At 69.2% G+C, this 55,312-nt stretch carries 59 protein-coding genes (2 of these 59 cut by a window edge); 24 read left to right on the top strand and 35 right to left on the bottom strand.

Features of this window, described 5'->3' with window-relative positions:
- Positions 1-1,364: the 5' end (the start) of a type VII secretion protein EccCb gene (eccCb, locus tag AC5Y5E_RS03880; RefSeq protein WP_499901635.1), read on the bottom strand. It extends 2,185 nt beyond the left edge of the window; the window shows 1,364 of its 3,549 coding nt (coding positions 1-1,364); it begins with the start codon at positions 1,362-1,364; its stop codon lies beyond the left edge, outside the window.
- Between the two features lie 128 nt (positions 1,365-1,492).
- Between eccCb and eccD the strand changes: the two genes are divergently transcribed.
- Together eccD and mycP are read left to right on the top strand one after the other, a co-directional pair.
- Positions 1,493-2,854, top strand: coding sequence for a type VII secretion integral membrane protein EccD (gene eccD / locus AC5Y5E_RS03885; RefSeq protein ID WP_499901636.1), 1,362 nt, complete (start codon positions 1,493-1,495; stop codon positions 2,852-2,854).
- Entirely contained in the window at positions 2,851-4,119 is a 1,269-nt protein-coding gene (gene mycP, locus AC5Y5E_RS03890) for a type VII secretion-associated serine protease mycosin (RefSeq protein ID WP_499901637.1), read from the top strand. Before eccD ends, mycP begins: the two co-directional genes overlap by 4 nt.
- On the opposite strand, the gene eccB is transcribed toward mycP, so the two are convergent.
- Positions 4,084-5,448 (bottom strand): type VII secretion protein EccB, encoded by a 1,365-nt coding sequence (gene eccB / locus AC5Y5E_RS03895; protein WP_499901638.1) that lies wholly within the window; start codon positions 5,446-5,448, stop codon positions 4,084-4,086. The two genes, mycP and eccB, sit on opposite strands and share 36 nt — an antisense overlap.
- A gap of 143 nt (positions 5,449-5,591) precedes the next feature.
- Here eccB and AC5Y5E_RS03900 point away from each other — a divergent pair, with 143 nt between their 5' ends.
- Positions 5,592-6,416: a cutinase family protein gene (locus tag AC5Y5E_RS03900; protein ID WP_499901639.1), complete on the top strand. Its 825-nt coding sequence runs from the start codon at positions 5,592-5,594 to the stop codon at positions 6,414-6,416.
- Positions 6,417-6,472: 56 nt separating this feature from the next.
- Positions 6,473-7,093 (top strand): cutinase family protein, encoded by a 621-nt coding sequence (locus AC5Y5E_RS03905; protein WP_499901873.1) that lies wholly within the window; start codon positions 6,473-6,475, stop codon positions 7,091-7,093.
- On the opposite strand, the gene truA is transcribed toward AC5Y5E_RS03905, so the two are convergent.
- The 8 genes from truA to infA all read right to left on the bottom strand — a co-directional run bounded on the left by truA (position 7,090) and on the right by infA (position 11,708).
- Complete coding sequence (gene truA / locus AC5Y5E_RS03910) at positions 7,090-8,010, bottom strand: tRNA pseudouridine(38-40) synthase TruA (protein WP_499901640.1); 921 nt, start codon at positions 8,008-8,010, stop codon at positions 7,090-7,092. The genes AC5Y5E_RS03905 and truA overlap by 4 nt on opposite strands.
- Positions 7,940-8,581, bottom strand: a complete 642-nt coding sequence (gene rplQ / locus AC5Y5E_RS03915; protein WP_499901641.1) for a 50S ribosomal protein L17 — start codon at positions 8,579-8,581, stop codon at positions 7,940-7,942. The genes truA and rplQ overlap by 71 nt, the downstream gene beginning before the upstream one ends.
- A 60-nt stretch (positions 8,582-8,641) precedes the next feature.
- Positions 8,642-9,685 carry a DNA-directed RNA polymerase subunit alpha gene (locus AC5Y5E_RS03920; RefSeq protein WP_067006072.1) on the bottom strand — a complete coding sequence of 348 codons (1,044 nt, stop codon included), beginning with the start codon at positions 9,683-9,685 and terminating at the stop codon, positions 8,642-8,644.
- Positions 9,686-9,763: 78 nt separating this feature from the next.
- Positions 9,764-10,369, bottom strand: coding sequence for a 30S ribosomal protein S4 (gene rpsD / locus AC5Y5E_RS03925; protein ID WP_066933864.1), 606 nt, complete (start codon positions 10,367-10,369; stop codon positions 9,764-9,766).
- A 9-nt stretch (positions 10,370-10,378) separates the two neighbouring features.
- Positions 10,379-10,798, bottom strand: a complete 420-nt coding sequence (rpsK, locus tag AC5Y5E_RS03930) for a 30S ribosomal protein S11 (protein WP_067873528.1) — start codon at positions 10,796-10,798, stop codon at positions 10,379-10,381.
- A 4-nt stretch (positions 10,799-10,802) separates the two neighbouring features.
- Entirely contained in the window at positions 10,803-11,177 is a 375-nt protein-coding gene (rpsM, locus tag AC5Y5E_RS03935) for a 30S ribosomal protein S13 (RefSeq protein WP_066907568.1), read from the bottom strand.
- Between the two features lie 162 nt (positions 11,178-11,339).
- Positions 11,340-11,453 carry a 50S ribosomal protein L36 gene (rpmJ, locus tag AC5Y5E_RS03940; protein WP_003879483.1) on the bottom strand — a complete coding sequence of 38 codons (114 nt, stop codon included), beginning with the start codon at positions 11,451-11,453 and terminating at the stop codon, positions 11,340-11,342.
- Between the two features lie 33 nt (positions 11,454-11,486).
- Positions 11,487-11,708 (bottom strand): translation initiation factor IF-1, encoded by a 222-nt coding sequence (gene infA, locus AC5Y5E_RS03945; RefSeq protein WP_003418601.1) that lies wholly within the window; start codon positions 11,706-11,708, stop codon positions 11,487-11,489.
- Between the two features lie 251 nt (positions 11,709-11,959).
- On the opposite strand from infA, the gene AC5Y5E_RS03950 reads away from it, so the two are divergent.
- The 9 genes from AC5Y5E_RS03950 to AC5Y5E_RS03990 all read left to right on the top strand — a co-directional run bounded on the left by AC5Y5E_RS03950 (position 11,960) and on the right by AC5Y5E_RS03990 (position 22,857).
- Positions 11,960-13,636 carry an NAD(P)/FAD-dependent oxidoreductase gene (locus AC5Y5E_RS03950; RefSeq protein WP_499901642.1) on the top strand — a complete coding sequence of 559 codons (1,677 nt, stop codon included), beginning with the start codon at positions 11,960-11,962 and terminating at the stop codon, positions 13,634-13,636.
- Entirely contained in the window at positions 13,633-15,114 is a 1,482-nt protein-coding gene (locus tag AC5Y5E_RS03955; protein ID WP_499901643.1) for an ATP-binding protein, read from the top strand. The genes AC5Y5E_RS03950 and AC5Y5E_RS03955 overlap by 4 nt, the downstream gene beginning before the upstream one ends.
- Positions 15,115-15,143: 29 nt before the next feature.
- Positions 15,144-15,974 carry an LLM class F420-dependent oxidoreductase gene (locus AC5Y5E_RS03960; RefSeq protein WP_499901644.1) on the top strand — a complete coding sequence of 277 codons (831 nt, stop codon included), beginning with the start codon at positions 15,144-15,146 and terminating at the stop codon, positions 15,972-15,974.
- Positions 15,975-15,994: 20 nt separating this feature from the next.
- Entirely contained in the window at positions 15,995-16,861 is an 867-nt protein-coding gene (locus tag AC5Y5E_RS03965; protein ID WP_499901645.1) for an LLM class F420-dependent oxidoreductase, read from the top strand.
- Between the two features lie 28 nt (positions 16,862-16,889).
- Complete coding sequence (gene rfbB / locus AC5Y5E_RS03970) at positions 16,890-17,885, top strand: dTDP-glucose 4,6-dehydratase (RefSeq protein ID WP_499901646.1); 996 nt, start codon at positions 16,890-16,892, stop codon at positions 17,883-17,885.
- A 1-nt stretch (position 17,886) separates the two neighbouring features.
- A complete protein-coding gene (rfbC, locus tag AC5Y5E_RS03975; RefSeq protein WP_499901647.1) occupies positions 17,887-18,507 on the top strand; it encodes a dTDP-4-dehydrorhamnose 3,5-epimerase in 621 nt (206 codons plus the stop codon).
- Positions 18,504-19,343, top strand: coding sequence for an SDR family NAD(P)-dependent oxidoreductase (locus tag AC5Y5E_RS03980; RefSeq protein ID WP_499901648.1), 840 nt, complete (start codon positions 18,504-18,506; stop codon positions 19,341-19,343). Before rfbC ends, AC5Y5E_RS03980 begins: the two co-directional genes overlap by 4 nt.
- Positions 19,344-19,462: 119 nt before the next feature.
- The gene (locus AC5Y5E_RS03985) at positions 19,463-20,917 is read left to right on the top strand and encodes a PecA family PE domain-processing aspartic protease (protein ID WP_499901649.1); all 1,455 of its coding nucleotides are present in this window, start codon (positions 19,463-19,465) and stop codon (positions 20,915-20,917) included.
- Between the two features lie 53 nt (positions 20,918-20,970).
- Positions 20,971-22,857 carry a PecA family PE domain-processing aspartic protease gene (locus tag AC5Y5E_RS03990; protein WP_499901650.1) on the top strand — a complete coding sequence of 629 codons (1,887 nt, stop codon included), beginning with the start codon at positions 20,971-20,973 and terminating at the stop codon, positions 22,855-22,857.
- Here AC5Y5E_RS03990 and AC5Y5E_RS03995 read toward each other — a convergent pair.
- From AC5Y5E_RS03995 to AC5Y5E_RS04025, 7 genes are read right to left on the bottom strand one after another with little or no spacing between them, the layout of a single operon-like run.
- Positions 22,854-23,240: a hypothetical protein gene (locus AC5Y5E_RS03995; RefSeq protein ID WP_499901651.1), complete on the bottom strand. Its 387-nt coding sequence runs from the start codon at positions 23,238-23,240 to the stop codon at positions 22,854-22,856. The genes AC5Y5E_RS03990 and AC5Y5E_RS03995 overlap by 4 nt on opposite strands.
- A complete protein-coding gene (locus tag AC5Y5E_RS04000; RefSeq protein ID WP_499901652.1) occupies positions 23,237-24,169 on the bottom strand; it encodes a metallophosphoesterase family protein in 933 nt (310 codons plus the stop codon). Before AC5Y5E_RS04000 ends, AC5Y5E_RS03995 begins: the two co-directional genes overlap by 4 nt.
- The gene (locus tag AC5Y5E_RS04005) at positions 24,166-24,585 is read right to left on the bottom strand and encodes a cupredoxin domain-containing protein (RefSeq protein WP_499901653.1); all 420 of its coding nucleotides are present in this window, start codon (positions 24,583-24,585) and stop codon (positions 24,166-24,168) included. The genes AC5Y5E_RS04000 and AC5Y5E_RS04005 overlap by 4 nt, the downstream gene beginning before the upstream one ends.
- Positions 24,586-24,606: 21 nt before the next feature.
- Entirely contained in the window at positions 24,607-25,296 is a 690-nt protein-coding gene (locus AC5Y5E_RS04010; protein ID WP_499901654.1) for a Rieske (2Fe-2S) protein, read from the bottom strand.
- Positions 25,293-25,850 carry an RNA polymerase sigma factor gene (locus AC5Y5E_RS04015; protein ID WP_499901655.1) on the bottom strand — a complete coding sequence of 186 codons (558 nt, stop codon included), beginning with the start codon at positions 25,848-25,850 and terminating at the stop codon, positions 25,293-25,295. The genes AC5Y5E_RS04010 and AC5Y5E_RS04015 overlap by 4 nt, the downstream gene beginning before the upstream one ends.
- Positions 25,851-25,867: 17 nt before the next feature.
- A complete protein-coding gene (locus tag AC5Y5E_RS04020; RefSeq protein WP_499901656.1) occupies positions 25,868-27,292 on the bottom strand; it encodes an NAD(P)-binding protein in 1,425 nt (474 codons plus the stop codon).
- 32 nt (positions 27,293-27,324) lie between these two features.
- Positions 27,325-27,897: a TetR/AcrR family transcriptional regulator gene (locus AC5Y5E_RS04025; protein ID WP_499901657.1), complete on the bottom strand. Its 573-nt coding sequence runs from the start codon at positions 27,895-27,897 to the stop codon at positions 27,325-27,327.
- 84 nt (positions 27,898-27,981) lie between these two features.
- On the opposite strand from AC5Y5E_RS04025, the gene AC5Y5E_RS04030 reads away from it, so the two are divergent.
- The 4 genes from AC5Y5E_RS04030 to mmsB all read left to right on the top strand — a co-directional run bounded on the left by AC5Y5E_RS04030 (position 27,982) and on the right by mmsB (position 32,538).
- Positions 27,982-28,860 (top strand): SDR family oxidoreductase, encoded by an 879-nt coding sequence (locus tag AC5Y5E_RS04030; protein ID WP_499901658.1) that lies wholly within the window; start codon positions 27,982-27,984, stop codon positions 28,858-28,860.
- 80 nt (positions 28,861-28,940) lie between these two features.
- Complete coding sequence (locus tag AC5Y5E_RS04035; RefSeq protein ID WP_499901659.1) at positions 28,941-30,461, top strand: CoA-acylating methylmalonate-semialdehyde dehydrogenase; 1,521 nt, start codon at positions 28,941-28,943, stop codon at positions 30,459-30,461.
- Between the two features lie 10 nt (positions 30,462-30,471).
- Positions 30,472-31,632 (top strand): acyl-CoA dehydrogenase family protein, encoded by a 1,161-nt coding sequence (locus AC5Y5E_RS04040; RefSeq protein ID WP_499901660.1) that lies wholly within the window; start codon positions 30,472-30,474, stop codon positions 31,630-31,632.
- Positions 31,633-31,644: 12 nt separating this feature from the next.
- Positions 31,645-32,538 (top strand): 3-hydroxyisobutyrate dehydrogenase, encoded by an 894-nt coding sequence (mmsB, locus tag AC5Y5E_RS04045; protein ID WP_499901661.1) that lies wholly within the window; start codon positions 31,645-31,647, stop codon positions 32,536-32,538.
- A 1-nt stretch (position 32,539) separates the two neighbouring features.
- Here the strand turns inward: mmsB and AC5Y5E_RS04050 are convergent, their stop codons facing one another.
- The 11 genes from AC5Y5E_RS04050 to secY are packed head-to-tail and all read right to left on the bottom strand — an operon-like array spanning position 32,540 to position 42,192.
- Positions 32,540-33,088 carry a TIGR03086 family metal-binding protein gene (locus tag AC5Y5E_RS04050; RefSeq protein ID WP_499901662.1) on the bottom strand — a complete coding sequence of 183 codons (549 nt, stop codon included), beginning with the start codon at positions 33,086-33,088 and terminating at the stop codon, positions 32,540-32,542.
- Positions 33,089-33,112: 24 nt separating this feature from the next.
- Positions 33,113-33,616 carry a MarR family winged helix-turn-helix transcriptional regulator gene (locus AC5Y5E_RS04055; RefSeq protein ID WP_499901663.1) on the bottom strand — a complete coding sequence of 168 codons (504 nt, stop codon included), beginning with the start codon at positions 33,614-33,616 and terminating at the stop codon, positions 33,113-33,115.
- Positions 33,617-33,624: 8 nt separating this feature from the next.
- Positions 33,625-34,686 carry a pyridoxal phosphate-dependent aminotransferase gene (locus AC5Y5E_RS04060; protein WP_499901664.1) on the bottom strand — a complete coding sequence of 354 codons (1,062 nt, stop codon included), beginning with the start codon at positions 34,684-34,686 and terminating at the stop codon, positions 33,625-33,627.
- Positions 34,686-35,705 carry a 3-oxoacyl-ACP synthase III family protein gene (locus AC5Y5E_RS04065; RefSeq protein WP_499901665.1) on the bottom strand — a complete coding sequence of 340 codons (1,020 nt, stop codon included), beginning with the start codon at positions 35,703-35,705 and terminating at the stop codon, positions 34,686-34,688. Before AC5Y5E_RS04065 ends, AC5Y5E_RS04060 begins: the two co-directional genes overlap by 1 nt.
- Positions 35,706-35,712: 7 nt before the next feature.
- On the bottom strand, positions 35,713-36,360 hold the full coding sequence (locus tag AC5Y5E_RS04070; protein WP_499901666.1) for an SRPBCC family protein: 648 nt from the start codon (positions 36,358-36,360) through the stop codon (positions 35,713-35,715).
- On the bottom strand, positions 36,341-38,047 hold the full coding sequence (locus AC5Y5E_RS04075) for a thiamine pyrophosphate-binding protein (protein WP_499901667.1): 1,707 nt from the start codon (positions 38,045-38,047) through the stop codon (positions 36,341-36,343). The genes AC5Y5E_RS04070 and AC5Y5E_RS04075 overlap by 20 nt, the downstream gene beginning before the upstream one ends.
- A 60-nt stretch (positions 38,048-38,107) precedes the next feature.
- Positions 38,108-38,875 carry an anti-sigma factor family protein gene (locus AC5Y5E_RS04080; protein WP_499901874.1) on the bottom strand — a complete coding sequence of 256 codons (768 nt, stop codon included), beginning with the start codon at positions 38,873-38,875 and terminating at the stop codon, positions 38,108-38,110.
- 55 nt (positions 38,876-38,930) lie between these two features.
- A complete protein-coding gene (locus tag AC5Y5E_RS04085; protein ID WP_082964298.1) occupies positions 38,931-39,476 on the bottom strand; it encodes a sigma-70 family RNA polymerase sigma factor in 546 nt (181 codons plus the stop codon).
- A 45-nt stretch (positions 39,477-39,521) separates the two neighbouring features.
- Positions 39,522-40,322, bottom strand: coding sequence for a type I methionyl aminopeptidase (map, locus tag AC5Y5E_RS04090; protein WP_499901668.1), 801 nt, complete (start codon positions 40,320-40,322; stop codon positions 39,522-39,524).
- A 2-nt stretch (positions 40,323-40,324) separates the two neighbouring features.
- Positions 40,325-40,870, bottom strand: coding sequence for an adenylate kinase (locus tag AC5Y5E_RS04095; RefSeq protein ID WP_499901669.1), 546 nt, complete (start codon positions 40,868-40,870; stop codon positions 40,325-40,327).
- Positions 40,867-42,192 carry a preprotein translocase subunit SecY gene (gene secY / locus AC5Y5E_RS04100; RefSeq protein WP_499901670.1) on the bottom strand — a complete coding sequence of 442 codons (1,326 nt, stop codon included), beginning with the start codon at positions 42,190-42,192 and terminating at the stop codon, positions 40,867-40,869. The genes AC5Y5E_RS04095 and secY overlap by 4 nt, the downstream gene beginning before the upstream one ends.
- A 205-nt stretch (positions 42,193-42,397) precedes the next feature.
- Here secY and AC5Y5E_RS04105 point away from each other — a divergent pair, with 205 nt between their 5' ends.
- Positions 42,398-43,303: a class I SAM-dependent methyltransferase gene (locus tag AC5Y5E_RS04105; RefSeq protein WP_499901671.1), complete on the top strand. Its 906-nt coding sequence runs from the start codon at positions 42,398-42,400 to the stop codon at positions 43,301-43,303.
- 10 nt (positions 43,304-43,313) lie between these two features.
- On the opposite strand, the gene AC5Y5E_RS04110 is transcribed toward AC5Y5E_RS04105, so the two are convergent.
- Positions 43,314-43,979, bottom strand: coding sequence for a GNAT family N-acetyltransferase (locus tag AC5Y5E_RS04110; protein WP_499901672.1), 666 nt, complete (start codon positions 43,977-43,979; stop codon positions 43,314-43,316).
- A 70-nt stretch (positions 43,980-44,049) separates the two neighbouring features.
- The gene (locus tag AC5Y5E_RS04115) at positions 44,050-45,477 is read right to left on the bottom strand and encodes an RNA-guided endonuclease InsQ/TnpB family protein (protein WP_499901673.1); all 1,428 of its coding nucleotides are present in this window, start codon (positions 45,475-45,477) and stop codon (positions 44,050-44,052) included.
- Positions 45,478-45,680: 203 nt separating this feature from the next.
- On the opposite strand from AC5Y5E_RS04115, the gene AC5Y5E_RS04120 reads away from it, so the two are divergent.
- Positions 45,681-46,073, top strand: a complete 393-nt coding sequence (locus tag AC5Y5E_RS04120) for a transposase family protein (protein WP_499901875.1) — start codon at positions 45,681-45,683, stop codon at positions 46,071-46,073.
- Here the strand turns inward: AC5Y5E_RS04120 and AC5Y5E_RS04125 are convergent.
- Positions 46,045-47,406: a xylulokinase gene (locus AC5Y5E_RS04125; RefSeq protein ID WP_499901674.1), complete on the bottom strand. Its 1,362-nt coding sequence runs from the start codon at positions 47,404-47,406 to the stop codon at positions 46,045-46,047. The genes AC5Y5E_RS04120 and AC5Y5E_RS04125 overlap by 29 nt on opposite strands.
- A 30-nt stretch (positions 47,407-47,436) precedes the next feature.
- Between AC5Y5E_RS04125 and AC5Y5E_RS04130 the strand changes: the two genes are divergently transcribed.
- From AC5Y5E_RS04130 to AC5Y5E_RS04140, 3 genes are read left to right on the top strand one after another with little or no spacing between them, the layout of a single operon-like run.
- Complete coding sequence (locus AC5Y5E_RS04130; protein ID WP_499901675.1) at positions 47,437-48,417, top strand: NAD(P)-dependent oxidoreductase; 981 nt, start codon at positions 47,437-47,439, stop codon at positions 48,415-48,417.
- Positions 48,414-49,067, top strand: a complete 654-nt coding sequence (locus AC5Y5E_RS04135; protein WP_499901676.1) for an L-fuculose-phosphate aldolase — start codon at positions 48,414-48,416, stop codon at positions 49,065-49,067. Before AC5Y5E_RS04130 ends, AC5Y5E_RS04135 begins: the two co-directional genes overlap by 4 nt.
- Complete coding sequence (locus AC5Y5E_RS04140) at positions 49,068-49,946, top strand: MBL fold metallo-hydrolase (protein WP_499901677.1); 879 nt, start codon at positions 49,068-49,070, stop codon at positions 49,944-49,946. It begins immediately after the preceding gene.
- Here the strand turns inward: AC5Y5E_RS04140 and AC5Y5E_RS04145 are convergent.
- A complete protein-coding gene (locus tag AC5Y5E_RS04145; RefSeq protein ID WP_499901678.1) occupies positions 49,919-50,785 on the bottom strand; it encodes a helix-turn-helix transcriptional regulator in 867 nt (288 codons plus the stop codon). The genes AC5Y5E_RS04140 and AC5Y5E_RS04145 overlap by 28 nt on opposite strands.
- Positions 50,786-50,859: 74 nt before the next feature.
- Between AC5Y5E_RS04145 and AC5Y5E_RS04150 the strand changes: the two genes are divergently transcribed.
- A complete protein-coding gene (locus tag AC5Y5E_RS04150) occupies positions 50,860-51,507 on the top strand; it encodes a class I SAM-dependent methyltransferase (protein WP_499901679.1) in 648 nt (215 codons plus the stop codon).
- Here AC5Y5E_RS04150 and AC5Y5E_RS04155 read toward each other — a convergent pair.
- Together AC5Y5E_RS04155 and AC5Y5E_RS04160 are read right to left on the bottom strand one after the other, a co-directional pair.
- Positions 51,504-52,736, bottom strand: a complete 1,233-nt coding sequence (locus AC5Y5E_RS04155) for a cytochrome P450 (protein ID WP_499901680.1) — start codon at positions 52,734-52,736, stop codon at positions 51,504-51,506. The two genes, AC5Y5E_RS04150 and AC5Y5E_RS04155, sit on opposite strands and share 4 nt — an antisense overlap.
- Positions 52,733-53,299 (bottom strand): TetR/AcrR family transcriptional regulator, encoded by a 567-nt coding sequence (locus AC5Y5E_RS04160; protein ID WP_499901681.1) that lies wholly within the window; start codon positions 53,297-53,299, stop codon positions 52,733-52,735. The genes AC5Y5E_RS04155 and AC5Y5E_RS04160 overlap by 4 nt, the downstream gene beginning before the upstream one ends.
- A gap of 54 nt (positions 53,300-53,353) precedes the next feature.
- On the opposite strand from AC5Y5E_RS04160, the gene AC5Y5E_RS04165 reads away from it, so the two are divergent.
- Positions 53,354-54,409 (top strand): NAD(P)H-dependent amine dehydrogenase family protein, encoded by a 1,056-nt coding sequence (locus AC5Y5E_RS04165; RefSeq protein ID WP_499901682.1) that lies wholly within the window; start codon positions 53,354-53,356, stop codon positions 54,407-54,409.
- Here the strand turns inward: AC5Y5E_RS04165 and AC5Y5E_RS04170 are convergent.
- Positions 54,406-55,312 carry the 3' portion of a zinc-dependent alcohol dehydrogenase gene (locus tag AC5Y5E_RS04170; protein WP_499901683.1) on the bottom strand. 308 nt of this gene lie beyond the right edge of the window, so 907 of the gene's 1,215 nt are visible here — the last part of the coding sequence; the start codon falls outside the window, past its right edge; the stop codon is at positions 54,406-54,408. The two genes, AC5Y5E_RS04165 and AC5Y5E_RS04170, sit on opposite strands and share 4 nt — an antisense overlap.

Below are 55,312 nucleotides of genomic sequence, written 5' to 3' on the forward strand. Positions count from 1 at the left end.
AAGTCGAGAAACGTTGCGCCTCCCTTGAAGTCGACGAGCAGCAGGTTGAGCACCTCGGGAGGGTTTTGCGCCGCCAGCCCCAGCGCGATGGTGCGCAACAACTCCGACTTGCCCGACCCGGTGGCGCCCACGCAGAGCCCGTGCGGACCCATCCCTTCTTCCGCGGCCTCTTTGATGTCCAGATGCAGCGGCGCGCCGTCGACCGTGGTCCCGATCCGCACACACAGTCGATCGCGATGGTTCTCGCCGCGCCACGACCTGATCGGGTCGGGTCCGGCCGGCGCGGCCCGGTACCCGGCGAGCCGGCGGGCACACGTCAGCGCGTCCACCAATTCCATTCGGTCGTGACACGGCGGCGGTTGAGGCTCGCCGGGCCCGCTGATCATCACCGGCGCGCCGTCGGCGCAGGCACCGACCGCCAGGATGGTGGCGCCGGTGGGTGCAGCCCCCTCACCCGAGTCGGCGAGAACGATCAGGTGCGGCCCCGCCACGCCGGCGAGTGCTTGCCGAGCCTCCGCCACGCTTTGATACACCATGCGCGCCGAGCCCACCGCATCGGCGGCACTCGGATGTTGGTTGTGCGGCAACCATTTCAACCAATCCCAGTCGCCATGGTTCCGATCGCCGACCACCCCCGCGACCAGCAGGTGATCGGGACCGTGTAGAACAGCCAGCTGGCAGATCATCGCGCGCAGCAGGCCGCGCACCGCGGCCGCATCGCCGTCTATCGTCACCCTCCCGGGGCCACTCAGATCGACCGTGATGGGCGCGCCCACGACGAGCGAATGTGCGCTCACGAAGCGACGCAAGGCCGCCGCTGTGACCGGGTCGGTAGGCTCGTGCGGCGACGGCTCCGGCGCCACCAAGCGTGCTGCAAGACGCTGGGTGCCGACCCCGACACGGATACGGCAGAAGTCGGGGTCGGGCGCTCGCCGCTCCCACATCCGTGGTCCGCCGATCAACGTCCACAGCGTGTCGGGGGCCGGCTGGCTCCGGTTGAGTGAAACCCGCTGTGCTGTAGCTATTTCGGTGACCGTCGCGCGGAGCCCGCTCAGGTATGCGAGGTAGTTGACCCGGTCGTCGTCGAGGCGGCGGCCCCGCCGCTGGCCTCGCCCGCCGGTCGCCGTCACCGCCAGTGAAAGCAGAGTCATCACCGGCAACGCCACAAACATGGGATTGCGCGCGGCGGCCGATCCCGAGAGGAAGGCGGCGGCCATGACGGCGAGGGTCGCGAGCGACAGCATGACCGGGAGCAACCTGGGCGGTCCCGCCGCAGGCAGGCCGGGCGGCGCATCAACGGCGATGTCCACGGCCGCGACCGCCGGCGCCGGCCGGCGAACCGCGGGCACGAAACACTGAGTCATCCCGGCCCTCCTACCGGTTGGCGACGGTAGGCAGCGCCGAAATCCGCTGCAACTCACCTGTGGATAGCCGGATATCGAAGGATCGAACACTGGCTACGGTTCCGGTAATCCGACTGAAGGGGTCACCGTTGCCTGGATCCGACCCGGGACTGCGCCGCGTGTCAATACATGCCGGCACGGCCGTCACGGACCTGTCCCTGCCCTCGGGCGTGCCCGTCGCCGTCCTGATTCCGTCGATCGTCGACATCCTCGACGGCCACGGTATCGAGGTCTCCGGGGAGCTGGAGGCGCGACGCTACCAGCTGTCGTGCCCGGGTGCGGCGCCCTTGATCACGTCGGCGACGTTGGCGCAGAACGGTATCCGAGACGGCACGGTCCTGGTTCTGACCGAATCCTCGACCCCGCCGGCCCCTCCCCACTACGACGACGTGGCCGAGGCCGTGTCGGCCACGCTCGACGCCGCGGGCCGAACCTGGCCCCCCGCCCGGCGCCGGGAAGCGACGCGAGTCGCGAGCGCCGTCGCGGCGGGCTGTTTGTCGGGCATCGGTGCGTTGGCTCTCATCCGGAACGCATTCAGCGCCAACGCCACCGGCGCCGCCGTGGGCGTGGCGGCATCGGCCGGCCTGCTGGCCCTGCTCGTCGCGGCGGTCGCGCACCGCGCGTATGGGGACGCGATCGCCGGGCTCGCGCTGAACGTGATCGCCGCCGTATTCGCCGGGGTCGCAGGATTTCTGGCGGTGCCCGGCGGCCCCGGTCCGGCAAACGTGGTGCTGGCCGCCACGGCGACGGCGGCGGCCTCGGTGCTGGCGTCGCGTCTATCGGGTTGCGGTGCCGTCCCGTTGGCCGCGGTCGCGTGCGTCGCGACGATCGTCGCCCTGGCCGCGCTGGCCGGCCTGCTCACCGCCGCACCGCTGCGCGCGATCGGCTCGGTATCCGCGTTGGCATCCCTCGGCCTGCTGGGCGTGGCGCCGCGGCTGTCGATCACGCTGGCCGGCCTGTCACCCCAGCGGTCACCCGCGCCGGACGTGGGCGCCAGGGCGATCCGCGCGGACAACTGGTTGGCCGGTTTGCTTGCCGCCTTGGTGTCCGTGGCCGCCGCGGGCGCCATCGTCACCGTGCTCGCCGGCGCACCGCGGCTGTGCTGCATCACCTTTGGTGCGCTCACCGGCGCATTGCTGATGCTGCGCGCACGTTCGGATGACGGGAGGAGGACGCTCGTGTTCCTCGGCTGCGGAATCGCAATCGTGGCAGCGACTTTCGGCGTCGTTGCGCTGAGCATGCTGAGGAGTGGATCATGGCTGGCCGCGATGACGGCCACGTTGGCCGCCGCGGCGATCTACCTGGGCTTCGTCGCTCCCACGATATCGGTCTCGCCCCTACTGCGCCGCGGCGTCGAGGTGCTGGAGTGCCTGGCGCTGGTCGCGCTGGTGCCCGTGACCTCATGGGTGTGCGGGCTGTACACCGCGGTTCGCGGATTGAGCTTCCGGTGAACGCGTCACGCGTCACGCGCCTACTGGTCGCTTCGGCGCTTGCGTCGGCGTGCCAGCTCGGAATGCCCTGGGCGCAAGCGGTTTCGCCGCCGGAAGTGGAGGACAAGTGGCTGCCCAAGCCGGCGCTGCCCGCGCCGCCGTCACCGAGCGTGCAGCGCGAAGTCTGCGCGACGATCACGGTGGATTCGGCCGCACGGCCGGACCGGCCGCCGGATCTCGTCGACCTGCCCAGGGTCTGGCAGCTGACCCGCGGCGCGGGACAGCGGGTCGCGGTGATCGACACCGGCGTCTCGCGGCATCCGCGGCTGCCCGACGTGGTGCCCGGGGGCGACTACGTGTTCACCGGTGACGGCACCCAGGATTGCGACGCGCACGGCACCCTGGTGGCCGCCATCCTCGGCGGGGTGGCGCCGGAGGCCACGTTGATCGGCATCCGGCAGTCCAGCGCGAAGTTCGTTCCCGCCGGTGACCGTTCCCGCGGCGGGGTGGGCGACGTCGATACCATGGCGAAAGCCATCCGGACGGCCGCCGATCTCGGCGCATCGGTGATCAACATTTCGTCCGTCGCGTGCGTTCCGGTCGCCTCGCCCCTCGACGACCGTGCGCTGGGCGCCGCCCTCGCGTACGCGGTCGACGTCAAGAATGCGGTCGTGGTGGCCGCGGCGGGCAACACCGGCGGCGCGGGGCCGTGTCCGCCGCAGGGACCGGACGCGACGTGGGAGACGGCCACGGTCATCGCCAGTCCGGCTTGGTACGACGACTATGTGCTCACCGTTGGTTCAGTCGACGCCGAGGGGACGCCGTCCCCGTTCACGCTCGCGGGACCGTGGGTGGACGTCGCGGCCACCGGCGAGGGAGTGGCCGCGCTCGGTTCGGAACCGGTTTCGGGCACCAGTTATGCCGCACCCCTGGTCAGTGGGCTGGCGGCCCTGATCCGTGCCCGATTCCCCGCATTGACCGCGCGCCAGGTGATGGGGCGCATCACCTCGACCGCGCACCACCCGCCCGCCGGGTGGAATCCGCTCGTCGGAAACGGCACCGTCGACGCGCCGGCCGCGGTCAGCACCGACGCCACTCCGCCCACGACGACCTCCAAGCCGACACCGGCGCCCGTACCCGTCACCGCGCCGCCGCCACCGAGGCCGCCGGATGCGCACGCGCGGGATACCGCGCTGCGCGGCGCGGCCATCTGCCTGCTCGCGCTGGCGGGAACGCTCGCGGCCGCCCGGTTATGGGCTTCCCGCCACCGCGTCCCGTGCGACTGACGCGTTGCGCCTGCTCAACTCGGGTCCGGGCGGCAGGGCCGCCAGCATCGGCCACGGCGCCGGAATCGGTGCCGGCAGACCCAGATCGTGTGCCGCGGCGTCGTCGTGGATCGCGAACCGCACCCCGGTGTCGGTGACGAGATATCTTGTGCTGCTTCGGTTGTCGTCCCGGACGTAGGCGCTCCGGCCGGGCGGTAGATAGGCCGCATCGAGCGCGGGACCGCGACCGTCGGCCCCGGACAAGGTCACGGGAGCCCGACCGGCCGGCACCGGCAGTCCGCTCCCCGCCAGGAAAACGACCTCGTAACTCCCCGATGGCTCGCGCTTCGACGTGACGCACACGGTGCTGCCCGCGGCCAACGCCGGCGCCAGCTCCGGAAAGCCGGCCAGCGGCAGCGTGTTCACGATTCCCGCGGCGCGGATCGCATCGGGGGCCACCGGGACGGCGTTGGCGGTGCCACGCGAATCGCTGAAACGCAGGAGATCGGCGGCCACGCGACCGATGCGCTGGACCCCGCCGGTCAAGACGACGTAGTACTCGTCGCCGTCGCCGCGGGTGATGCGCAGCACGCTGCCGACCGGAATGCCGGGCAGCCCGGCCACCGCGCCTCCCGCGTCGCGGACCCGTGGTGCGCTGATCGGCGGCACCTCGGGCACGGCGTTCAACAACGATTGCGACACGCGCCGCGGCGGGCGGCCCTCCAGCCGGAGCGCACGCACGACCGCGGTGTCGGCGAGGTCGACCACGGCTCGCTGCCCGTTGTAGAGCAGATAGGCCGGCGAGCCCGCGGGGGGCGCCACCAGGAGCCCTTGGTCGGGAGCCAGGCGGTGGACCGCCGGGCCGGTGGGCCCGACGACGACCGTCGCCGCACCGCTCTCCTCGGCATCGCAGACCGTCCAGGCCGATTCGTCCGCCGACAACGGCTCACCGAGGAACTGCGGCGCGCCCGGAATGCCAAGCAGGGGACCGCGTTTGGTGCGGGTCAGATCGGACTCGGGCACAGGCTGCGGGTTGGCGGGCGCCGCCGCGATCAACCGGGCCGACGCCAGGTTCAGCACCGGATGCCAGGTATCGCCCACTCGGACGTACAGCGCCCCGGATTGTTGGCCCATCACGATCTGGGCCCGACCGAGATCCACATGCGGCCGCAGCGCCCCCGGCAATGCGCAGCCCAGCAGGGCGACGGCCGCCACCGCGCACCCGACCACGAGCGGCGCCGGCAGCGGCCCGTTCGCGGCGTGAATATCCCGGCCCAGCAATGCGCGCTCGAGGCGGCGCAGCAGAAATCGGTGAGCGCTGATTTGCACCCACGTGGCCGGCCGGCGCACCTGCGAACGGTCCAAAATACCCTCGGCAAATTTGTGGAATCCGTCTCCCGACTCCAGTTAAGCCGCAGGTAGACGGCGGCGCCGCCGGTTATCCACAGGCCGGCGAATTTTCGGGCTTCGCTGCTTACGGGTAATATTTCGGCGTGTCTTCCCACCGTTTAATTCGCTGGGTAGGCCCGGGGGTTTCCGCAGTGCTCACCACCGCCGGCCTGCTCATGTCCCCACCCGCCATGCCGGTCGCGTCCGCCGATGACTGCCCGAACGTCGAGGTCATCTTCGCCCGCGGCACCAACGAGCCGCCCGGCATGGGCCGCGTCGGCGACGCGTTCGTCGACGCGTTGAAACAGGACACCCCCGGCCTGACGTATGACACCTACGGGGTGAACTACGCGGCCAGCAAGCTGCAGCTGCACGGCGGCGACGGCGCCAACGACACGATCAACCGCGTCAAGGCGGCGGTGGCGAAGTGCCCGAACGTCAAGATCGTGCTGGGCGGCTACTCGCAAGGCGCCTCGGTGATGGACATCGTCGCCGGCGTCCCGATCGGCGGCATCAACTGGGGCAACTCGCTGCCGCCGGAGTACGCCAAGAACATCGCGGCCGTCGCCACCTTCGGCGACGTGGCCGACCGCGCCGGCGGATCGCTTCCCGTCGCGAGCGCCCTGCTGGGCTCCAAGGCGATCGACCTGTGCAACCCGGAGGATCCGATCTGCCACGCGGGCCAGGGCAACGAGTGGAGCGGTCACACCGAGGGCTACGTCCCCCTGTACACCACGCAAGCCGCGTCTTTCGTCGCGTCCAAGCTGATGGCCGGGTCCTACCCGCAGACGCCGGGCTACGGGCCGCAGACCCCGGGCTCCGTCCCGTCGGTCCCCGGCCCGTCGGTTCCCGGAACCGTGCCGTCGCCGAACGCGCCCGTCACGCCCAACACCCCGGATACGCCGAATCCTCAAGCGCCGCTTGTCTAAATCGTTATCGGGGCTTGATTTTGGGCCCGTAGCCTCGTCGTGTGAGGCTTATCCGCTTGGGGCTGACCGTCGCATTCCTTGCGGCGGTCGCGGTTTTCGTCGTCCCTAAGCTGTTGCCGCTGGCCTCGGCGGCGTGCCCCGACGTCGAGGTGGTGTTCGCCCGAGGCACCGACGAGCCGCCGGGCGTCGGGAAGGTGGGCCAGGCGTTCGTGTCCTCGCTGCGCCAGAACACCCGCAAAAGCGTTGGCTCGTACGCGGTTAACTATCCGGCCAACAAGGACTTCCTGGCCGCCGCGGACGGCGCGAACGACGCCAGCAACCACATCCAGCAGATGGCCGGCAACTGCCCCAACACCAAGATGGTGCTCGGGGGGTACTCCCAGGGCGCGGCCGTCATCGACATCGTCACCGCGGCACCGCTGGCCGGGTTCGGCTTCCGTGACCCGTTGCCCGCCAAGGCCGCCGATCACGTCGCCGCCGTCGCCCTGTTCGGCAACCCATCGGCCCGGGCGGGCGGGCTGATGAGCGCGATCACCCCGAACTTCGACGGCAAGACCATCGACCTGTGCAACACCGGCGACCCGATCTGCTCCAACGGCAACAAGTGGAGCGCGCACCTGAGCTACGTGCCCGGATTGACCAACCAGGCCGCGAGTTTCGTCGCCAGCCGCGTTTAGCCTGGCGTGCGCAAGTCCCGCGTGATCAGGATCCGCGTGGCCAGTTCGTCGTCGGGCGGGTAGTCGACGCCGATCAGCGTCAGCCCGTGCGCCGGCGCGGCGGCGAAGTCGCTGGACCGCTCGGTGGCGGACAGCAGATCGCGGCACCATGAGGTCGGGCGGCGGTGCTCGCCGACGGCCAGCAGCGCGCCGATCAGCGAGCGCACCATCGACCAGCAGAACGCGTCGGCGGTGACGTGCGCGGTGATCAGGTCGCCGTCGCGCGACCAGTTCAGCCGCTGCAGGTCGCGGATGGTGGTGGCGTTCTCCCGCTGCCGGCAGAATGCCGCGAAGTCGTGCAGCCCCAGCAGGTCTCGCGAGGCCGAGGCCATCGCCTCGACGTCGAGGTCACGCGGCCAGGCGGTGACGTAGCGTGCCTGCTGCGGCTCCACGCCGTAGGCCGCCGTCGACAGCCGGTACGCATAATGGCGGCGCAGCGCCGAGAACCGGGCGTCGAAACCGTCCGGGGCGCGGGCGATTTCGAGCACCCGGACATCGGCGGGCAGGAACCGGCCGAGCCGGCGCACCAACGGCAGGAATTCCGCCTCGCCTGCGTGTGGGGAGCGCGGGTAGGCGTTCGGCAACGCGTCGGCAGGCACATCGACGTGCGCGACCTGCGCGGAGGCATGGACTCCCGTGTCGGTGCGCCCGGCCGCGCGCAGCCGCACCGGAGTGCGGAAAACCGTCGTCAGCGCCTCGTCGAGGACGCCGGCGACGGTCCGCTGCCCGGCCTGGGTTGCCCATCCGGCGAATTCCGTTCCGTCGTAGGCGATGTCGAGCCGCAGACGGACCTGAAAATCCGGGTCGCTAACTCTCGTCAGCCTCGTCGTTCGCCTCGGCGGCCTCGGCCTCGGCCCGCGCGGCCACGGCCTCGTCATGCTTCTCCTCGGCGGCGGCCTCGGCCTCCGTGGCCTCGTCAGCCGGCTCGGTCTCCGTCGCCTCGGTCTCGGCCGGCTCGGTGACCTCGTCGGCCGTCGGGCCGACGGCCTCCTCGGGCTCGACGGCGGCCTGCGGCGCCGCCGCCGCGGCCACGGGTGCCGCCTTCTTGGACGCCTGCACGCGGCGCGCCCGGTCGGCCTCCGACGTCACCGTCTTCTCCCGGACCAGCTCGATCACGGCCATCGGGGCGTTGTCGCCCTTGCGCGCCTCGACCTTGATGATGCGGGTGTAGCCGCCGTTGCGGTCGGCGAAGAACGGCCCGATCTCCGCGAACAGCGCGTGCACCACGTCCTTGTCGCGGATCTTCTTCATCACCTCACGACGGTTGTGCAGCGTGCCCTTCTTGGCGTGCGTGATCAGCTTCTCCGCGTACGGCCGCAGCGCACGAGCCTTGGGCTCGGTCGTCTTGATCCGGCCGTGCTCGAACAGCGACGTGGCCAGGTTGGCCAACAGTGCCTTCTGGTGCGAAGACGACCCGCCGAGGCGAGGGCCCTTGGTGGGCTTGGGCATTGCACTATCTCCTAAGTGGGGCCGACCCCCGTATCAGGTAGGGCCGGGACGGACTTGTAATTAAAGCTGTTCGGTTTCCGCGTAGTCCTGGTCGTCGTAGGCGGCCTCGGTGGACCAGGTGCCGGTGGCGACGTCGTAGCCGGCGACCTCCGACGGGTCGAAGGTGGCAGGGCTGTCCTTGAGCGACAGGCCGAGCTGGTGCAGCTTGACCTTCACCTCGTCGATGGACTTCTGGCCGAAGTTGCGGATGTCGAGCAGGTCGGACTCGGTGCGGCTGACCAGCTCGCCGACGGTGTGCACACCCTCGCGCTTGAGGCAGTTGTAGGACCGCACGGTCAGGTCCAGGTCGTCGATCGGCAGCGCGAACGAGGCGATGTGGTCGGCCTCGGCCGGCGACGGCCCGATCTCGATGCCCTCGGCCTCGACGTTGAGTTCGCGTGCCAGGCCGAACAATTCGACCAGCGTCTTACCCGCCGACGCCAGCGCGTCACGGGGGGTGATCGAACTCTTGGTCTCCACGTCCAGGATCAGCTTGTCGAAGTCGGTGCGCTGCTCGACACGGGTGGCGTCCACCTTGTAGGTGACCTTGAGCACCGGCGAGTAGATGGAATCGACCGGGATGCGGCCGATTTCGGCGCCCGACGCCCGGTTCTGCACGGCCGGCACGTAGCCGCGGCCGCGCTCGACGACGAGCTCGACCTCGAGCTTGCCCTTGTCGTTCAGCGTCGCGATGTGCATGGCGGGGTTGTGCACCGTCACACCGGCGGGCGGCACGATGTCACCCGCGGTGACCTCGCCAGGGCCCTGCTTGCGCAGGTACATGGTGACCGGCTCGTCCTCCTCGGAGGACACGACCAGGCCCTTGAGGTTCAGGATGATGTCGGTGACGTCTTCCTTGACGCCGGGCACGGTGGTGAACTCGTGCAGCACGCCGTCGATGCGGATGCTGGTGACGGCCGCGCCGGGAATCGACGACAGCAGCGTGCGCCGCAGCGAATTGCCCAGGGTGTAACCGAATCCGGGCTCCAGCGGCTCGATGACGAACTGGGACCGGGTGTCGGTGACGACTTCCTCGGACAGGGTGGGTCGCTGTGAGATCAGCATGGTGTTTCTTCTTCTCCTTCTCGGCACCCGCTATTTGATGCCGGCTAAGGTTTTCGGGCCGGCCGGCCCGAAAGTCCGTTACTTCGAGTAGTACTCGACGATCAGCTGCTCGGTCAGCGGCACATCGATCTGCGCGCGCTCGGGCAGCTGGTGGATGAGGATGCGCTGGCGCTCCCCCACGACCTGCAGCCAGCTCGGGATCGGGCGGTCGCCCGCGGTCTCCCGCGCGATCTGGAACGGCACCGTGTTCAGCGAGCCGTCCCGCACCTCGATGATGTCGTACTGCGACACCCGGTAGCTGGGAACGTCGACCTTCACGCCGTTCACCGAGAAGTGGCCGTGGCTCACCAGCTGGCGGGCCATCCGTCGGGTGCGCGCCAGCCCGGCGCGGTAGACGACGTTGTCCAGCCGGCTCTCGAGGATGCGCAGCAGTTCCTCACCGGTCTTGCCGGGCTGCCGCACGGCCTCTTCGTAGTAGCGGCGGAACTGCTTTTCCATCACGCCGTAGGTGAAGCGGGCCTTCTGCTTCTCCTGCAGCTGCAGCAGGTACTCGCTCTCCTTGATCCGCGCGCGGCCGTGCTGGCCGGGCGGGTAGGGACGCTTCTCGAAGGCCTGGTCGCCACCGACGAGGTCGGTGCGCAGCCGGCGCGACTTGCGGGTGATGGGTCCGGTGTAACGAGCCATGATTGTGTCCTAGACCCTTCTGCGCTTCGGCGGACGGCATCCGTTGTGCGGCTGCGGGGTGACGTCGGAGATCGCGCCCACCTCCAGGCCGGCGGCCTGCAGCGACCGGATCGCGGTCTCGCGGCCCGAGCCCGGGCCCTTCACGAACACGTCGACCTTGCGCACGCCGTGCTCCTGCGCCTTGCGCGCCGCGTTCTCGGCGGCCAGCTGCGCCGCGAACGGCGTCGACTTGCGCGAGCCCTTGAAGCCGACGTGACCCGACGACGCCCAGGCGATGACGTTGCCCTGCGGGTCGGTGATCGTCACGATCGTGTTATTGAACGTGCTCTTGATGTGCGCGGCGCCGTGCGGAATATTCTTCTTTTCCCGCTTGCGGGTCTTGTGCTGCCCCTTCTTGGGGGCCGAGCCGCTTGCCTTCTTCGGTGGCATCCGGTTACCTGGCCTTCTTCTTGCCTGCGATGGTGCGCTTGGGGCCCTTGCGGGTACGCGCATTGGTCTTGGTGCGCTGGCCGCGCACCGGCAGGCCGCGGCGGTGCCGCAGGCCCTGGTAGCAGCCGATCTCGATCTTGCGGCGGATGTCGGCCTGCACCTCGCGGCGCAGGTCACCCTCGACCTTGAGGTTGGCCTCGATGTAGTCACGCAGGTGGGTCACCTGGTCATCGGTGAGGTCCCGGGTGCGCAGGTCCTTGTCGATGCCGGTGGCGGCCAAAATTTCGTTGGCGCGGGTACGGCCGACGCCGAAGATGTACGTCAGCGCAATCTCCATCCGCTTGTCGCGCGGGAGATCGACGCCTACTAGTCGAGCCATAGGTGGCGTTTCCTCTTTTTCCAGGCGGAGGTCTGATCCCAGCCCGTTCCCGCTTCAAGGTTTGAGGCGGGGCCCGGCCTCCGTCCGGGCGTGGATGAGCGACGTATTCGCTCAGTGGTGCTGGGAGGTCATCATTTAGTTGTTTTGAGTCAGCGATCGCCGCTAACCCTGGCGCTGCTTGTGGCGCGGATCCGAGCAGATCACCATGACCCGCCCATGCCGACGGATCACCCTGCACTTGTCGCAAATCGGCTTCACGCTGGGGTTGACCTTCACGGCTTTTCGATCCTGTTCTCGTCTGTTCGTTGGTTACTTGTACCGGTACACGATGCGGCCCCGGGACAGGTCGTAGGGAGACAACTCCACCACCACCCGGTCCTCGGGCAGGATGCGGATGTAGTGCTGCCGCATCTTGCCGCTGATGTGGGCGAGCACCTTGTGGCCGTTCTCCAGCTCAATGCGGAACATCGCATTGGGCAGGGGCTCGACCACGCGGCCCTCGACCTCGATGGCGCCGTCCTTCTTGGCCATACTTGTCAGAAATCCTCGTCATTCGTTTCGTTCGCTTTAGCGCCCGCGTCGGCGCGAGCTATACACCGACTTCGAACGTGAGCCGGTGACAGGAAATTCCTAGGGACTGGGCACACAAAAAGTCGGCGCGGAAACCGCACCGTTGGTCAATGATACCTGGTAACGGGCCTTACCCAAAATCGCTGCCGGAGAAATCGGCCCCGCCTTCACGACCTGCCGAACCACGCCTGACGAGGGCATACTTGACGGCGATGAGCAGCCCCGCAAACCTTACCGCAGAGTCCCGCAAACCCGTCCTGCTGACCGTCGACGACGATCCCTCGGTCTCCCGCGCGGTCGCCCGCGACCTGCGTCGCCACTACGGCGACCGGCACCGGATCGTGCGGGCCGAATCGGGCCTCGACGCCCTGGAGACGCTCAAGGAGCTCAAGCTGCGCGGCGAGACCGTCGCGGTGCTCATCGCCGACTACCGGATGCCGCAGATGAGCGGCATCGAATTCCTCGAACAGGCGATGGACCTGTATCCGGCCGCGCGACGGGTGCTGCTCACCGCCTACGCCGACACCCACGCCGCCATCGACGCGATCAACGTCGTCGACCTGGACCACTACCTGCTCAAACCGTGGGACCCGCCGCAGGAGAAGTTCTACCCCGTCATCGACGGGCTGCTGGACGCCTGGCGGGCCGCCCCGGAACACGCCATCCCGCACACCAAGGTGATCGGGCACCGCTGGTCGGAGCGGTCGTGGCAGGTTCGTGACTTCCTGGCCCGCAACGGGCTGCACTACTCGTGGTTCATGGCCGACGACCCCGACGGCGAGCGGCTGCTCAAGGCCGCCGGCGCGGATTGCCTGCGCCTTCCGGTCGTCGTCACCGAGCGCGGCGACACCCTCGTCGAACCGACCGACGCGCAGCTGGCCGACACCCTGGGCCTGACCACCACCCCGTCGCAGGAGTTCTACGACCTGATCGTCGTCGGCGGCGGACCGGCGGGCCTGGCCGCCGCCGTTTACGGCGCGTCCGAGGGGCTGCGCACGGTGCTGATCGAACGCACCGCGACGGGCGGCCAGGCCGGCCAGAGCTCACGCATCGAGAACTACCTCGGCTTCCCCGACGGGGTCTCGGGGGGCCAGCTGGCCGACCGCGCGCGCCGGCAGGCCGAGAAGTTCGGCGCGGAACTGATCACCGCTCGCACCGCGACGGCGCTGGAGGTGAACGGTTCCAAGCGCACCGTGCGGTTCGCCGACGGCGGCTCCATCGACGCGCACGCGGTCATCCTGGCCACCGGCGTCGCGTATCGCCAGCTGCCGGCCGAGGGCTGCGGCGAGCTGACCGGCCGCGGCGTCTACTACGGGGCGGCCGTCTCCGTCGCCTCCGAGTGCGCGGGCGAGGAGGTCTACGTCGTCGGCGGCGCCAACTCCGCCGGGCAGGCGGCGATGTACCTCTCCCGCGAGGCCAAGTCGGTGACGATCGTGGTGCGCGGGCCGTCGCTCGAGGCCTCGATGTCGTACTACCTGATCCAGCAGATCGGGCAGCGACCCAACATCACCGTGCGGACGTGCACCGAGGTGCGCCGCGCCGTCGGGGACGACCACCTGCAACGGCTGACCCTGGTCGACAACAGGACCGGGGACACCCAGGACGTCACCTGCGCGCGGATGTTCATCTTCATCGGGGCGGCGCCGCGCACCGAATGGCTGGACGGGGTGGTCGCCCGCGACGACCACGGCTTCGTCCTCACCGGACCGGACCTGCGCAACGTGTGCGGCTGGACGCTGGACCGGCCGCCGCACCACCTGGAGACCAGCGTCCCCGGCGTGTTCGCCACCGGGGACGTCCGGGCCGAGTCCGCCAAGCGCGTCGCCGCCGCCGTCGGCGAGGGATCGATGGCGGTGATGCTGGTGCATCGCTACCTCGCCGAATCATGACCGAAACACCCTGTCAGCCCGGCGAGCTGCGCAGCCTGTTCCTCTTCGAGGCCCTCTCCGACGAGCAGCTCGAAGCGTTGTGCGCCAGCGGGCACATTGAGACCTACCAACCCGGCCCGATCTGCGTCGAGGGCGAACCGGCCACCTGCCTGTACGTCCTGATCGAGGGCGAGCTGGCGATGTCGAAGCTCTCGGGCGGCCAGGAGATCGAGACGAATCGGACCTCCCAGCGCGGGGTGTATGCGGGCGCCTGGCGGGCCTTCACCGGCAACCTGGCGCAGCAGAGCTACGACGCGAGCGTGTACGTCACCAAGCCGTCCCGGTTCTTCGTGCTCGACGCGCCCGCGTTCGCCCGCTTCATGCAGGACCAGTTCCCGATGGCGGTCCACCTGCTCGACGGGATGGCGGTCGGCCTCGAGCGCACCCGCCGCATCATCGACAACCGGGAGAAACTGCTCGCGCTCGGCCAGCTGTCCGCCGGGCTGACCCACCAGCTGAACAACCCGGCCGCCGCCACCGTCCGCGCGGCCGCCGAGCTGCGGCAGCGGGTCGCCGGCATGCGCCAGAAGCTCGCCATGCTCGCCGACGGCACCGTCACCCCCGAGGCGTTGCAGGCGCTGGTGCGGCTGCAAGAAGAGGTCGCGGCCCAGGTGGCGAAGTCGGCCTCGGTGAACATGACCGCGATCGAGACGGCCGACCTGGAGGACGCCGTCGGCGATTGGCTGGAAGACCATGGCGTCGAGGACGGTTGGGACATCGCCCCGACGTTCGTCGAGGGCGGCATCGACACCGATTGGCTGGAACGCATCGCCGCGGCTACCGAAGAGCTCGGTTCGTCGACCTCGCTGGAGAAGGCCATCCGCTGGCTGACCTACACCGTCGAGGGCGAACTGCTGCTCAACCAGATCCTGGAGGCGAGCAAACGGATCTCGGCGCTGGTCGCCGACGCCAAGCAGTATTCGCAGATGGACCGCGCCCCCTTCCAGGTGGCCGACATCCACGAACTGCTGCGCAGCACGCTGGTGATGTTCGCCGACCGGTTGGGCCCGCATTCGAGCGCCGACGCCAAAGTCCAGGTGGTCAAGGAATTTGACAAATCGCTTCCCCAAATCCCTTGCTACCCAGGCGATCTCAACCAGGTGTGGACCAACATCATCGACAACGCGCTCGCCGCGATGCGCGATGAGGGCGGCACCCTGACCATCCGCACCGGCCGGCAGGGCAACATGGCCCGGATCGAGATCTGCGACACCGGGCCGGGGATCCCCGACGACGTGCGCGAGCGCATCTTCGAACCGTTCTTCACCACCAAACCGTTCGGGGAAGGCACCGGCCTCGGGCTGGATCTGGCGTTCAACATCGTCGTGAAGAACCATCGGGGCGATCTGCGCGTGGAATCCGTACCGGGCGACACGCGCTTCATCGTGCTGCTGCCGCTGGACGCGCCGCCGGCGGCGGATCCGGATCTCCCGGAATAGCCGCATCACCCGCCCGGTTGGGAACGACCATGACCAAACCCAACCTCGGCCGGTTCGGATCGTTCGGACGCGGCGTGACGCCCCAGCAAGCCAAAGAAATCGAATCCCTGGGTTACGGGGCGGTATGGGTGGGCGGTTCCCCGCCGGCCGAACTGGCCTGGGTCGAACCCATCCTCGAGGCGACGAGCACCCTGCAGGTGGCCACCGGCATCGTCAACATCTGGACGGCGGCCGCCGGGCCTGTGGCCGAGTCGTTCCACCGCATCGAGGCGGCCTACCCCGGCCGCTTCCTGCTGGGCATCGGCGTCGGACACCGGGAGGCCATCAGCGAGTACCAAAAGCCCTACGACGCCCTGGTCAGCTATCTCGAGCAGCTCGACGAACACGGCGTGCCCGCGGACCGGCGGGTGGTGGCGGCCCTGGGTCCCCGGGTGCTGAGGCTGTCGGCCGAACGCACCGCCGGCGCGCACCCGTACCTGACCACCCCCGAGCACACCGCGCAGGCTCGCCAACTGATCGGCCCGTCGGCGTTCCTGGCGCCCGAACACAAGGTGGTGCTCACCACCGACGCGGAGCAGGCCCGCGCCGTCGGCCGCAGGGCGCTCGACATCTACTTCAACCTGGCCAATTACCGCAACAGCTGGAAGCGGCTTGGCTTTTCCGAGGAGGAAGTCACCCGCCCCGGCAGCGACCGCCTGGTCGACTCGGTGGTGGCCTATGGCACGCCGGAGCAGATCGCCGCGCGGCTGAAACAGCACCTCGACGCGGGCGCGGACCACGTGCCGGTGCAGGTGCTCACCAAGGATGAAAACCTGGTCTCAGCGCTGGCCGAATTGGCGGGGCCGCTCGGACTGAGCTAGCGGACGCGAGGGGGACGCGCATGACCGGGGCAGTTGCACTGAAACCCGACCTGGGGCGGTTCGGCGTGTGGCTGGCCACCCGCTCGATCTCGCCCGACCTGGCCGCCGGGATCGAAGCGCTCGGCTACGGCGCCGTGTGGATCGGCGGCTCGCCGGACGCCGAGCTGGCCTGGGTCGAGCCGGCCCTGGCGCGGACTAGCTCGCTGCAGCTGGCGACCGGGATCGTCAACATCTGGTCCGCGCCCGCGCCGGCGGTCGCCGACTCCTACGCGCGCATCGAAAGCGCCCACCCGGGGCGGTTCCTGCTCGGCGTCGGGGTGGGCCACCGGGAGCGCACCGAGCATTACGCCAAGCCCTACGACGCCCTGGTCGACTACCTCGACGCTCTCGACGCCGCGATGGTGCCGACCAGCCGGCGGGTGCTCGCGGCGCTCGGGCCGCGCGTGCTGCGGCTGGCCGCGGAACGCAGCGCCGGCGCGCACCCGTACCTGACCACGCCGGAACACACGGCCAAGGCGCGCGAGCAACTGGGCCACTCGGTGTTCCTGGCGCCCGAGCACAAGGTGGTGCTGACCACCGACGCCGACGAGGCCCGCGCGATCGGCCGGCAAACGGCCGACCGCTACCTGGGGCTCTCCAACTACGTGAACAACTGGCTGCGGCTCGGATTCACCCAGGACGACGTGCGCAGGCCCGGCAGCGACAGGCTGATCGACGCGGTGGTGGCCCACGGCGCCCCGGAGGCCATCGCGCGGCGCCTCGGTGAACATTGCGAGGCCGGCGCGGACCACGTGGCGATCCAGGTGCTAGGGACGGCGAACGACGAGGCGTTGCTTTCGGCGTTGAGCGAGCTGGCGGGGCCATTAGGGCTAACTGCCCCAAACTGATCACCTGGCTCGGTTAGGGTGTGTGACCATGCGATTGCTGGTCACCGGGGGCGCCGGATTCATCGGCGCGAATTTCGTGCACAGCACGGTGCGCGAGCACCCCGAGGATTCCGTGACGGTGCTCGACGCCTTCACCTATGCCGGGCGGCGCGAGTCGCTGGCCGACGTCGAGGACTCCATCACGGTGGTGAAGGGCGACATCGCCGACGCCGCGCTGGTCGCCGCGCTGGTCGCCGAGTCCGACGCGGTCGTGCACTTCGCCGCCGAGACCCACGTGGACAACTCCCTGGAAGACCCGTGGACGACCCTGCAGACCAACGTGGTCGGGACCTTCGCGATCCTGCAGGCGGTGCGGCGGCACGGTGTCCGGCTGCACCACGTCTCCACCGACGAGGTCTACGGCGATCTGGAGCTCGACGAGCCCAGCCGGTTCACCGAGTCGACGCCCTACAACCCGTCGAGCCCGTACTCGGCGACCAAGGCCGCCAGCGACCTGCTGGTCCGGGCCTGGGTGCGGTCCTACGGCGTGCGCGCGACGATCTCGAACTGCTCGAACAACTACGGTCCGTATCAGCACGTCGAAAAGTTCATCCCGCGCCAGATCACCAACGTGCTCACCGGTCGCCGCCCCAAGCTGTACGGCGCGGGCGCCAACGTTCGGGACTGGATCCACGTCGAGGACCACAACAGCGCGGTCCGGCGAATCCTGGAAAAGGGTGAGAACGGCCGGACCTACCTCATCGCCGCCGAGGGCGAGCGCGACAACCTGACGGTCATGCGCGCGATCCTGCAGGCGCTGGACCACGATCCCGACGACTTCGACCACGTCACCGACCGCGTCGGCCACGACCTGCGGTACGCGATCGACCCGACGACGCTGTACAACGAATTGGGTTGGACGCCAAAGCATGCCAACTTTGAGGAGGGCCTGCGCGCCACCATCGAGTGGTACCGCGCGAACGAGTCGTGGTGGCGGCCCCTCAAGGAAGCCACCGAGGGCCGCTACGAAGAACGAGGTCAGTGACATGAAAGTTCGCGAGCTGAAAGTCCCCGGCGCCTGGGAAATCACCCCCACGATTCACGGTGACTCCCGCGGCTATTTCTTCGAATGGCTCACGGACCGCGACTTCACCGCTTTCGCCGGTCACCGCCTGAACGTCCGGCAGGCCAACTGCTCGGTGTCCTCGGCCGGCGTGCTGCGTGGCGTGCATTTCGCGCAGGTGCCGCCGAGCCAGGCCAAGTATGTGACCTGCGCATCCGGTTCGATCTTCGACGTCGTCGTCGACACCCGCGTCGGGTCACCGACTTTCGGGCAATGGGACTCGGTCCTGCTCGACGACCAGGACCGCCGGACGATCTACATCTCCGAGGGCCTCGGGCACGGATTCCTTGCGCTGGAAGACAATTCGACGATCATGTACCTGTGCTCGTCGGAATACAACGCGCAACGCGAGCACACCATCTCTGCCATGGATCCGACGCTGGCGATCGACTGGCCGCTGGTCGACGGCGCCACTCCCACGCTGTCCGCCCGCGACGCCGTGGCGCCCAGCTTCGAGGAAGTGCGCGCCGCCGGCCTCCTGCCCACCTGGGAGGAGACGCAAAAGTTCGCCGCCGGCCTGCGCGGGGAACTCGGCGAAGCGTGAGCTTCACCGGCAAGGTCGCACTCGTCACCGGCGGCGCGTCGGGCATCGGCGCCGCGCTGGCCACCAAGCTGGTCGACGGCGGCGCCGAAGTCTGGATCGCCGATCGCCAGCTCGACGCGGCCCAGGAACTGGCGCAGCGGCTTAGCGGCGGTGGCCGCAAGGCGCACGCGATCGAGCTCGACGTGCGCGACTACCCGGCGTTCGAGCGCGCCGTGGCCGCCGTGGCGGAGCAATCCGGGCGCGTCGACTACCTGTTCAACAACGCCGGCATCGGGGTGGGCGGCGAGGTCGACTCGTACACGCTCGACGACTGGAACGACGTCCTCGACGTGAACCTGCACGGCGTGGTGCACGGCATCCAAGCGGTTTACCCGATCATGATCCGCCAACGCTCGGGCCACATCGTGAACACGGCCTCGATGGCCGGCCTCCTCCCCTCCCCCGGCGCGGTGAGCTACACCGCCGCCAAGCACGCCGTCGTCGCGATCTCGCGGGCGCTGCGGGTGGAGGCCGAGCACCACGGCGTCAAGGTGTCGGTGCTGTGTCCCGGCGCGATCAAGACCCCGATCCTCACCGGCGGCACCTACGGACGGATGACCAAGACCGGCGCCAGCGACGAGGCGCTGCTCAAGTTTTGGGAGCCGATGCGGCCCATGGCGCCCGAGAAGTTCGCCGAGCGCGTCCTTCGGGCCATGTCGCGAAACGACGCGATCATCATCGTGCCGGCGTGGTGGAAGGCGTTTTGGTACTTAGACCGCCTCTCGCCGGCCATCTCGGCGCACGCCGCGCGACTAACGCTGAAACGCTTGCGCACCATGCAGCCCACAACCTCCTGACCTTCCCGCGGCCGAATCCCCGCTGAAAACAACCACTTTCGCCAGGTAGACGCGTTAATATCCGCTTGTCGCTGTAGCCGGGCCGCGGCCGCTTCACGTGCCATCTGCTGGGGGGTCGGATGTCGTTCTTGTTGGCGGTTCCCGAAGTAATGTCTGATGCGACAACAAGTTTGGCGAGTATCGAGTCGGCGATCAGCGCGGCCCACGCCGCGACGGCGGCACCCACGACGGGTCTGCTCGCGGCGGCCGGCGACGAGGTTTCGACGGCCATCGCGGCGGCGTTTTCTTCCTACGCCGCGTCTTATCAGGCGCTGAGCGCCCAAGCCGCCGCGTTTCACGCCCAGCTGGTGCAGACCCTCAACGCGGGTGCGGGCGCCTACGCGGCCGCCGAGGCGGCCAACGCATCGCCGCTGGAGACCCTTCAGCAAGACGTGCTGGGCCTGATCAATGCGCCGACCGACACGCTGTTCGGGCGCCCACTGATCGGTAACGGCGCCAACGGCGTAACGAACGCCCAGGGGGTGGGCACCCCCGGCGGTCCGGGCGGATTCTTGGTCGGCAACGGCGGCAACGGCGGCAACAGCACCGCCATCGGAGCGCCCGGTGGCGCCGGTGGGCCCGCGGGCCTGTTCCTCGGCAACGGCGGCAACGGCGGGACCGGCGGCCCCGCGGCGCTCGGCGGCGCCGGCGGCCCTGGCAGCTTGTTGGGCGCGCCCGGGGCCACCGGCGCTCCCGGCCTGGCAACGGTTCCCATCACAGTGCAAAACAACGACATCATCGCGAACCTCTCGGTGGGCGGGGGACCGACGGCGTCCGTCATCGTCGACACCGGCTCGCGGGGTCTCATTCTCCCGCCCCAAGACGTGAATACGGGGACCCTCGGCACGCCCACCGGCTTCGGCAGCGTCGTATACGGCGAACCCGGCAATACCTTGACGGTGAACTACAACACCTATACGACGACGGTGAATTTCGGAAACGGAATCGTCACCCAGCCGACCACCGTTGCCGTGGCCACCTCCGCGACCCGGACCATCGCCTTTGTCTTTTCGAGTTCCGTTCCGGCTTCGCAAGTACCGGCCGTCCTGGGCGTCGGGGTCAATCCCGCCGGGCCGCTCGGCAGCAGCCCCGTGACGGCCTTGCCCGGCAGTTTCGGTCAGGGCGTGCTGATCGACGAACCCCAGGGAATAATGGAGTTCGGTGCAAACCCGTTGCCCGCCACCGCCTCGGTTACCGGGGCCCCCTCCACCACCCTGGACATACGCATCAACAATGGTGCCCTCCAATCGACTTCGGGCGCGTTCATCGATTCGGGCGGCCTCTACGGATCCGTCCCGGACAATCTCAACCCCCCGAACTCCGGCGGATACCTGCCCGCGGGTACCACCATTTCCGTCTACACCCCCGACGGGACGACGCTGCTGTACACGACGACGGTCGGGGCGCAACAGACGGCCGTCGTATCGAGCTTCCTGGGGGGCAACTTCAACACCGGGATCGCACCCTTCCTACAGGAGCCGATCTACCTCTCCTACAGCCCTAGCGGTTACGGGACAATGACCTTCGATACCTGAACCGCGCGCTTGAAATCGACGCATTCGCGACGGAACTTGGTAACGTCCGTCGAATGTCGTTTGTGATCGCGGTTCCGGAATTGGTGACCGACGCGGCAACAAGTTTGGAAAGTCTCGGCGCGAAGATCAGTGCGGCCCAGGCGGCCGCGGCCGCGCCCACTACTGGGCTGCTGGCCGCTGCGGACGACGAGGTGTCGGCGGCCGTAGCGGCCGTATTCTCTCAGCACGCCACGGCATATCAGGCGCTCAGCGCGCAGGCCGCGGCATTCCACACCCAGCTGGTGCAGACCCTCGATGCGGGCGCGGGCGCCTACGCCGCAGCCGAGACCACCAGCGCCGCGTCGCTACAGACCCTCGAGCGAGACGTCCTCACCGCGATCAACACGCCCACCGAGCTGACACTGGGGCGCCCGCTGATCGGCAACGGCGCCAACGGCACCACCAACGCTCAAGGGATCGGGACGCCCGGCGGGGGCGGGGGAATCCTGTGGGGCAACGGCGGCGCGGGCGGAGCCAGCTTCGCCGCCAACGCGCCCGGCGGTGCCGGCGGTCCGGCCGGCTTGCTGGGCACCGGCGGCACCGGCGGGATGGGCGGCTCCGGCGGGTCCGGCGGGACCGGGGGCACGGGCGGGCTGCTGTGGGGCAACGGCGGCATCGGGGGTCTCGGCGGGCCGACCGGGACCGGCGGTGCCGGCGGCAACGCGCTGTTCTTCGGCCACGGTGGCACGGGCGGCCAGGGCGGGACGTTCACCACCGGCGCCCCGGGCGGCCTGGGCGGCACCGGTGGGACCGGGGGCACCGGCGGGTTGCTGTGGGGCGACGGCGGAATCGGCGGTACGGGCGGCCCCTTTGCGAACGGCGGTACCGGCGGCAGCGCGCAATGGCTCGGCCACGGCGGCACCGGCGGAATCGGTGGCGCGTTCGCGAACGGCGGCGGCGGCGGTGCCGGCGGGCACCTGGCCGGCAACGGCGGCGCCGGCGGGGCCGGCGGGGTCATCTCGGGTTCAGGCGGCTCCGGCGGACCCGGCGGCCAATACTTCGGCCACTCCGGGACGACGGGCGCGAATGGCGGCCAGGCCGCCATAGCGCTGAACGGCGTCAACGTTGGCGGCGGTCGGCCCACGGTGTCGGTATCGGTGAACGACGGACCGACCGTGCAAGCGTTGCTTGACACCGGATCCACCTCCGCCCTGTTCCCGCAGGCCGACGTCAACATGCAGTCCCTGGGCAACCCCATTGGACCGTCGCGGACCTACGCCTTCGGCCCGCCGGAAGGCAGAACGATCGACACGTACACCCCGTACACCGCATCGCTGAACTTCGGCAACGGAATGCTCACCAAGCCGATGACCATCGGCGTCATCACGGCGGAAACGCACAACGGCGTGCCGGTGACCCCGACCGAAATCGTTCTCGGTGTGGGAGCCAATTCGCAAGAGCCTCCGTATTTCACCACCAGCCTCGTGCAGCAGTTGCCGGGCGTCCTCGGCCAGGGTGTGTTCGTCAACGAACACGCGGCCGCCCCCTACGCGCAGTTCGGCCCCAACCCGCAAACCGCCTTCGCCTCGGTTACCGGGGCGCCGTTCACCAACGTCCTGCAGGTATCGGTCAATGGCGGCACGCCCGTTGCTCTCACCGACGCGATTGTCGATACCGGCGGCGTCGGCGGCAACATGCCCCAAGACGTCGTCCCCACCTACACCCCCGGCCAGTACCTGCCGGCGGGAACGACCATCGAGGTCACCATCCAGGGCACCGGCCAGCAGGTGTACAGCCAGACGCTGGGCGCAAATACCATGCAGGTCACCGTGTCCCAGAGCGCTGCGCCCCCACTCGGGCCGGGCTTCTTCAATACCGGAAACTACATCTTCAAGCAGATGCCAATCTACTTCTCCTACAGCCCCAACGGCCAGGGGACGATCTATTTCGATGCGGCCTAGGATGCGGCGGCGACGCGCCTGACCCGGGGCAGCCTGACGAAGGCGGCCGCCCACAGCAGCACGCACAGCGCCTCGGCGACCACGGTGAGCGCCGCGTGGGGCGCCGGGTCCCACCCGCGCTCGGTAAAGCCAAACAACCCAACGGTTCTCGACAGCACGAACGCGACCAGGGAACCGCCCGCCACCGCGGCGGCGGCCCATTCGAGCCACCAGGGGCCGCCCGCGGCCACCAGCAGGGCCAGCGAGAACGAGACGCTGGCCTGGATCAGGAAGCTGGAACCGATCATCGGGATGTGCTGGTAGCCATGGACATACAGGTAGGCGTGGCTGAAGGCGCTGACGGCCAGGGAGGCGGCCAGCGCGAGCCGGAGGAGGATATTCATTGCAGCTTGGTCTCTTTCAGTGCGAGGGCGGCCTGGCCCTTGGTGTAGTTGACCTCGCGGATCCCCAGGGCGTCGTGCAGCTTGCCCGCCGGCAACGTGATCGGCTTGGGCGCCGGCCCGTCACCGGGATGGGGCAGCGGGTAGGCGGTCGTCGTCCCGCTGTAGAACGTCACGTTGCCTTCCGTCTTGGAAAACAGTTGGTGCACATGCCCGTTGAGGCAGGTCACCGACGAGAACCGGCTCAGGTAGCTCAGCGCCTGGGTGGCGTCGTCGGTGCCCCAGCCCCAGTCCGGGTACATCGCGAACAACGGGATGTGGCTGAACACGATGATCGGCGTATCGCTGGACAACCCCGCGACGTCCTTCTCGACGAACTCCAACTGGTCGACGCCCAAGTGCCCCAGCTTCTTCAGGTTCAAGGTGTTCACCAACGCGATCACGTGCACACCCGCGATGTCGAAGCTGTACCACCCGTCGCCGCGGGTCCCCGCGCCGAACACGCTGCGGTACTTCTGACCCGCGTCGTCGACAGAATCGTGCTCGCCGGGCACGGTGAACACGTGCGGCGTCTGCAGCTTGGAGAGCATCTGCTTGGCCTGGTCGAACTGCTCGGGGGTCGACAGGTGGGTGAGGTCACCGGTGTGGATGACGAAATCCGGCGTGTAGCCGAGGCCGTTGACCTGATCGATCGCGTGGCCGAAGGAGCCGGCGACGTCCGGGTTGGGCGGGCCGGAAAAGCCGATGTGGCTGTCGCTCACCTGGGCGAAGCGCAGCGTGGGCCGGGCGCTCGTGTGCGAGGCGGACGCCGTGCCGGCGACGTGCGAGATGACCTCGCCGCCGACGACGGCGAACCCGACCGCCGCGCCGAACCACGCCGAGTGCCGGATGAGCTGGCGGCGGGTCATGGTGTTCGGATCGTTTGTACTCATCCCGTCACCACCACGGTGCCGTGCATCATCGGGTGAATCGAGCAGACGTAGTCGAACTTGCCCGCCGTGGGAAAGGTGTGCGAAAAGGTTGCACCCGTCCCCATTCCGGGCGACTTGAACGACCCGTCGGCCGCGGCGACCGTGTGCGGTTCCTCGTCCTTGTTGGTCCACGTGACAGTGCCGCCCGCCTTGACGGTCAGCGTCGCCGGGGCGAAGGCGAAGTTGTCGATGGTGACCTGGTCGCCGGTGGCTGCTGCTGGCGACCCGGTGGCCGTGCTCATGCCGGCCGTGCCGCTGGCGTTCGATCCGAACGTGACCGACGGCTGCGCGGCCGGCGGCGACGACGAGCAGCCGGCCAGTAACACCCCGACGGCCGACGCCGCGACCACATGTTTTCGAAGCTTGGCGATGTTCATGCCAAGAGATATGGCGGCGGGTTACACGTCCCGACGCGGCGGGGCGAACACCTCGATGGCGCCGTCGACCTCGCGAACCATCAGCGCGGGCAACGGCTTTGGGGCGATCGGCAACTGGTGGGTGCGCACCTGTCCGGTGGGCGAGAACGACGTGGTGTGGCACGGGCAGTGCAGCGCGTCGTCCTGTGCGTCGAACCAGAGCCGGCACCCCTGGTGGGTGCAGACGCCGGAGATGGCCTGGGGCTTGCCGTCGACGCGGTGGACGAACCCGCTGACCGAGCCGAGGTCGAACGGATGCATGACGCCGTCGGGCACGTCCGAGCTCGACGCGACCCGCTGCCAGCTGCCGTCATTGGGCGTCAGCTCACCCGCGACGGCGGGGCCCTGCGCGGGGCCGCCGATCAGGGCGCGATCGATGGAAACCGCGGCGGCCGCGGCGGCCGCGGCGGCCGACGTGCCCACGATGACCTGGCGGCGCGTCGTGCTCTGTTTGGGCGGCGCCGGCGCCGGCGCGCCGTCCATCTGTTCGGCGAGGCGCCGGTGCAGGTCGGTGAGGAACTCCTGGCTCGGTTCGGCGTCCGCCTGCCCCGCCGCCCGCAGCTCGATCGCCGTGCGGATCTGCGCCGCCTCGAAGTCGTCGGGCGCGAACGGCTTCGGCCGGCGACCCCGCAGCAGGTCATCGACATACCGCCGCAACCCTCGCGCGTTCATCGTGGCCCTCCCTCGTTCACCTGTGCCGCCAGCCGCAGGGCGCGGTGCTGCAGCACCTTGGCATTGGCGACGCTGATCCCAAGTTCTGCGGCGGACTCCTTGATCGAATTTCCTTGCAGGAAGCGAATTTCCAGGATCTGGCGGTACCGGTCCGGCAGATTGTCGAGAACCCGGGCGACGCGCTGGGGCGCTGTGCTGATCGCTTCCTCGCTCTCGGGTGGTTGTTCGATGTCGTCGATGGAGGTTATCTCCCGGCCCATGGTCTCGCGCCAATGCGCGGCCAGCACGGTTCGCGCCGTGGCCCGCAGGTAGGCGCGCACCTCGCCGACGCTCGCGGTCAGGCGCAGCGGCCGCAGCGCCGCCAGAAAGACCTCGGCGGTGAGGTCCTCGGCGTCGGCGCGGTTGCCCACCCGCGCGAACAGCGTGCGGTACACCCAGGACGCGTTGTCCTGGTATACCGCTTCCCAGTCGGGATAGCTCTCATAGCCACTGTCGGGCACCGCGCGCAGCGGTCGCGGGACTAGCGGTTTATTGGATTCGTTTTGCGCCGCCACGGTCCTCCTTCACCGATTCAATATCGGACCGGGTTACACGCGTCAGCTTCCGAGGCCATCAGCTCGTCCAGTTTCGCGGCGGTGGCCGACAGGGCCGACTTGGCCATGCCCAGCAGCCGCTCCCGCACCCGCGGCTTCGCCGACGCCGGCGCCAGCGAGTCACCCACCAGCCGGCCGAACACGTCCAGGCGCGCCGCGGAGAGCCAGGCGGTCAAATCCGGGTCGTCGAGCCAGCGCAGCTGGTTGCGGTAGTAGGCCCGGGTGATGCGCAGCCAATCGAGGTCGGTGTCGGGATGCGGCAACGGGTCGCACAGCTCGTTCTTCACCGCGTCGTCCGGGTAGGCGGTCTCGACGTGCGCGACCAGCGCCGCGCTGAACACCTGCTGGCACCCCCGGACGCTCTGCAGCGTGATGCTGGCACCATCGAAAATCGGTGTGGCGGGCCGCTTCTCGGCGCCGTCGGCGGTGCAGTCCACGTACAACGCGGAGTCTTCCACGGGCGCGGCGCCGCCCTCGAGGACCGCCTCGCCGGCGTCGGCGCGCAGCAGGTGGCCCATGCGCACCACGTCGGTGATGCGCCGCAGCTGCTCCAGCTCGGCGTGGGTGACGGTGGCGCAGCGGTACATGGCCGGCCGCACCGCCGGGTCGATCCGCAGCAGCGCGCCGGCCTCCTCGAGGCGGACGAACAGGTCGTCGACCGACACCGCGTCCCGAACCGCTTGCAGCTGCGCGGTGAGGGCGGCCTTGATCCCGTCCGCGAACAACGGTCCCGGCTGCAGCGTCGCGCGATCCAGCAACCACGAGTCCCGCGGCATGATCCACGTCAGCCGCTCCGGCGCGATGCCCTGGCCCAGCAGCCACAGGCACACGTCGATGCCGGTCTTGCCGGCCCCCACGATGACGTAGCGGCGGCGGGCGGCCAGCCGGGGCAGCTCGTTGGGCGCGACGCAGTCCACGCCGGGCGCCACCCGGTAGGGCGGCGGGCGCATCGAGGGCACCACGACCCGCATGTAGGTGGCGTCGACGACGCGGCGCGTCACTTCGACCGCGTAGTCGGTCCCGGCCAGCGTGGTAAAGCGGCCGGCACCGGAGTATTCGCTCATCGAGAAGTACGAGACCCGCCCGGTCGGCAGGAACCGCTGGCGCATGACGTGGTCGTAGTAGGCGCACACCTCACCGGCGGTCGCCAACTCGTAAAGCCCTTGGTTCCAGCCGACTTGGTCGATCGTGTCGCTGCCCAGGGGCAGCGAGTTGACGCCGTAGAACGCCGACGGTTGATGCAGCCGCACGAACGGGTAGGCCATGGTCCAGTGCCCGCCGGGCTGATGGTGGCGATCCACCAGCACCACGCGTGCCTCGGTTTCGGTGACCAGCGTGTCGATGAACGCCATCCCCATGGCGCCCGCGCCGACTACCAGGTAGTCGGCCTCGATGGTGCGCATACGGACTAAAGGCTAATCGGCCCGGGGTCGCTTCAGCGGATTTCGGCCGCCGCGATGCGCAGGTCCTCCAGGGCAGCGCGGGCGAGTTCGGCCAGGCTGCGGTCACCGTCTGCCGTAATCCATTCGGCGAACGCCTCTTTGAACGCGAGCCCGCCCAGCTCGGCGGCCAGGGCGGCCGCGCGCTCCGGCACGCCCCGGGCCCGCAGCGCGTCAGCCATCGCCGCCGCGAGGCCCACCTGTTTGAGCGCGTCGCGCTCCTGCAGTTCGGCGCTGGACGCGATGACGGCCTTCACTCGTGGGGCGAGCTCGCGATTGAGCGGCGTCATCGCCCCGGCCGCGCGCTCCAGCCCGGCGGCGACCGCCGTGAGCGGGGTGGCGTCGGCGGGCGCCGAGGCGATGCCCTCGGTCAGCAGTTGCGACAACACCTCCTGCCCGGCCGCCAGCACCTCCCGCTTGTCGGGGAAATACCGGAAGAAGGTGCTCTTGGTCAGGCCGGCCCGATCGGCGATCTCGGCGACGGTGGTTCGGTCGTAGCCCTGCTCGGAGAACAGGTGCAACGCGGCCTCGACCAGGCGCGCACGCGCATCGGGTTCCCAGCGGGGCATGCCGCCATCGTAGGCGATGAGACCTTTGTCCCATCACCGTGGTAGCGTGATGAGACATCGGTCCCATCACTTGAGGAGTGTCTCATGCGCGTATTCGTCACGGGTGCCACCGGCGGGGTCGGCTCGGCCGTCGTTCCCGAGCTGATCGGGGCGGGCCACGAGGTCCTGGCGCTGGCCCGCTCCGACGCGTCGGCCCGGACCGCCGCCGCCATGGGTGCCGACGTGGTGCGCGGCGACCTCGACGACCCCGAAAGCCTGCGCGTCGGCGCCAAGGAGTCCGACGGCGTCGTCCACCTCGCCTTCCTGCACTTCGACGACTTCGAGAGGGCCGTCGCCCAGGAGGCGGCCGCCGTCGACACCTTCGGCGCCGCCCTCGCCGGGACCGGCAAGCCGTTCGTCATGGCCTCGGGCACGCCCCCCGTCCCCGGACGCGCGTCCACCGAGCGCGACTCGGTGCCGACCGAGGGACTCATCGGCGGGCGCGGGCGGAACGCCCACGCCGCCCTGGAGCTGGCCGGCACCGACGTCCGGTCGGCGGTGGTCCGCCTCCCCCGGTCCGTGCACCGGGCGGGCGGCCCCTGCGGGTTCGCCTCCCTGCTCGTCGCGGCCGCCCGAGGGACCGGAGTGTCCGGGTATGTCGGCGACGGCACCCAGCGCTGGCCGGCCGTGCATGTCCTCGACGCCGCCCGGCTCTTCCGCCTGGTCCTCGAAGGGGCCGAGCCCGGGACGGTGGCGCACGCCGTGGGCGACGAGGGCGACCCGATGCGCTCGCTCGCCGAGGCCATCGGGCGCCAACTCGGTCTCCCGGCGGCGTCGGTTCCCGCCGAGCATTTCGGGCCCCTCGGCGCCGTATTCGCCCTGGACCAGCCGGCAACGAGCCAACTGACCAGGGAGAGATTCGGCTGGCGGCCCACCCATCCGAGCCTGCTCGAGGACCTGGAGGCCGGGAACTACCCGGTGTGACGGCACGCGCCTTGCCACGCCCGAGCCAAGTTACTAGGATATGCAAGTATTCCGCGCGTAACGACAAACTCGAGGGCACCATGACCACACAGATCCCGCATTTCATCGACGGGAAGCGCACCGCCGGCCAGTCCAGCCGCACCGCCGACGTCTTGAACCCCAGCACCGGCGAGGTGCAGGCAAAACTCCCGATGGCCGGCAAAGCCGACGTCGACGCGGCGGTGGCCTCGGCCGTCGAGGCCCAAAAGGATTGGGCGGCATGGAATCCGCAGCGCCGCGCCCGGGTGATGATGCGCTTCATCGAACTGGTCAACTCCAACAGCGACGAGCTCGCCGAGCTGCTGTCGCTCGAACACGGCAAAACGGTGGCCGACTCACGCGGCGACATCCAGCGCGGCATCGAGGTCATCGAGTTCTGCCTCGGGATCCCCCACCTGCTCAAGGGCGAGTACAGCGAGGGTGCGGGTCCGGGCATCGACGTCTACTCGCTACGCCAGCCGCTCGGCGTGGTCGCCGGCATCACGCCGTTCAACTTCCCGGCGATGATCCCGCTGTGGAAGGCCGGGCCGGCGCTGGCGTGCGGAAACGCGTTCGTACTCAAGCCCAGTGAGCGCGACCCGTCGGTCCCGGTGCGCCTGGCCGAGTTGTTCGGAGAGGCCGGCCTGCCGCCGGGCGTCTTCCAGGTGGTGCACGGCGACAAGGAGGCCGTCGACGCGATCCTGCACCACCCCGACATCAAGGCCGTCGGCTTCGTCGGCAGCTCGGACATCGCCCAGTACATCTATTCGACGGCCGCGGCCACCGGCAAGCGGTCGCAGTGCTTCGGCGGCGCGAAGAACCACATGATCGTGATGCCCGACGCCGACCTCGACCAGGCCGTCGACGCGCTGATCGGCGCCGGGTACGGCAGCGCCGGCGAGCGCTGCATGGCGATCAGCGTCGCCGTGCCCGTCGGCGAGCAGACGGCGGATCGCTTGCGCGCCAGGCTGATCGAGCGGATCAACAACCTGCGGGTGGGCCACAGCCTGGACCCCAAGGCCGACTACGGCCCGCTGGTCACCGAGGCGGCGCTGGCCCGGGTGCGCGACTACATCGGCCAGGGCGTGGACGCCGGCGCCGAATTGGTGATCGACGGCCGCGAGCGGGCCAGCGACGACCTGACCTTCGGTGACGCCAACCTGGAGGGCGGATTCTTCATCGGCCCAACGCTGTTCGACCACGTCACCCCCGACATGTCGATCTACACCGACGAGATCTTCGGCCCGGTGCTGTGCATCGTGCGCGCGCACGATTACGAGGAGGCGTTGCGGCTGCCCTCCGAGCACGAGTACGGCAACGGTGTGGCGGTGTTCACCCGCGACGGCGACACCGCCCGCGACTTCGTCTCGCGCGTGCAGGTGGGCATGGTCGGCGTCAACGTGCCGATCCCGGTCCCGGTGGCCTACCACACCTTCGGCGGCTGGAAGCGCTCCGGCTTCGGCGACCTCAACCAGCACGGCCCCTCGTCGATCATCTTCTACACCAAGACCAAGACCGTGACGTCGCGGTGGCCGTCCGGCATCAAGGACGGCGCCGAATTCGTCATCCCGACAATGAATTAGACGCCACATCATGTTCACCATGAACGATGACGAGCGGGTCATCACCGAAACGGCGGCCGCGTTCGCCGCCAAGCGTCTCGCGCCGCACACCCTGGCATGGGATGCCAGCAAGCACTTTCCGACCGACGTGCTGCGCGAGGCCGCCGAACTCGGCATGGCGGCGATCTACTGCCGCGACGACGTCGGCGGCAGCGGGCTGCGCCGGCTCGACGGGGTGCGCATCTTCGAACAGTTGGCCATCGCCTGCCCGACCATCGCCGCGTTCCTGTCGATCCACAACATGTGCGCGTGGATGATCGACAGCTTCGGCACCGCCGAACAACGCAAGGAATGGATCCCGCGCCTGGCGCCGATGGACGCCATCGCCAGCTACTGCCTCACCGAGCCCGGCGCCGGGTCGGACGCCAGCGCGCTTGCCACCCGCGCCGTCAAACAGGGTGGCGACTACGTGCTCGACGGCGTCAAGCAGTTCATCTCCGGGGCGGGCGCCTCGGACGTCTACGTGGTGATGGCCCGCACCGGGGGTGAGGGCCCGCGCGGTATCTCCGCGTTCATCGTCGAAAAGGGAGCGCCCGGGCTGAGTTTCGGCGCCCACGAAGAGAAGATGGGCTGGCACGCCCAGCCCACCGCGCAGGTGATCCTCGACGGGGTGCGGGTGCCCGCCGACGCGATGCTGGGCGGCGCCGACGGCGAGGGCGCCGGGTTCGGCATCGCCATGAACGGCCTCAATGGCGGGCGGCTCAACATCGCGGCCTGCTCGCTGGGCGGCGCGCAGTCCGCCTTCGACAAGGCCGGCGCGTACGTGCGCGAGCGCCACGCGTTCGGCTCCTCCCTGCTCGACGAGCCGACCATCCGGTTCACCCTGGCCGACATGGCCACGGGGCTGGAGACCTCGCGAATGATGCTGTGGCGGGCCGCCAATGCGCTGGACGCCGACGACCCCGACAAGGTCGAGCTGTGCGCGATGGCCAAGCGCTACGTCACCGACACCTGCTTCGAGGTCGCCGACAAGGCCCTGCAACTGCACGGCGGCTACGGCTACCTGCGCGAGTACGGTCTGGAGAAGATCGTCCGCGACCTGCGGGTGCACCGAATCCTGGAAGGCACCAACGAGATCATGCGGGTGGTCATCGGCCGGGCCGAGGCCGCACGCGTCCGCGCAACCGCATAGAAAGGTCTTCAGATGACCGAGCACCTCACGGTGGCCTTCCTGGGCCTGGGCCACATGGGCCTGCCCATGGCGACGAATCTCGTTGCGGCCAAGCATGCGGTGCGCGGATTCGATCCCGTGCCGGCGGCGTTGTCCGCGGCGGTCGAGGCCGGGGCGACGGGATTCGACAGTGCCGCCGACGCGGTCGACGGGGCCGACGTGGTCATCACCATGCTGCCCAACGGCGACATCGTCAAGCGCTGCTACGCCGACATCCTGCCCGCCGCGCGGCCGGGCGCGCTGTTCATCGACAGCTCCACCATCTCGGTCAGCGACGCGCGCGAGGTGCACGCGCTGGCCGAGGGGCACGGCATCGCGCAGCTGGACGCGCCGGTTTCCGGCGGGGTGAAGGGCGCGGTCGCGGGGACGCTGGCGTTCATGGTCGGCGGCGACGAGGCTGCGGTGCAACGCGCCCGGATCGTCCTGGAACCCATGGCGGGCAAGGTCATTCACTGCGGCGCCGCCGGGGCCGGCCAGGCCGCCAAGGTGTGCAACAACATGGTGCTGGCGGTGCAGCAGATCGCGGTCGGCGAGGCGTTCGTGCTCGCCGAGAAGCTCGGGCTGTCCGCGCAATCCCTGTTCGACGTCATCACCGGCGCGACGGGCAATTGCTGGGCGGTGCACACCAACTGCCCGGTGCCGGGCCCGGTGCCGACATCACCGGCCAACAACGACTTCAAGCCCGGCTTCGCGACCGCGCTGATGAACAAGGACCTGGGCCTGGCGATGGACGCGGTGACCTCGACCGGTTCGGCCGCGCCGCTGGGCAGCCACGCCGCCGAGATCTACGCTGACTTCCTCAAGTCCGATGCCTCCCACGCCGACAAGGATTTCAGCGCCGTCATCGAAATGCTGCGCAGCAGCTGAGTCACCGCACCTTCCGACCGAGGAACGCGGCCAGCTGGTCGGCCGGCGCCCGCCCGTCCGGGCACGGCTGCTCCTCGCCGAAAGGCTTGTCCTGCCCGCGGAACTGCGGGCCCACGAACGCGCTCACGGCGGCGAGTTGCTCGGCCGAGAGCTCGGGATCGAGATCAGTGGACTGTCCGGTCGCGGCCGCGAGGTCCCAGGCGTGGGTCAGCACATCGCTGGTGCGCATCCCGATGAAGAACTGCCCGGGCAGCTCGCCGAACGGCAGCTTGAACATGGTGGACATCCCGTCCGGTCCGGCGAACACCTCCTGCGCGGCGGCGGCGGCCGCCCGGTGCGCCGCCATGGCGTCGTCGGGGCGGGCGGCCGGCTCCTCGGTGCGGCCCGACCAGATCACGACGCGCTCGTTGCCGCCGATGACGTGCTCGATCAGATCACCAATCGTCCACTCCGAGCACGGGGTTGGGCCGCCGTACTGCTCGGGGCCGACGTTGGCGAGGACGCCGGCGAACGCTTCCTGGGCGCGCTGATGCGCGACTAGTGGGTCCACGGTCCTGCCTTTCTCTCGGATCTTTTAGAAGTCGCCCGCATTGCGGCGCAACGTTTCGATGGACGAGACCAGCGCCGCCGACTCGGCGGCGTCCATTCCGATGTCGGCGAACACCTGCTCGTTGAGTGTGACGGTGGCGTCCTCGACGGTGGAGCGGCCGAGGTCGGTGATGGCCACCAGCGTCGTGCGCCCGTCGGTGGGGTGCGGCACCCGCCGCACCAGCCCGTCGGCCTCCAGCCGGCGGATGGCGTGGGTCACGCTGGTGACGTGCACCTGCAGCCGATCGGACGCCTTGGTGATCGGCAGCGATCCGGTGCGGCTGAAGGCCAGCAGCCGCAGCAGCTCGTAGCGGGAAAAGCTCAAGTCATAGGGGCGCAGCGCGGTCTCGACGCGGGCCAGCAGGATCTGGTGGGCGCGCATCACGGAGGTGACGGCGACCATGCCGTCCGACACGTCGCCCCACCCGGCGCGCTCCCAGTTGGCCCGTGCCGCGGCGATGGGATCGCGTTTCGAGCTCGATGCGGCCACGCCCTTTCTTACCGCATCTGGGACCGGATCGGGACCTTTCCGATGGCCGACAACACCGCCAGGGTCGACGCGCGGTTGCCCACGGTGATCCGGGCGCCGCCGTCCGGGTAGTGGCGCACGTGCAACCCGCTGTCCGCGAACACCTCTTGCCATGACGGACCCCGCCCACCCCTCGAGGGCAGGTACATGAAGTTGGCGTGGGCGTCGGTGGTGTAGATGTCCAACGCGCTCAGCCGCATCCGCAGATAGCGGCGTTCGGCGTTGATCGACTGGATCCGTTGCTGCAGTTGCTCTTCGGCGTCGTACGACGCCGCCACCGCGAGCAGGCTGGTGAGCGCGATGCCGAACGGCAACTGCTGGGACCACAGGGTGGCGGCCAGCTCCGGCGACGCCAGCCCGTAGCCGATGCGCAGCCCGGCCAGCCCGTAGGCCTTGGAGAACGTCCGCACCACCACGACATTCGGGAAACCCGCGAGCAGCGCCGCGACGTCGATGCGGTGCTCGGGCGCGGCGAACTCGATGTAGGCCTCGTCGAGCAGCACGACGGTGTCGCCCGGCACCCGGCGCAGGAACCGCACCACGTCGTCCGCGCCCTCCAGCGTGCCGGTCGGGTTGTGCGGGCGGCAGATGACCACGACCCGGGCCTCCGCTGCGGCATCGGCCAGCCCTTCGAGGTCGTTGTGGCCGTCCGCGTCGAGGGGAACGAGCAGCGGGTCCAGGCGCGACATCCGGGCGATGATCGGGTATCCGTCGAACGTCGGCGACGCCATCGCCACGGTGTCACCCGGGGCGGTCAGCGCGTGCAACGCCTGCAGCGCCACGCCCGTCGCGCCGGCACCCAGCACCACCTGCTCGGCGGGCAGTCCCACATGGCCGGCGATGAGGCCGCGCAGCCGTTCGGGCAGGAACTCCGGATAGCGGTTGACCGCGTAGATGGAGCGGATCAGCGCCGAGCGCACCGCCGGCAACGGCGGGAACGGATTCTCGTTGAGCGACAACGCAAGCGGGTCGATCGCGGTGGGAAACGCCTCGTCGATGTCGTCGGCGAACGGGCTGCGGACGGGTTGCATCAGCCCCGCCCGCCCCAGCGCACCGCCGCGGCGCCGGCGAAGTCACCGGCGTGGGCGAAGGCCGCCATCATCACGACGTCCCCCGCCTTGACCTGACCGTCGGATATCGCGTGGTCGAGGTTGACGGGGATCCCGGCGCCGAACAGGTTGCCGCACTGCTCGAAGGTATCGCGATGACGTTCGGGGGGCAGCTCGAGGGCCTCGCGCCAGTTGCGCAGGAACGCCCGGTTGGGCTGGTTGGTCACCAGCAGGTCGATGTCCTTGGAGGACAGCCCGATTCGGTCGCAGACCGCCAGCGCCACCTCGGGCACCTGCCGGTTGCCGCGGGCCAGCACCTTGGTGATCTTGCTTTCGGTGAAGCCGATCGAGCCCTCGCCGGGTCCCGCCTGCCACCACTTGCGGGGCGGGTCGAAGGACAGCGTCATCTCGCCGGCGTATTCGCCGTAGGTGCGGCACTCGACATCGAGGATCGGGGATTGATCGCCGACGGTGACCAGGGCGGCCGCCGCCCCGTCGCCGGGCACCGCCGACTGCGCCTTGCGGCGGATCGTCGGCTGATCGAAGAACTGCCCCGCGGCGTTTTGCGCGATCGCGATCAGCGCAGTGTGGCCCTCGCCGGACGCCAGCAGCTTGCGGGCCACGTTGAGCGCCAACACGAACGCGGCGCACCCACCGTTGTTCAGGTCGAGCACCCACGACGGTCGCATGCCCAACCGGTGCGCGATGCCGCCGCCCTGTCCGTAGAACGCCATGTCCGGCACCTGCGTGTGGGTGATCAGCACGTCGGCGCCCTCGACGGCGTCGTGGCCGTGCCGTTCGATCAGGCCGGCCACCGCCTGCTCGATCATGTCGATCGAGCTTTCCTCCGGCGCGACGTGGTGGCGAAACTTCGGGGCGCGGAACATGAGATTGTCGCGCAGGTCGTCGGATTCGGCGAATTGCGCGTAGTACTCGGCGGCGATCGGCTCGCCGGGCAGATACGTGGAGACGTCGATCAGGCTCACGCTCGGCTTGCTCATGGTCAACTCATCTCATCCATTTGGGGGTCACCGGCAGCCCGTTGCGGTGGCGGTACTCGGCGATCGCCTTGAGGTTCTTCAGCTCCAGCAGATGGCCGGCGCCGAACATGTCCCAGAAGTCGCCGACCCACACCGGGCGCTGCGGCGGCGCCGTCTGGGGGTACGGGTTTTCGTCGTAGAACGGGTGATGGCAATTCGTCCACAGCACAACGGAACCCGGCTTGTCGAGGACCGTCTGCGCGTCGACGACGCGCATCAGGTAGATCATCCACAGGTGCTTGCCCTGGTCCCACGCGCAGTGGTAGTCGACGGTGCGGGCCTGCGGGTTGGCCACGGTCCGCGTGTAGATCTCGGTCTCCGAGCCCAGCCGGTCGTGGGCCAGCCACAGGCCGGGTTCGTCCGTCGGGGTGAAACCGCGCAGGCTGTAGGTCCACTCCTCGAGGCTGCGGGTGTCGGACATGTACTCGTACAACTCGTCCGGCGGGCAGTCGACGTAATCGTTGACGGTGCAGTACTCCCCGAAGACCTGATCGTGCGGATAGACCGACCGCATCATGTCCATGATGATCGGGGTGGCCTTTTCCCTTGGGCTAGTTTCGATTCGGGTCACACCGTCCAGCGGCGTCGGGATGTCCTCAAGCGCTGGCAGCGACATCGATCCGGTTCTCCTTTGCGATTTGAGCGAGAAATGGTCCGAATGGCGGCATCTCGTCGGCTGCACATTCGACGCTGACGACGGAGGGCCCGTCGGTGGTGAGCACCGCGCGCATCCAGGCGGCCAGGTGATCGAGGTCATCGACGTCGACGGCCGTCAGCCCCGGGAACATCGCCGCCAGCCCGGCGCCCAGCCGGCTGGGCCGGAACCGGTTATAGCTGTAGAGGTCGTCGTAGAAGAGCTGCTCGCGGGTCACGCACATCGCGTGGGCGTTGTTGTTGAAGACCACAAAAGTCACCGGCAGCCGGTAGTGCACCGCGGTGTGCACCTCCATGCCGTGCATGAAAAACGCGCCGTCCCCGGCGATCACCACGGTGCGCCCGGGCGGCCGCCCGCTGTTCGCGCGCCCGAAGGCCATCCCGATGCCGGCGCCGAAGCTGTAGCCCATGCCCCCCATGCCCAGCGCGACCGCGAACCTGCCGTCGCGGCGGGCCGGCAGGTAGTGGATCGCCGCGGCGCCGGTGTTGCCGGCGTCCACGACGATGTCCGCCCCGTCGGGCAGGCAGCCGTCCAGCACGGCCATCGCGTCGCGATAGCGCACGCCGGGCCCATCACACGGCGGCGGGGACAATTCGGTGCGCCGCACCATTTCGGGCACCCGCACCTTGGCCGGCCGCCCCGGCCCGGACAGCGCCTGGGTCAGCATGCGCAGCGAGCCGCGCAGGTCGTCGGTGTGCACGTGCGTGCACGGAACGTACGGCGGCGCCGAGCCGATCGAGACCGTCCGCACCGCCGCCAGGGCGTCGTCGAGCCCGGTGCGCGCGGTGACCGACAGGCGCGTGCCGACCACCAGGCACACGGCGCTGCCGGCCACCGCTGCAACCACACCGGGGTGGCCCATCACACCGGTCACCCCGAGCGCGGACGACGACCCGAGACCCGGTGTGCCGGCGACGTCCTTGGCGTCGGGCACGGTCGCCACCCGCGCCCGCAACACCGCGCGCAGGGCCTCGAGCTCGGCGCGGGCATTGTCGCGGGCGACCTGCTCTCCGACGATGATGGTGACCGGGCCGTTCGCGTCGCGCAGCGGTGCGACGATCGGATGCGGGTTGCCGATGGGACGCAGGTCGTCGGTGGGCCGCCCGTTGTGCCCGCAAATCACGCTGCCCTGCTGAATATCCTTGGGCAGCAACAGCACCGCGGGGCCGCCGGTGCGTGCGGCGGCGATCGCCCGGGACAGGGCCGGCGCGGCGTCGGCGGGGCGCAGCACCCGCTCGCACGACACCGACACCGCGGAAAACAGCGCCTGCGCGTTCAGCGAGCCGTTCTCGCCGCTGGTGTCCTGAAAGCTGCCCCGGCCATCCATGGTGGTGGGGGTCTGACCGACCAGGGCCAGCACCGGAACCCGGCTTGTCAGCGACTCACCAAGGGCTGCAACAAGATTCAGCGCACCGCCGCCGGACGTCGCCGCGACCACGCCCAGCCCCGCGCCGCTGCGGCTGTACCCGTCGGCCATCGCGGCGGCGGAGAATTCGTGCTTCGCCAGCACGGCGGTGATGTCGGTCCGGAAGTGCGCGGCGTCGTAGAGGTCCTCGATGTTGGCGCCGTCGACACCGAAGATGTGGTCGACGCCGGCCGAGGCGAGCCGCTCGACGATGTGGTCGACCACTCGCTGCTTCCTGGGCATGCCTGTAACACGACGCGCGGTGAACTTGAGTTCACCGCGCGCCTTGTTTTTACCGGGGTTTTACAGCGAACGCTGCAGCAGAACCTGCCCGCTGTCAGCGGAAACCACTTGCACGGCGGCGATCTGGTCGACCGGCGTCGAGATGCTGCCGGCGGGCGTCGCGGTGTGGCCGGGCTCGGCCACCCACGTCGCCAACCGGGTTTGGCTGCCGTCGCGACCCACCACGACCATCGCCAGCGTGTCGTGGTGCGCGTTCAGCGGAGCCAGGCAGACACACTTCAGGTTGATCGACGTCCCCCAGTGCTGGCTGGACAGCTGCACCGTGGAGGCCAACAGGGTGGTGCCGATCTGCGACATCGGCTGCGAGGACGCGGCCACCTGCTGCGCGGGCGCCGAGTTCCCGTGCACCCCGACCAGCACGCCGATCCCCAGCACCGCCGCCGCGGCGGACGATGCCACCCACGTCGTCACCCGGGTGCGGCGCCGGCGCCAGCGCACCGTTGCCAGCAACGAGGGCAACAATTCCGGCGAAATCTCCGGCGCCACCGTCATGGTGCGCCCGGACTCGTCCATCGCGGCGACCTGATCGCGGTCGAGCTGCGAGAGCAGGGCCGGCACCCCACTCAGATCGGCGACGGCCTCCCGGCACGCCGGGCAGCCGGCCATGTGCGCCTCGAACTCGCGTCGGTCGGAGGCCGACAGCGACCCCAACACGTATGCGGCATCCCACATCGCGTAGCGGTCGTCGTCTTGCGCGGCCAAACCGAACACCTCGTTGTCAAAGCCGTTGTCACCGGGCGGGCCGATGCCACGTAGCGGCGTCCTCATCTCGTCCATCTCCTGTCACCCATCAAGTATTCGGAGCCGATGACCGTCTGGATGATCATCGCGTGACTCCAAGTTCCTGCAGAGTGAGCCGCAATGCCCGCACGGCATAGTGTAATCGCGACTTCACGGTTCCTTCGGCGATCTCCAGGTCGGTAGCAATCTGCGCGGTCGTCCAACCGCGGTAGTAGGACCGCTCGATCACCGCCCGGTGCTCGGCGGACAGCTGCGTCATGGCCTCGGCTATCAGCAGCCGGTCCAGCGCCGCGTTCACCTCGTCGGGCGTCGATTGTTCGGGCGCCCCCGATTCGTCCAGCGAACCGACGACGTTGCGGTACCTGGCGCTGCGTCGGTCGTCGATGATCATGTTGCGGGCGACGGTGAACAACCACGCCCGCGCCGATCTCTCGGTGTCTCCGATGACCTCCGGATGCTGCCAGGCCCGCAACAGCGTCTCCTGGACAACGTCCTCGGCCTGGCTGGCGTCCCCCGTCAACCGGAGCGCATAGCGCCACAAGACCGCGGCATGTTCGTCGTAGAGCGCCTTCATCAGAGCGGCCTCGGCAGCCCCGGACGCCCCCCGAGTACCGGCCACACGAGCCACTCGATCACCTCCTGCCCTCTGAAACGAGTGGAGCAGGCGTTTAGTTCAGGCGAGGGTCAAGATGCGCGGCCCGGTTTCGGTCACCGCGACGGTGTGCTCCCAATGCGCCGCGCGCGACCCGTCGGCGGTCGTGACGGTCCATTCGTCGTCGAGCACCCTGGTTTTGCTGGTTCCCAGCGTCAGCATCGGTTCGATTGCGAGCACCGAGCCCGGGGCCAGCAGGGGGCCCCGCCCGGGCGAGCCCTCGTTGGGCAGGAACGGGTCCATGTGCATTTGCCGGCCGATGCCGTGGCCGCCGTAGCCCTCCACGATCCCGAACGCGAGCCCGTAGCGGGCCGCGGCGGCGCGCGTGCCCGTTTCGATGGCGTGCGCCACGTCGGTCAGCCGGTTGCCGACGACCATCGCCGCGATGCCGGCCTGCAGCGACTCCCTGGTCGCGTCGCAGAGCGCCTCGTCGGCCGCGTCCAGCGCGCCGACCCCGAAGGTGATGGCGGCGTCGCCGTGCCAGCCGTCCAGCACCGCGCCGCAGTCGATGGAGACCAGGTCGCCGGGGGCCAGGATCTCCGCGGCGGACGGGATGCCGTGCACCACCCGGTCGTTGACCGACGCGCAGATCGACGCCGGGTAGCCGTGATAGCCCAGGAACGACGGCACGGCCCCGGCCTCGCGGATCACGGATTCGGCGATTTCGTCCAGGCCCAGGGTGGACGCCCCCACGACCGCGGCGGCATGGACCGCGTGCAGGGCGGCCGCCACCACGGCGCCGGCCGCCGCCATCGCGTCGACCTCACCGGGGCTGCGCTGCGGCACGACCCTGCGACTCCGCAGCCGCGCCAACGCGCTCATGATTACTTGCCCAGCGCTTGCAGCGCGCGGGCGAACACCTCGTCCACCGTGCCGACCGCGTCGACCGTCTTCAGTTGGTCGCTGTAGTACTCCAGCAGCGGGGCGGTCTCGTCGCGGTAGACCTTCATGCGGTTGAGGATGACGTCGTCGGTGTCGTCGGCGCGGCCGCGGCCTTTGAGTCGCGCCAGCAGCTCGTCCTGCGAGACGCGGAATTCGACCACCGCGTCGATGTCGCAGCCGCGGCGCTCAAGCATCTCGTGCAGCGCCTTGGCCTGCTCGAGCGAGCGCGGGTAGCCGTCCAGGATGAAGCCTTTGGCGCAGTCCGAATCGTCGAGCCGGTCGTCGACGAGCTGGTTGGTCAGCTCGGAGGGCACCAGGTCGCCGGCGTCCAGGTAGCGCTTGGCCTCCACACCGAGTTTGGTCCCGTTTTCGATGTTGTTCCGGAAGAGCTCCCCGGTGGAGATTTGCGGGATGCCAAGCTTTTCGGCGAGCTTTTCGGCCTGCGTCCCCTTGCCCGCCCCGGGCGGTCCCAGCAAAACCACTCTCACTTGAGGAACCCTTCGTAGTTGCGCTGCATGAGTTGGCTCTCGATTTGTTTGACCGTATCCAAACCGACACCAATCATGATCAAAACCGCCGTACCGCCAAACGGCAAATTCTGAACCGCTCCGCCATTGCCGATCTGCAGGAACAGGTTGGGCAAAACGGAAATGGCACCCAGGTAGATCGAGCCCGGCAACGTGATCCTGCTCAGCACGTAACGCAGATAATCCGCGGTCGGCTTGCCCGGCCGGATGCCGGGAATGAAGCCGCCGAACTTCTTCATCTCGTCGGCACGCTCGTCGGGGTTGAACGTGATCGACACGTAGAAGTACGTAAAGAAGATGATGAGGCCGAAGTAGATGCTGATGTAGACCGGATCGCTCGGGTCCGACAGGTAGCTGCCGACGAACTTGTCCCACCAACTGTTGCCCACGCCGCCGCTGCCGCTGCGGATCAGCTGGGTGATCAGGTGCGGAATGTAGATCAGCGACGACGCGAAAATGACCGGGATGACGCCGGCCTGGTTGACCTTCAGCGGCAAATACGTCGACGTTCCGCCGTACATGCGCCGGCCCACCATGCGCTTGGCGTATTGCACCGGGATCCGGCGCTGGCCCTGTTCGACGAAGACCACGCCGACGATGATGAGCAGCGCGGCGCCGCAGACGGCCGCGAAGATGATGCCGCCGCGGCTGTCCAGGATGGACTTGCCCTCCGCCGGGATGCGCGCGGCGATGCCGACGAAGATCAGCAGCGACATGCCGTTGCCGATCCCGCGTTCGGTGACCAGCTCGCCCATCCACATCACCAGCGCCGCCCCCGCCGTCATCACCAGCACGATGACGACGAGCGTGAAGATCTTCTGGTCGGCGATGATGTCCAGCGAGCAGCCCTGCAGCAGCCCGCCGTTGGCCGCCAGCGCCACGATGCTCGTGGCCTGCAGGACGGCCAGCGCGATGGCCAGATACCGGGTGTACTGGGTCATCTTCGCCTGGCCGGATTGGCCCTCTTTGCGCAATTCCTCGAAGCGGGGGATGACCACGGTCAATAGCTGCACGATGATGCTCGCCGTGATGTAGGGCATTACGCCCACGGCGAACACCGTGAGCTTGAGCAGCGCGCCGCCGGAGAACAGGTTGATCAGCGAGTAGATCTGCCCGGCCTCGCCGCCGCTCGCCTCCTTGATGCACTGCTGCACGTTCGGGTAGTTCACACCCGGTGAGGGCAATGCGGCGCCGACCCGATAGAGAAGGACGATGCCAAGCGTGAAGAGGATCTTCCGTCTCAGGTCGACTGTCCGCAGCGATGAGATGAAAGCCGAAAGCACTCTTCCTCCTGCGTCCTGCGTCTCGCGCCTAACACCCGCAGGCCAGGACGTACGGCGCCGCGCGTCAAACCGTGTACGAGACTAACAGCTGAATCGGGCAGGTCCTTTCAACACCCTTTGCCACACCCTTTGCCACCCTTTGCCGTCAGCCGCGAGGCGTAGAGTTTCGGTGGCTCATTGCATTGGCTAAATAAGTGGGAGCACCATGACGCGAACCGATCAGGACAGCTGGGATTTGGCCTCGAGCGTCGGCGCGACGGCGACGATGGTCGCCGCGGCCCGCGCGGTGGCCAGCACGCAGCCCGACGCGATCATCGACGACCCCTTTGCGGCGCCGCTGGTGCGCGCGGTCGGCCTCGACTTCTTCGTCCGCCTGATCGACGGCGAGGTCGCCCCGGGCGCGGACGACGGCGGCGAACGGGACCTGCAACTCGAGACCGACTCGATGGCGGTGCGCACCCGCTTCTTCGACGACTTCTTCCTCAACGCCGCCCGCGACGGCATCCGCCAGTCGGTGATCCTGGCCGCCGGCCTCGACGTGCGCGCCTACCGGCTGGCCTGGCCGCCCGGCAGCGTGGTCTACGAGGTCGACCAGCCCAAGGTCGTCGAGTTCAAGACCGCCGCCATGGATAACCTGGGCGCCGCCCCGACCGCGGACCGGCGCACCGTCGCCGTCGACCTGCGAGACGATTGGCCGGAAGCGTTGCGCCGCAGCGGGTTTGACCTGTCTCAGCCCACGTCCTGGAGCGCCGAGGGCCTGCTGATGTACCTTCCGCCCGACGCCCAGGACCGGCTCTTCGACAACGTCACCGAGCTCAGCGCGCCCGGCAGCAAGCTGGCCACCGAATACCACGGCGACACCGGCCGCACGATGTCGCAACGCGCGCGGCAATTCAACCAGCGGTGGGCCAATTTGGGCTGCGACATCGACCTGTCCGGGCTGTTCTTCGACGGCGAGCGCAGCAACGTCGTCGACTACCTGGCCGGCAAGGGCTGGCAGGTGAGCACCCGGCCACGGCGGGAGTTCTTCGCCGACTACGGCCGCGTCTTCCCCGACGACGAGGAATCGCAGCTGCGAAACATCATCTCCGTCACCGCCACGCTGGGATAGCGCGCCGCCGCTAGCTCGGCTTGGCCGGCGGCGTCCGGACCACCAGCGGCACGGCGGGGAAGCACCACGCCAGCTCCGTGCGCGACTTGCGCAGCGCGGCGGTGCCGTAACCCTTCTTGCGGTGCTCGGGGTGAATCCAGATCCGCACGTTCACCTCGCCGCCGAGCAGCTCGCCGAACACCATCCCGACCTTCTCGCCCGAGTCAACCGCCACGAACCACGCGGCCTCCTCGTCGCCGACGCGGCCCAGCGCCGCACGGATCTCGTCGTCGAGGTTGCCCGCCGGCCCGCCGGACCCGTCGCCCGCGGCGCCGACGTCCTCGGTTCGGGCGGCGAAGATGTCGCGGTCGGCGGTGGCGGAGAACGGCCGAAGTTCCAGGGTCTCCCCCGAGCTCGCGGGCCGCTCCCCCAGGGTGAAGCTCAGCTGCTTGTTCAGGTCCTCCAGCTCGGCCAGGATCTTCCGGCGCGAGTCGATGGTCAGCTGCGCGAACGACATCCCCATCACCGCCTCGGCGGCCAGGTGGGACGTGTCGAGCAGGCGGACGATGGCCTCCACCGCCGCCGCCTTGTCCTCGGACTCCACCACGACGTCGGCGATTTCGTGCCGGCGCTCGAGGGCTTTCAACAGTGCGTCGGCGATCTCCCGACGGGCGGCTTTGCGGTCTTGGTCAGTCATTGCACCAGCCTAAAGCGTGTCGATCGACTCTGGTGAGTGTTCGGCACCGCCCTTCTCGGGCGTCGTCGGTTCAGGCCGCGGGTGCGGTGTGAACGTCGGTTCCCGCGTCATTCGGAACGGTTTCACCAACACGAGGGTGTTGGCCAGCGCCGTCCCCTCGGCGGACATTGTTGGCCCGGCCTCCTGCTTGGGGGTCCGGGGATCGCGAGGGGTCGTGATGGGCGTGGCCCCAGCGGGCTAGGTTCGTAGCCGCGTTTCGGTCACGGTCAACGGTGTGCCCGCAACCACAGGTGAAGACCCGATCGGCGAGTGTCATCGCGCTGTCGACCGCCCCGCAGTGGGGGCATAGCCGGGTCGAGGGATACCAGCGGTCGGCTTCGACGAGCTGCCCACCGCGCCACATCTGTTTGTATTTGAGGAGGCGGGCAAACTCTGACCAGCTGGCATCGGAGATGGCGGGGGCCAGCCGATGGTTGCGCAGCATTCCGGTCACGTTGAGGTTCTCGATGACGAGCCGGTCGTGGGTCTTGACCAACTCATTGGACACCTGGTGCAGGAAATGGCGGCGCACGTTGGCAACACGGTGATGATGCCGACCCAGTCTGGCAGCGGCATCCTTTCGATGCTCTGATCCTTTCTTCTTGCGTGACAATGACTTCGACAAGCGTCGCTGCTGTTTGAGCCCACCGGACAACGCTTTGGGTGCGTCACTGATGCGCGCGACCTCGGCGCCATCGGCGGTGGCGGCCACCAAAAAGGCCGACAGGCCGCGGTCCACGCCGACCCAGCTAGCAGCATCCTCGGGTGGGACTGGGTGCTGACGGGCGGGATGCAGGTCGGCGGCCTCAACGTTGAGCGATACCCACCACCGGCCGCGACGGCAGCTAACGGTCGCAAAGCAGATCTTGGCGCGATTCGCGGTGAGCATGCGGCGTAGCCGACGGGTGTCGTCTTGGACAGCGATGTGCCCGATACCGGGCAACGTGAGCGAACGGGGCCGGTGATTATCCCCAACTCGGATCGCGGCCGGTTTGCCCTTGGGGTGCTTGTTGCGCAACCGAAACGACGGGACATCCGCAGTCTTCTTCTTAAACCGCGGGAACCCGACGCGACGGCCTTTGCGCTTGCCCGAGCGTGAATCCGACCAGGCCGACAATCCCCTGCCGAGATCGACGGCGGCTTCCTCGAACACCTGCTGGCACACCTCGGCCCGCCAGGACAGGCCTGTCACCACTACCTCAGCGTCGCCGGCGGCATCGACGGTGAACACCCGCCCCGCGTCCTCGGTTTTCTTCCACGCGTTGAATGTGTTGATCAGATCAAACCCCGTCCAGGGCACGTCAACGTCCGCGTCGGTCTTACGTCGAGTCAGAGCGATTTTCACGATGCGCAGGCACTGGTTGAACGCAAACCGCGCCGCTCCCGCATGCCGTTCCAGCACCTCGTACTGCTCGACCGTCGGGTCGAGACAGAACCGAAATGTGGTGTGGCGAGCCATCACCGATCAGCGTTCCACACAACACCGACAAACTGCCCTGGCCAGCACGGATGTATCGGACCATCTGATCACCATCGACAGTCATGCAACCGAGTCGGTCAAAGATCGCCGGTGGCCGGGCCGCGCGGCTTCGACGGCGCGAAGGAGGTTGACGGCGTCAAACGGCACGGCTCGTCGAAACCGCCTGGGCCCCGGTCGCCGCTATCGTCACACCAGCCGACGTGCAGGACCTGGCTGCATACCCCACCCTGCTGCGTAAGGCGAAGCAGGTCGCGCCGACCATCAGCCACGTGGGGGTGGACAAGGGCCACGACGTGCAGGCCGTCACCACCGCCGCGGCCAAGGCCGATGTCACCGTCGAGGTGGTCTCCTGGCCGAAGCCAGACCACGGCTTCATCGTCCAACCGCGACGCTGGGTAGTCGAACGCACTAACGACTGCATCAACCACTGCCGCTGCATCGACCGCCACTACGAAATCACCCTCGCCGCCCAGAAGGATTCCTCTGCCTCAGTCAAATCGCCCTACTACTCCGCAGACTCGACCGCACCCAGTTGTTCGACACGCTTTAGAACGCCACCGGGCATATCGCGCTAGATCGTTGGTTTCCCAGTTCCAGGAACCGTTGGTAGCGCTCGGCGGTCGGCTCCGCCCAGGCGGGATCGGGCTCGACGACGCGTTCGGTGCGGGCCCACCGGCCCGCGTCGGTGATCGAGGTCTCCAGGCCGGCCGCCATCCGGCCCAGGAAGGCGGCGCCCAGCGCCGCGCCCTCGGCCACCGCGGACACCTCCACCGGCCGGCCGGTGGCGTCGGCGATGGCCTGCATCCACGGCCCCACCCGGGTGCCGCCTCCGGAAGCGACGATGCGCGCCACCGGCGCCCCACCCAGCTCGATGAGCTGACGCACGACGAAGCCCGCCGCCTCGTAGGCGGCCCGCCGCACCGCGGCCGGGTCGTGGGTGAGGTCGAGGGCGTCGAGCACGGCCCGGCGATCCGGGTCGTGGAACGGCGTGCGCTCGCCACGGATGTAGGGCGACCAGACCGGCACGCGGCGCGGATCGGCGGTGCCCGGATCGCCCGGGCCGAGCAGGCGCTCCACCCAGCCGAGGAACAGGCCGCCCGCGTTGCTGGCGCCCCCGATCTGGCTCTTGCCGGGGGCGGTGTGCGGGATGGTCCACAGGCCGGGCACCTGCCGCGCCTCGGTGATCGTGTTCCACACGATAAGGGTGGTGCCGCACAGCACGAGCACGTCGCCGTCGCGGTCGGCGCCGGCCACGATCTGTTCGCACAGGGCGTCGATGGCGCCGATGGCCAGCACGGCGCCCGAACCGGGGAGCTCTCCGGCGGCCGTGCCGATCGTCTCCACCCGGGGCATCTGCTCGACGGTCGCGCCGCAGTCGGCGCAGGCCGCGGGGTCCCAGCCGGTCCCGTCGAACAGCGGGAAGGCGGTGGCGGCGGTCGCGACGTCCATCACCGCCTCGCCCGCCAGCGCGTGGTTGGCCACCGCGGGCGCGGGCCAGTACCCGGCCGCGCCGGGCGCCTGGGCCGTCGTCCAGCGCAGGAATTCGGCGGCCTCGCCCAGCGCCGGGAGCGGCTTGTCGTCGGAGCCCGGGACCCGGCCCCTGGCGTCCCCGTACAGCAGCCCGGGGGTCAGCGGGCGACCCCCGGCGTCGACGGCGGTCAGCGACGGCACCATCGCCGACACGGCCACCGCGCGGACGTCGGGTCCGGCGGCAAGGCGCTCCAGCGCCGCCACCGGCCCCCGCCGCCACGCCTCGTCGGCGTCGTGCTCGAGCCGATCGGGCGCCGGCACCCGCAGCTGGTGCGGAATGCGCACCCGCGCGGTCACCCGGCCGTCCGCGTCGGCGGCCACCGCCTTGACGGCGGTGCTGCCGACATCGACGCCGATTGTGACGCCATCACGTGACACGGGCGTCACCGTACGCCAGCATTGGCGTCTGTGACATCAAGACCGCGCGCCCTGGTCACCGCGCCGTTGCGGGGCCCGGGGTTCGACAAGCTCCGGCAGCTGGCCGACGTGGTGTACGACCCCTGGATCGAGCAGACCCCGCTGCGGATCTACAGCCCCGAGCAGCTGGCCCAGCGGATCGCCGCCGAATCAGCCGATGTCGTTGTGGTGGAGGGCGACTCGGTCCGTGGCCCGGTGTTCGAGCAGGGCCTGATCGCCGTAGCCTCGACCCGCGGCGACCCGAACAACGTCGACATCGAGGGCGCCACCGCGGCCGGCGTCCCGGTGCTGAACACCCCGGCCCGCAACGCCGACGCGGTCGCCGAGATGGCGGTGGCCCTGCTGCTGGCCGCGACGCGGCACCTGCTGACCGCCGATGCGGATGTCCGCGGCGGCAACATCTTTCGCGACGGCACCATCCCGTATCAGCGGTTCCGGGGCTGGGAGATCGCCGGGCGCACCGCCGGGCTGGTGGGCCTCGGTGCCGTCGGCCGCGCCACCCGGTGGCGGCTGGCCGGGCTGGGCATGCGGGTGATCGCCCACGACCCGTACAACGACGAGGCCCGGCACGGCCTCGACGAGCTGCTGGCCGAGTCCGACGTGGTGTCCCTGCACGCGCCCGTCACCGACGACACCGCGGGCATGATCGGCGCGCAGCAGTTCGCGGCCATGCGCGACGGCGTGGTCTTCCTCAACACCGCCCGGGCGCAGCTGCACGACACCGACGCGCTGGTCGACGCGCTGCGCGCCGGAAAGGTGGCCGCCGCCGGCCTGGACCACTTCGTCGGCGAATGGCTGCCGGCCGATCACCCGTTGACTTCCATGCCGAATGTCGTGCTGACGCCCCACATCGGCGGGGCGACGTGGAACACTGAGGCCCGGCAGGCGCAGATGGTGGCCGACGACCTGGAAGCGCTGCTGAGCGGCGAGACGCCCACCCATATCGTCAACCCGGAGGTGCTGGGCCCATGAAATCGGTGGCGAACCCCGAAGACGCCGTGCTGGACGCGGCCAAGGAGATGCTGCGCCGCGGCCTGGTCGAGGGGACCGCCGGCAACATCTCGGCGCGCCGCTCCGACGGCAACATCGTCATCACGCCGTCGTCGGTCGACTACCGCGACATGGAGCTGGACGACCTCGTGCTGATCGACCCGCAGGGCGAGGTGGTGCACGCCGCCGAGGGCCGCTTCCCGTCGTCGGAGGCGAAGCTGCACCTGGCGTGCTACCAGGCGTTCGACGACATCGGCAGCGTCATCCACAGCCACCCGGTGTGGGCGACGATGTTCGCCATTGCGCACCAACCCATTCCGGCCTGCATCGACGAGTTCGCCGTCTACTGCGGCGGGGAGGTCCGCTGCACCGACTACGCGGCATCCGGCACGCCCGAGGTCGGCACCAACGCGGTCAAGGCGCTCGAGGGCCGCGGCGCCGCGTTGATCGCCAACCACGGCCTGGTCGCCGTCGGCCCGCGACCCGACAAGGTCCTGCACATCACCGCGCTGGTCGAGCGGACCGCCCAAATCGTTTGGGGTGCAAGGGCACTCGGCGGCCCGGTGCCCATCCCCGACGAGGTGAACCGCAACTTCGCCGGCGTGTACGACTACCTGCGCGCCAACGCCTAAATGCGCCGGGTCCGGTTCGGCCGCGCGAGCGTGGCGCGCATCGCCGAACTCCAATTCGACCTGGGCACGCACTGTTTCCCGCAGACGCCGCCGTCGGGGTGGCGGGACAACGCCGACCTGCTGGTGCCGGACTTCTTCGATCCCGCGACCGATCAGTGGCACATCGCGGTCCAGAGCTGGGTGATCGAGGTCGACGGGCTGACCGTGGTCGTGGACACCGGCGTCGGCAACGACCGCGAGCGCCCGCACATGCCGCCCCTGGACCACCTGAACACCGGCTTCCTGGCGGCGCTGCAGGCGGCGGGCATCGACCGCGACGCCGTCGACGTCGTGGTCAACACCCACATCCACTCCGATCACGTCGGGTGGAACACCATGCTCGACGACGGCGCCTGGGTGCCGACGTTCCCCAACGCCCGATACCTGATGCCGGCGGCCGACTACCACCACTTCTGCCCCGACGGGCCCGCGGGCCAGGATCCCGGCAACCAGCTCGTGTTCGCCGACAGCGTCGCGCCCATCGATGGCCAGCTCGTCCAGTGGTCGGACGACTGCCAGATCAGCCCGTCGCTGCGACTGCGCCCCGCCCCCGGCCACACGCCGGGATCCTCCGTGCTGTGGCTCGACGCGGGCCGGCCCGCGGTCTTCGTCGGCGACCTCACCCACAGCCCCCTGCAACTGCGCCGGCCCGCCGACGCCTGCGCCTTCGACGTCGACGCGCCGGCCGCCGCGGTGACCCGCCGCCGGATCTTCACCGAGGCCGTCGAGGCGAAGGCCGCCGTGATCCCCGCGCACTACCCGGGTCACGGCGGCGCGACCATCCGCGCCGTCGAGGACCGATTCGAGGTCGATCAGTGGCTGGACATCGAATCCCTCTGACGCCATTCGCGGGGCGAGGCACCGTGCGCTCGCGCGAACAGCCGGCTGAAATAGCCGGGATCGGACATCCCGACCCGCCGGGCCACCTCCGCGACCGGCAGGTTCGTTTCGGCCAGCAGTGCCCGGGCTGCGGTCATCCGGCGGTCGGTGATCCATTCCCCGACGGTGCGTCCGGTGCGGCGGCGCACCACCGTGGTCAGGTGGCCCGAGGTCATGCCGAGTTCGCCGGCCACGTCACGCAGCGACAACGGCCCGGCGTGGCGCCGGTCGATCACCTCGAAGACCTCCGCCAGCAGCGGTTCGCCACTGCGCCGCAGCTCGGCCACCACCGGCCCGGCCAGGCGCGCGAGGTCGATCAACAACAGGGTCAGGTGCGCCAGCGCCGCCTGGTGGTAACCCTCATGGCGTCCGGTCAGTTCGGTTTCGATCGACGCGATCGCGGCCTCCCACGCCGGCCGTCGGTCCGCGGGCACGTCGAGACGCAGCAGCCCGCCGGCCCGACTGTGCAGGAACGGGAACAGCAGCGGATGCCCTCGCCACGCCGGCCAAGGCGATCGCCCGTCCTCGCCGAGAGCCGCGGGATCGAAGAACACTCCGACCCCGCCGTCGATGTCGCTCACCCCGGCGGGATCGATGACCTCGCCCGCGGCCACGACGTACACATGACCCGCGGCGGGGATGTACCACAACGCCGGGAAGTCGTGAATGTGGCGACCGTGCTCGCGCACGTCCTCGCGCCTGGCCCACATCACCGACACCGGCGGAGTGGCCCGATCGCTTCGATACTGATAGACGGGAACGCCGCCGCGGTACCAATTCAGGCGCGTTGCCACACTCATGGCACCAAAAATAGTTCATGTTTTGCCAAGGATCACCCAATTCTTGAGGAATACACCGGTTCACCATGGATCTTGTGACCAAACATCATCCACATGACTACCTGCCCGCCGCCGGCCACGACGCGCTGCTCCCCTGCTACGACGTGTTCAGCCGCCTATTGGGCATGGACCGGGTCCATGAGAATCTGATCGCGCAGGCCGAGCTCGCCGACGGCCAGCGCATCCTGGAAATCGGCTGCGGCACCGGAAATCTCACCGCCCGGGTCAAACGCGCACAGCCCGGCGTGGATGTGACCGGATGCGACCCCGACCCGCGCGCGCTGGACCGGGCGCGGCGAAAGGGGCGCGGGTGCAACGATATTCACTTCGAACAGGGCTACGCCGAGCGGCTGCCCTACGCCGACGGGGAATTCGACCGGGTGCTCTCGTCGATGATGCTGCACCACGTCGCCGATGACGCGAAATCCGCCGCGGCCGCCGAGGTCTTCCGCGTCCTGCGCCCCGGCGGCAGGCTGCACCTGGTCGACATCGGCGGCGACACGACCACCGACCGCGGCCTGGCGGCGCGGCTGATCAGGCGCAACCCGCACGCGGCAGGCAATTTCGGCGACGCGATTCCGCGCCTGCTGCTCGCGGCCGGTTTCGACTGCACCGAGGTCGCCACGCATCGGCAGCGCGTGGTTGGACGACTCAATTACTATCGCGCGACCCGCCCCGCCTAGCGCCGCTCGAGGCGCACCGGGAGGGATTCGTACACGGTCATGTTGTTGCAAAGATCGGGAAGCGTCATCCGCGGCTCACCGACTTCGATGGCGCCGGTGTTCAGCAGGATCTCGTCCAGGGCGGCCCGGACTTCGGCCCGCGCCAGCATCGCGCCCAGACAGTGGTGGGCGCCGCCACCGCCGAAGGACTGGTGTGGGTTCGGGTCGCGGCGAATGTCGAACCGGTAGGGATCTGAGAAGACGTCTTCGTCGCGATTCGCCGAGCGCAACATCGTCACCACCCGCGCCCCCTCGGGGATCGGCACATCGCCGAGCACGACGTTCCTTGTCGCGCCCCGCACCCAGAACATGATCGGCGTGGAATAGCGGATCACCTCCTCGACCGCCGTGCGGCGCGCGTCCGGGTCGGATCGATAGACAGCAACCTGCTCCGGATTGGCCACGAACGCCCGCAACCCGTCGCACAACGCGTTTCGGGTCGTGTCGGCGCCGGCCAATCCGAGGATGAAAAAGAAGATCTCGAGCTCGTTGGAGGGCAGCAAGAAGCTCTCCCCCGAATCCCCCGTGATCTCCGTGGTACACAACGCGCTCCAGATGTCGTCCACGGGGTGCTCACGCTTGTAAGCGGTCAGCGCGCTGGCGTACTCGAACAATTCCATGAACGGCAACAGGTCGTCCCCATCGGGGAGGGACAGCTGCGCGCCGGCGGTCTTCAACACTCGGTCGATCAAGCCGAACACGTGTGGGCGGTCGGCGTCGGGAATCCCGACGATGTCGCCGATCACCGAGATCGGCAGTTCCGCAGCCAGATCGACGAACTCGCCACCACCGGATTCCAGCAGCGCGGCGGCCATAGACTTGGCCCGGTCTCGGATGCCGTTCTCGAGCTTGGCCACCGCACGCGGTGTGAAAGCGCGCGCGATCACCTTGCGGCGAATCGTGTGATCGGGCGGGTCCATGCTGACGATGGCCGGGTACGCGTCGAACATCGGCACGTCCTGGATCAGCGGTCCCCGGGTCGCCGTGAACGACTCGTGATCGCGATGCACCCGCGCGACGTCCGCGTGCTTGGTGCACACCCAGAATTCGCGGCCCACAGTGGATCTGACGTCATCCGTGAGCTGCTGGTGAAACACCGGCGTGTGGGCGCGCAACTCGGCGAACAGCCCGTCGGGAAATCGCGTGGCCCAGATCGCCGGCTCGGCCAGATCGATCGTCGTCTCCGTCACGATGCGCCCCCCTCGAGCTCGCCGCGCAGGCCGGCCAGGATCAGACGCAACCCGTACGCGAACGCCTTGTCGCTCGGGCCGCCGGCGGGGCGCGTGTGCTCGAGCTGAACAGAACCGAGCAGGTGGATGTACAAGGCGGCGTGGGCAGCGGCGAAATGCCTCGTGGCCAAGCCCGATTCGCGCAGAATTCCGCGGGAGGCGCGGTCCAACTCGGTCGCCGCGGCGGTGTGCGGATGCTCCTGCAGCAGGGCCGCGATGCCGGGCACGTCGACCAGCGCCTTCCAGGCACTCAGGTACAGCGCGACGAGACGCGTTTCCCAGTCGCCCTCCTGCGGCACCTCGATCTGTGCGAGCACCGATTCGATCAGCAGGTCGAGCAGTTCCCGTTTGTCGCGGACGTGGTAGTACACCGACGAGGCCGACGTGCCCGCCTCTGCGGCCAGCTCGCGCATGGTGACCCGGCTGACGCCCACGCGTTTGGCCAGCCGCAACAAGTGCTTCGTCAGGTGTGCCCGGTCCAGCGCCCCGTAGCGCAGCACCGGCGCCTTGGCCACGGCCCCCATACGCCCCCCACTTTCGAACAGTGTACGAATTCGAACAGCATTCAGATTAGAACAATGTTCGCCTACGCTGTCAACATGGCGCCCTACCGCGTGGTTCAGTGGTCAACCGGCAACATCGGCAAGCGAGCGCTCGGCATCCTGCTCGACCGCCACGACTTCGACGTGGTGGGCGTGCATGCCCTGGGCGCAGACAAAGTGGGGTGCGACGCGGGGGCACTCGCGGACCGGCCCCCGACGGGGGTCACCGCGACGAGCGACGTCGACGCGTTGCTCGACCTCGCGCCGGATTGCGTGAACTACATGCCGCGTGCCATCGACTACGACTTGGTGCAACGGATGCTGCGCCGCGGCATCAACGTGGTCACCACCGGAGACTTCCTGACCGGCACCCATCACCCGGTCGAACTCCCGGCGCTCGATGAGGCGGCGCGAGAGGGCCGAGCCACCTTCCTGGGAACGGGTTTCGAGCCGGGCTTCATCAACGTCGTCGCCGGCTTCCTCACCGGCGCCTGTCCGCGGGTGCACAGCGTCAAGCTCGTCGAAACGCTGGACTGTACAACCTATCCCGTAGCGGACGTGTGGAAGGTGCTCGGATTCGGCAAACCGCCCCGTGAGCCGGTGACGCACCTCGACCCCGACAGGCAACGCTACGGCCTAGGCTACTTCGAGACCCTGGACATGATCGCCAGCATGCTGGGCACCGAACTCGACTCCAAGGAGGCGTTCGTCGAGCCCGCCGTGCTGACCCGGGATCTGAATCTGGGCTGGGTGGACTACGCCGCCGGCACCGCCGGGGGTCAGCGCCGCACCTATCGCGGCTACCGGGGCGGTCGCCCCGTGATCGAACTCGCTATCTGCTGGACCATGAGCGACGACGCGCTCGAGCCAAAGTGGACCGACCCCAAGGGTTTCAGCGTGGTGATCGAGGGCGAGCCGCACGTCGACGCGACGATCCGGTTCGGCAAACCCGGAGAGGACGTGATGACCGTGTTGATGGACAGCACCGCCGTCGCGGCGGTCAACGCCATCCCGTTCCTGTGCGACGCGCGACCGGGCGTCATCACCCCGATCGACCTGCCTGTCATCGGTTCGCCGGGCGCCCTGCTCTAGCGCTGATCGAACGCGACCTTCACAGCGCCGCTGTCGGCCTGATTGGCGATCGCCAGGAAGGCGTCGCGCCACTGCTCGAGACCGAAGGTGTGGGTCAGCATGGGCCGCAGGTCCACCCGGCCGGCGGCGGCCAGGTCCAGGTAGTGCGCGATGGCGTGCTGGCGCCGGCCCTCGACCTCCTCGACCCCGAAGGCGTTCGACCCCACCCAGCTGATCTCCTTGAAATACAGGGGACTCCACTCCCAGCGGCCGGGCGCGTGCACGCCGGCCTTCACCAGCGTCCCGCGCGAGCGCAGCACCCGCACCCCGACCTCGAACGTCTCCGGTTTGCCGACGGTGTCGTAGACGACGTCGAGCGCCCCCGGGTAGGCCATCGGCAGGCCCAGCAGCGGCTGGCGCAGCCGGCCGCCGCCCCACGCGGCCAGTTCCTCGATGACGGCCAGGCGCGGTTCGTGGTCCAGCACCAGGTCGGCGCCGAACCGGCGGGCCAGTTCCTTTTGCGCATCGAACCGCGCGACCACCGCGACGGCCACGCCCGGGTAGAGCGCGCCCAGGATCGCGACCGCGCACAAGCCGAGCGAGCCGGCGCCGTACACCAGCACCCGGCCTTCGGCTGGCGGCGGGTGGCGGGTGATCGCGTGCAGGGACACCGAGAACGGGTCCGCGAACACCGCCAGCTCGTCGGGCACCGAATCCGGGACCGGGAAGAGCATGCTGTCGTGGGCGGGCATCAGTTCGGCGTAGCCGCCCGTCACGTCGGCCGAAACCCCGGTGTGGATGCCGGGCTTGATGTCGCCGTCGGTGAAGCTCCAGCACAGGCTGTAGTCGCCGCTTTCGCAAGCGGGACAGGGCGGTTCGATGCCGCGCGGCCCGCAGGACAGCCACGGGTTGAGCACCACGCGC

The organism is Mycobacterium sp. NGS54 (genome assembly GCF_059812465.1).

Coding starts and splice junctions, on each gene's coding strand:
- AC5Y5E_RS03955 (WP_499901643.1), top strand. CDS start 13,633: ATGACCGAAACACCCTGTCAGCCCGGCGAGCTGCGCAGCCTGTTCCTC.
- map (WP_499901668.1), bottom strand. CDS start 40,322: ATGAGCGCGTTGGCGCGGCTGCGGAGTCGCAGGGTCGTGCCGCAGCGC.
- AC5Y5E_RS04140 (WP_499901677.1), top strand. CDS start 49,068: ATGCGCCGGGTCCGGTTCGGCCGCGCGAGCGTGGCGCGCATCGCCGAA.
- AC5Y5E_RS04080 (WP_499901874.1), bottom strand. CDS start 38,875: ATGAGGACGCCGCTACGTGGCATCGGCCCGCCCGGTGACAACGGCTTT.
- AC5Y5E_RS04165 (WP_499901682.1), top strand. CDS start 53,354: ATGTTCGCCTACGCTGTCAACATGGCGCCCTACCGCGTGGTTCAGTGG.
- rpsM (WP_066907568.1), bottom strand. CDS start 11,177: ATGGCTCGACTAGTAGGCGTCGATCTCCCGCGCGACAAGCGGATGGAG.
- AC5Y5E_RS04065 (WP_499901665.1), bottom strand. CDS start 35,705: ATGAGCAAGCCGAGCGTGAGCCTGATCGACGTCTCCACGTATCTGCCC.
- AC5Y5E_RS04005 (WP_499901653.1), bottom strand. CDS start 24,585: ATGAACATCGCCAAGCTTCGAAAACATGTGGTCGCGGCGTCGGCCGTC.
- AC5Y5E_RS03985 (WP_499901649.1), top strand. CDS start 19,463: ATGTCGTTCTTGTTGGCGGTTCCCGAAGTAATGTCTGATGCGACAACA.
- rfbB (WP_499901646.1), top strand. CDS start 16,890: ATGCGATTGCTGGTCACCGGGGGCGCCGGATTCATCGGCGCGAATTTC.
- AC5Y5E_RS04035 (WP_499901659.1), top strand. CDS start 28,941: ATGACCACACAGATCCCGCATTTCATCGACGGGAAGCGCACCGCCGGC.
- mmsB (WP_499901661.1), top strand. CDS start 31,645: ATGACCGAGCACCTCACGGTGGCCTTCCTGGGCCTGGGCCACATGGGC.
- AC5Y5E_RS03920 (WP_067006072.1), bottom strand. CDS start 9,685: ATGCTGATCTCACAGCGACCCACCCTGTCCGAGGAAGTCGTCACCGAC.
- AC5Y5E_RS04160 (WP_499901681.1), bottom strand. CDS start 53,299: ATGGGGGCCGTGGCCAAGGCGCCGGTGCTGCGCTACGGGGCGCTGGAC.
- AC5Y5E_RS04020 (WP_499901656.1), bottom strand. CDS start 27,292: ATGCGCACCATCGAGGCCGACTACCTGGTAGTCGGCGCGGGCGCCATG.
- AC5Y5E_RS04040 (WP_499901660.1), top strand. CDS start 30,472: ATGTTCACCATGAACGATGACGAGCGGGTCATCACCGAAACGGCGGCC.
- AC5Y5E_RS03960 (WP_499901644.1), top strand. CDS start 15,144: ATGACCAAACCCAACCTCGGCCGGTTCGGATCGTTCGGACGCGGCGTG.
- AC5Y5E_RS03965 (WP_499901645.1), top strand. CDS start 15,995: ATGACCGGGGCAGTTGCACTGAAACCCGACCTGGGGCGGTTCGGCGTG.
- rplQ (WP_499901641.1), bottom strand. CDS start 8,581: ATGCCCAAGCCCACCAAGGGCCCTCGCCTCGGCGGGTCGTCTTCGCAC.
- AC5Y5E_RS04025 (WP_499901657.1), bottom strand. CDS start 27,897: ATGCCCCGCTGGGAACCCGATGCGCGTGCGCGCCTGGTCGAGGCCGCG.
- AC5Y5E_RS04135 (WP_499901676.1), top strand. CDS start 48,414: ATGAAATCGGTGGCGAACCCCGAAGACGCCGTGCTGGACGCGGCCAAG.
- AC5Y5E_RS04030 (WP_499901658.1), top strand. CDS start 27,982: ATGCGCGTATTCGTCACGGGTGCCACCGGCGGGGTCGGCTCGGCCGTC.
- truA (WP_499901640.1), bottom strand. CDS start 8,010: ATGACGAGGCCGTGGCCGCGCGGGCCGAGGCCGAGGCCGCCGAGGCGA.
- AC5Y5E_RS04010 (WP_499901654.1), bottom strand. CDS start 25,296: ATGAACGCGCGAGGGTTGCGGCGGTATGTCGATGACCTGCTGCGGGGT.
- AC5Y5E_RS04070 (WP_499901666.1), bottom strand. CDS start 36,360: ATGTCGCTGCCAGCGCTTGAGGACATCCCGACGCCGCTGGACGGTGTG.
- AC5Y5E_RS04110 (WP_499901672.1), bottom strand. CDS start 43,979: ATGACTGACCAAGACCGCAAAGCCGCCCGTCGGGAGATCGCCGACGCA.
- AC5Y5E_RS03995 (WP_499901651.1), bottom strand. CDS start 23,240: ATGAATATCCTCCTCCGGCTCGCGCTGGCCGCCTCCCTGGCCGTCAGC.
- AC5Y5E_RS04060 (WP_499901664.1), bottom strand. CDS start 34,686: ATGCAACCCGTCCGCAGCCCGTTCGCCGACGACATCGACGAGGCGTTT.
- AC5Y5E_RS04115 (WP_499901673.1), bottom strand. CDS start 45,477: ATGGCTCGCCACACCACATTTCGGTTCTGTCTCGACCCGACGGTCGAG.
- AC5Y5E_RS03950 (WP_499901642.1), top strand. CDS start 11,960: ATGAGCAGCCCCGCAAACCTTACCGCAGAGTCCCGCAAACCCGTCCTG.
- AC5Y5E_RS04000 (WP_499901652.1), bottom strand. CDS start 24,169: ATGAGTACAAACGATCCGAACACCATGACCCGCCGCCAGCTCATCCGG.
- AC5Y5E_RS04105 (WP_499901671.1), top strand. CDS start 42,398: ATGACGCGAACCGATCAGGACAGCTGGGATTTGGCCTCGAGCGTCGGC.
- infA (WP_003418601.1), bottom strand. CDS start 11,708: ATGGCCAAGAAGGACGGCGCCATCGAGGTCGAGGGCCGCGTGGTCGAG.
- rpsK (WP_067873528.1), bottom strand. CDS start 10,798: ATGCCACCGAAGAAGGCAAGCGGCTCGGCCCCCAAGAAGGGGCAGCAC.
- rpsD (WP_066933864.1), bottom strand. CDS start 10,369: ATGGCTCGTTACACCGGACCCATCACCCGCAAGTCGCGCCGGCTGCGC.
- AC5Y5E_RS04075 (WP_499901667.1), bottom strand. CDS start 38,047: ATGCCCAGGAAGCAGCGAGTGGTCGACCACATCGTCGAGCGGCTCGCC.
- AC5Y5E_RS03990 (WP_499901650.1), top strand. CDS start 20,971: ATGTCGTTTGTGATCGCGGTTCCGGAATTGGTGACCGACGCGGCAACA.
- AC5Y5E_RS04145 (WP_499901678.1), bottom strand. CDS start 50,785: ATGAGTGTGGCAACGCGCCTGAATTGGTACCGCGGCGGCGTTCCCGTC.
- rfbC (WP_499901647.1), top strand. CDS start 17,887: ATGAAAGTTCGCGAGCTGAAAGTCCCCGGCGCCTGGGAAATCACCCCC.